Genomic DNA, 57,671 nt, shown 5'->3' on the forward strand with positions numbered 1-57,671 from the left:
CGCCCGCATCCCCCGGCCTGGCCGCAGACCCCGGAATCCCCTCCCGCTCACCCGTGCACACCATCTCCAACGGACCCCCCGTCACAGGCCCACCCCGAGAAACACCCCCAGGAGCCGCGGGCGCCCCAGACGCAGCAGGAACCACCCCACCACCCCCACCAGCAGCAGAACCACCCACAACCGACGACGACGGCGGCGGACCACCATGAGCAGTAGTCGACCTCTGGGTCGCGGAGAACTCGATACCTGGAGTATCACCGCCGTCTGTCGCGCGTTCTACGTTGAAGTCTGGTGTGTCTGCTGCTGTGGGCGGTGCGAACAGTGTGAGGGCCAGGGCCATCACTGCGAAGGCGCTGCCAGCGCGCCCCCGCGCCTCACTTGACGTCTTGGGCATCTTTAGCCGCTCCTTCCATGACTCGCCAGGCACTCCCGTCCCACCGAACATGCAGTTTGATAATGGTTGTGTAGACTTCGCCCTCCTGGAATCCGCTGCTTGTGTAGCCTTCCGCAAGGTGCTCGTCGAAGCGGAGCTGAACGCCATACGCGTTGGAACCGTACTCGTCCTCGGGGAGTTGCTCGATCGCTTGAGTCTCTAGCACGTCTGTATACCCTTTTGTTGCCCAGTAGCCGTGTGCGTAGAACTCCTCGACTTTGGTGATCGCGTTCTGGCAGTACATGCAGCTCTCTTCGCTGATGGACTTCAAGGGGCCTGTGTCCCCGGTGTTCCACGCGTAGGCCCGGGCCTTGAGGTAGTAGCGGGCTGTGGCTTTCGCTCCTGCCTCGTCGCCTTTGCTCATCTGCGCGGGCTGGGCTGGTGCCTTGTCGGTGACGGGCGGGCGCTTCAAACTCCCGTCGGACTGGACCTGGTAGCCATGGCTCATCCCGTAATCCGGCTCACCGCGGAAGAACACCACATACGCCCCCACCGACACCACAGCCACCAGAACAACCAACACCACTAGGGCCCGCACACCCCACCGCCGACGGGGCCCCTCATCCACAGGAGTCCCCTTGTACGGGTCGATCCCCCGCGCCCGCAACGCCGCGTCCCGAGCCAAAGCCTCACGACGCAACCCCTCCACATACTCACGCACCACCGGCGACATCCCACCACCACCATCGGGCAAGTCATCGACAGGATCCCCAGCAGGCAGATTGTCGGCGAACCCGTCGCCGACAGAAGCACCGTCAGCCGACTGGTCGCCGGTGGACGGGCTACCGCCCGGCCCGGCGGGCGTGCTGCGCTGCCCCTTCCGACCCGCTAGACCTGTCCCGCCGGTTTCCGCGGTGCCGTCGTCTGACTGGTCGCCGACGGGCGAGGTTTCGTCTGAATCCGGATCGCCGACTGGTAACCCGCTGCTGGCGGGCCCATCAGTGGAGTGGGCCCGGAGGCTGGAAGCGTCGGCGGGCCTGTTGGTGGCCGGATCATCGACGGTCCTTCCCGGTGCGGCGCGGTCGCTTGCGAGCCCGGTGCTGGGCCTGGTGCTGTCCATGGCGTGCTCATCGTCTGTGTTCACGCGGTACCACATCCTTGTGCCAGGAACGACCCACATTAGTGGCCTGCTTCACTTGCTTCCGATGCTAACGCCTTGCGCGCCCCCGGCGCTAGACCCCCATCATGGTCTGTGGATAACCGTTCCACCTGCCGTGGATGGAATCGGGCTCCGCCCGACCAGGAGCCGGATGGTGCCGAACTCGGAACGCCCTCGGTAGATGATTCCAGTCCGCCTATGTCAAGAAAGACCGTAGTCAACGATATTGGGGGCAATGCGCCTGATGGTGCTGGGTGTTCCCTGACCCCTTCGGCGTGTCGAACGGCAGCTGAGCTGCACAAACGCCACTCCGGATCGCCAGTGGCCGAACAGGGGGTCGTTTGACCAATGAGCACGACCCTAGTTTAGGGGACTTTTCGTTGGGAACACAAGGGTCGCCACCGGCGCCCGAATCAGCTCCCGGCCTGCCGCTTTCCAACCACTTCCCAACGAAAAGTCAATGCCGGCACCCACGGAAATACTGTGCAAGCCGCTCTGAAGGTTGTAGGGTAAGTCTATGGGTGTTGCACAACCGCAGTGTGAGGGTGGCACGTGAACGCCGACGAACCGCATTCCCCACCCAAGTGGAGGAGGCTCCGGAGGCGGTAGTTGGCTTGGCTGTTATAGCTTTGGGTGATGCCGCGTAGGTGTGCCAGGTGCCCGTCTGTTCCGCCCGTAGGGCCTGTGGGCTCCCGAATCCCGGGGGTATAAGCAACGTTTATGGCCCTGCCCGGCGAACATACGACCCAGCCGATCCCATTCGTCGCCGCATCAATGCCCTTTCCTCGATGGTGATGCGGTTCATGGCCACGTGGTCCGCGATCGGGCGCCAGAACCCAGCGGAGGGCGCCTCAGGGGAGCTCGACCCGTGCTGGTGCCTCCCTGACCTCCAGGGGCCGATCCGGGGCTGCTCCGGCCGGGGGCAGGAACCTGCTGCCCGTGCTCCAATCTCGGGTTCAAACCGGGGCTGCTGCGGCCGGGGGCAGGGGCGCGGTGCCCGTGAGCCAGCTGCGGCGAAGACGAGCAGGGTGTTCAATGGGGCATAGGGGCTGGCGCGCGGAGGGTCCACGTTGATACGATTGTCAACGTTGAGCTTACAGTTTGTAAACGCTGCGACTGACGTTGCTGGTCAACGCGCAGTCGATCACAACGACGTGAAACGCGGACGAGAGGAACCGGGCGCATGCGGAACGCAAGGAAACGGACGGCACTGGCGGCACTGGCCGCGCTCTCACTCATAGGGCTGCCAACAGCCGCGCACGCAGTGGCGGGCGAGGATCAGGCGGGCGGTGCCCCAGGCGGCGCCCCCGGGGTGGCGACCGCAGTCGGAGCCGACAACACAGCGCGGTACGAGGAAGACTCCGTGGCGCAGGACGAGGCGGACGCCCAGAGCACGGACGAGGACGCTCCAGGCGCGGCTGCGGAAGGCGCCCAGAGCACGGATGGGGCCGGAGAACAAGCCGAGTCCTCGGGGGCGGGGGCCAGCACCCCGATCCCCGACATCCAGAAGACAGGGGAGGGGGACGACTCCGCCCTGGTCGGGAAGACGGTGACGACTGTCGGCGTCGTCACGAGCGCCCACCCGAGGGGTGAGGACGGCCTGACCTCCACGCTCGACGGCTTCACCATCCAGACCCCCGGGACCGGCGGGACCCAGGGAGCGGAGCGGCAGAGCTCCGACGGCCTCTTCGCCTACGTCGGCAAGGCGGATGTGGCCATGCCGTCGATCGGCCAGTGCGTGCGGGTGACGGGCAAAGTCGTGGAGTACCCGGCGACGGGCGCCAAGACCCCCGCTCAGACGCAGAGCCTCACGCAGCTGGCTGTGCGGTCGGTTGAGACCATCGACGGATGCGATCCGGTGACCCCCGTCCCCTTGACCGCGGTGCCCACACCCGAGCAGATGGAGGCGCTCGAATCGATGCTCGTCGCGCCGCAGGGCACGTGGACCATCACCGATAACTACCAGGCCAACCAGTACGGGACCCTCTCCCTCACTCCGGGCAACGAGCCGCTGCGCCAGGCAACCGACGTCGTCGCACCGGGCGACGCGGCCAGGGCGATGGAGGCGGAGAACGCCGCCCGCACCATCGCCCTCGACGACGGGACGAGCACCAACCTCCAGCGCGGTGCCGCCACAGGTGTGCCCTACGCGTACTTGGCCAACGGCTCCCCGGCCCGGGTCGGCTACCACGTGGGCTTCACCGCGCCCGTGATCCTCGACTCGCGCCACTCCGCGTTCGTCTTCCAACCGACGCGGATGGTCGCGGCCCACCCGGACCGCTCGCCCGTGAGCATCTCCGGCGAGCGCCCCGGTGTCCCCCAGGTCGAGGGGGACGTGAAGGTGGCGACCTTCAACGTCCTCAACTACTTCTCCGACCTGGGCCAGGACGAACCAGGGTGCCAGGGGTACCCCGACCGTGAGGGCGCGTTCGTCACCACGAAGAAGTGCAAAGTGCGCGGCGCGTGGTCGCGGGCCGCCTTTGAGAACCAGCAGACGAAGATCGTGCAGGCCATCAACGCGATAGGCGCCGACGTGGTCGCTCTGGAGGAGATCGAGAACCCGGTCGCCGCGGGCGCCGGCCAGGACCGCGATGGCGCGCTGAAGGCCCTGGTCGATGCGCTCAACGCGCACGCGGGCGAGCAGGTGTGGGCCCACGTCCCCAGCCCCGCGGCGGTCCCCGCGGACGAGGACGTCATCCGCGTCGCCTTCATATACCGCCGCGCCACCATCGAGCCCGTCGGTGAGTCGAAGATCCTCGACGACCCGGCGTTCACGGGCCTGGCGCGCCAGCCCCTGGCGCAGGAGTTCGCCCCAGTCGTCTCCGCGCCGCGCACAGGGAAGAACTTCGTCGTCGTCGCCAACCATTTCAAGTCCAAGGGATCGGTCCCCAAGGGCATGGAAGAGGGCAACACGGACACCGGTGACGGGCAGGGGAACGCCAACGCCATCCGCGTCGCCCAGGCGCGCGCGCTCGCGGCCTTCGCCGAGCAGTTCGCAGGCACGCCCACCCTGCTGGTCGGCGATTTCAACTCCTACTCGAAGGAGGATCCCCTCAAGGCCCTCACCGACGCCGGATGGGTCCACAAGTCGGCTGACTCTGCGGCGTCCTACGTGTACGGCGGGCGCTCCGGCTCCCTGGACCACGTCTTCTCCAACGCCGCGGCCGACCCCCTGGTGCGCGGAGTCGCCTCGTGGGCCCTCAACGCCCAGGAGTCCGTGGCCTTCGAGTACTCCCGCGCGAACTCCAACGCGCACCTGGCGTTCGAGGCGGACAACCCCTACCGCTCCTCGGACCACAATCCTGAGATCATCGGGCTCAACGTCATCAACAACGGAGCGGGCCAGGACCCGGCGCCGGATCCCTCGGCGCCGCCCCAGCCCGAACCCGGGGCCCCTGCCCCCGCACCGGGCGCCGGTCCCAAGCCCCGGGGCGGACTCGCTTCCACGGGCGCCCAGTCCTGGGTCGCGATCATCGCCGGCGCCCTCCTGGCAGCGGGGGCGGCTCTCGTGACGAGGGCGCGCGGGCGCCGCTGACGGCGCAGCCCGGGGACCGGGGCCGTCCTCCCGCGGCGCGGCGCCCGGCAGCGCGGCTTCGGCCCTTGGACCGGCGGCGGCCCGACGAGGCACAGACATCAACACAACCAAGGAAGGACAGCACATGCACACGACGACAAGAAGGGCGGTGGTGGCCGGATGCGCGGCGTTCGCGCTGTTCGCCGCACCTATGACCGCCCTCGCGGAACCCGCTGACCCCGGGTCGCCCCAAAGCGGAGGCGCCCAGAGCGGGGCAGCGGATGCGCCCCAGTCGGACCCCGCGGCGACGCAAGGGGCCCAGGGGACCACGGAGAGCACCGGGGGAGCCGAGCAGGCCGAGGGCGTCGTGACCCTGGACCTGTACAACCTCACCGACGTGCACGGGCACATCGAGCAGGTCACCAGGAAGGGCAAGGTCGCCGAGGCGGGCCTGCCCGCGATGAACTGCTACCTCAAGCAGGCGTCGGCGACGAACCCGAACTCGTCGTTCACGCTGCTCGGCGACAACATCGGAGCATCCCCGTACACGTCGGGCGCGCTCAAGGACAACCCCACGATCGCCGCGCTCAACACGATGAACCCCCTGGCCTCCACGATCGGCAACCACGAGCTCGACATGGGGCAGGCCGTCTTCAAGCAGCGCATCGATGGGTCGAACCCCGACGAGTACGTCCAAGTGAAGTTCCCCTACCTGGGGGCCAACATCGAGGGCATGGGCACGTGGGGCAGTGAGAACACGCCGTACCTGGGCGACTACAAGGTGTGGACCTCGCCGTCGGGCGTCAAAGTGGCCTTCATCGGCGCCATCGCGCAGGACGTCCCCTACAAGCTGAGCCCCGGCACCACCAACGGGCTGACCTTCTCCAACCCGATCACGAAGATCGATGCGCTCGCCAAGCAGATCAAGGACAGCGGCGAGGCGCAGATCGTCATCGCCATGCTCGACGACGACGTGAAGAACAACTACCCGAAGGTAGGGGCGAACGTCGATGGCCTCATGGGCGGCGACACGCACGTCCCCTACGAGTTCGACAAAGTGGACTCCGTGGAGAAGCTGAACTCGGCGAACCCGCTGCTGGCGGGCGTCGCCTCGGGCTCGTACACGGACAACCTGGGCCTCATCAGGATCGCCTACGACACCAACACCCACAAGGTCGTGTCGGCGGATTCGCGCCTGATCCCGGCGGCCGACGTCGCCAAGTGCGGTGCCGACCCCACCACGCAGGCGGTCGTCGACAAAGCGGTGGCCGACTCGAAGGAAGCGGGCCAGCGCGTCGTTGGCAAGGGGTACACGCAGACCTTCGCGCGGGGCGTCTTCACGACCCCGGACGGCACCACCGAGCCCGGGTCGAACCGCGGCATCGAGTCCAGCCTGGGCGACTTCGTGGCCGACGCGATGCGGGAGACCATCATGACCCCGGACGGCAAGCCCGTGGACATCGGCATGATCAACGCGGGCGGGTTGCGCGCAGACCTCGTCCCGAACAGCGACGGGACGATCACCTACGCGCAGTCCTACGCGGTCCTGCCCTTCTCGAACGAGCTCGGCTACGTCACCCTCAAGGGGGCGGACGTCAAGGACGCGCTGGAGCAGCAGTGGAAGACGGATCTCAACTCCCAGAACTCGCGCCCCCTGCTCAAGCTCGGGCTGTCGGAGAACGTCCAGTACACCTACGACCCGGCGCAGCCCTACGGTTCGCGCATCACGTCCATGACGGTCAACGGCGAGCCCCTCGACCCCGAGCGGAAGTACACGGTCGGTTCGGTGACCTTCCTGCTGGAGGGCGGGGACAGCTTCGACGCGCTGACCCGGGGCGGCGCCGCGACGACCAACGGCAACCTGGACCGCGACAAGTTCAACGAGTTCCTCGGCGCGCACTCGGGCGCGGCGCCGCGCTCCCTGAAGGCCTCGGTGGGGATCACCCTGCCCGCTGAGCCCGTCGCCGACGGGGAGGCCGTGAACGTCGCGCTGCGGGGGCTGTCGTTCTCCGAGGGCCCGTCCGTCACGTCGAAAGTGAGGGTCGCCCTGGGCGGGGACAGCACCGAGGGCGATGTCGATAACTCCCTGGTCGATGCGCACGCCTCCGACGAGGCCGCGGTGATCACCGCCGACGGCGCCGGGCAGGCGACCCTCTCGGTCACCGCGGTGGGCAAGTGCGAGGGCAAGGCGGCCGGCGAGATCGTCAAGACGCCCGTCACGGTCGATACGGACTTCGGGCGCGTCGTCGAGGCCGGAGCCGGGCTCACCATCGACGTCAAGTGCTCCGGCGGGGCCCCCGGGCCGTCGCAGTCGCAGGCCCCGGGCGCGAACGGGGCAGGCGCACTGGCGAAGACCGGTACGAGCGCAGGTCTGCTGACCCTGGTCGCTGTGGTGCTCGCGGGCGCCGGGTGCGCGGTTCTGCGCGCTCGCCGCAAGCGGTGACCCGCATGTAGTCCCGGGGGCCGGGCGCCACCGCGCCCGGCCCCCGCGCGGCTACTCCAATTCGTTACCTTGCGAGGGGCGGACCACCTTGACATTCCACCCCGCGCGCGCAAGAATCTAGCCAAGCGTCAATCCTGCGTTTTACAAAAGTTCGATACGGGGGATTGGCCGCGGGGTTGTGGAGCCGGGCCCGTGCTCGCGCGACCACCCGTTCAAGGACGAACCACCACTTGGAGGGACGGATAATGAAAACTCTCACGAGGATCCTCGCGATCACCGGAGCGGCGTCGATCGCCCTGGCCGGATGCGCCGGAGGGGGCAGGACCGACAACGGCGGCGGCTCCACCGAGGGCAAGGACTTCAAAGCCTGCGCGGTCTCGGACGCCGGGGGCTGGGACGACAAGTCCTTCAACGAGTCCGCCTACGAGGGCCTCAAGTCCGCCGAGAAGAACCTGGGCGTCAAGATCAACACCGCCGAGTCGTCGTCCGACGCCGACTTCCAGCCGAACGTCGACTCCATGATCTCCGACGGCTGCAACCTCATCATCGGCGTCGGCTTCAAGCTGGAGCAGGCCCTGCACCACAGCGCCGATGAGAACAAGGACCTCCACTTCGCCCTGGTCGACTCCGGCTTCGTCGACGACCAGAACCAGAGCGTCACCCTGGAGAACGGCCGACCACTGGTCTTCAACACGGCCGAGGCCGCCTTCCTGGCGGGCTACGCGGCCGCGGGCATGACCAAGACCGGAAAGGTCGCCACCTTCGGGGGCATCCAGATCCCCTCGGTGTCGGTCTTCATGGACGGCTTCGCCGACGGGGTCGACGCCTACAACAAGGCGAAGGGCACCAGCGTCCAGCTGCTCGGCTGGGACAAGGCGGCCCAGAACGGCTCCTTCACCCAGAGCTTCGACGACCAGGCCCTGGGCAAGCAGCAGGCCCAGCAGTTCATCGACCAGGGCGCTGACATCATCATGCCGGTCGCCGGCCCCGTCGGCCTCGGCGCCGCGGCGGCTGCCCTGGCCGATGGGAACACGCGCATCATCGGCGTCGATAGCGACTGGTACGAGGCCAACCCCGACTACAAGTCGATCGTCCTCACGTCCGTGATGAAGGAGATCGGCGCCGCCGTCGAGCAGGCCATCAAGGACTCGGTGAACGGGAGCTTCAAGTCCGACGCCTACGTCGGCTCCCTGGAGAACGGCGGGGTCTCCCTGGCCCCGTTCCACGACTTCGACGCCCAGGTCCCCCAGGAGCTGAAGGACGAACTCACCGCCCTCACCGAGCAGATCAAGAAGGGCGAGGTGAAGGTCGAGTCGCAGAACGCCCCGAAGTAGGCATCGTCGGTGGGGGCGGGGCGGAGTAGTCGCGCCCCCACCACCCACCCCCGCGGCCGCGGGACCCGTTCAGTGTGGAAGGGAAGGGCGCTTAGGCGTGAAACTGGAACTCAAGGGGATCACCAAACGGTTCGGACCCCTCGTCGCGAACAACAACATCAACCTCACTATTGAAGAAGGCCACATCCACGCGCTCCTCGGCGAGAACGGCGCGGGCAAGTCGACTCTCATGAACGTCTTGTACGGCCTCCACGAGCCCGACGAGGGCGAGATCCTCATCGACGGCGAGCCCGTGCGCTTCAACGGGCCAGGGGATGCGGTGGCCGCGGGGATCGGCATGGTCCACCAGCACTTCATGCTCATTCCCGTTTTCACGGTCGCCGAGTCCATCGCCCTCGGATTCGAGCCGGTGCACCGGGCCGGCCTCATTGACACGGCGAAAGCGCGCAAGACAGTGGAGGAGGTGTCGGCGCGCTTCGGATTCGACCTGGATCCCGATGCGCTGATCGAGGACCTGCCCGTCGGCGCCCAGCAGCGCGTCGAGATCGTCAAGGCGCTGTCCCGCGAGGCGAAGGTGCTGATCCTCGACGAGCCCACGGCCGTCCTCACCCCGCAGGAGACCGACGAGCTCATGGCCATCATGCGCCAGCTGGCCGAGTCGGGCACGTCTATCGTCTTCATCACCCACAAGCTGCGCGAGGTGCGCGCCGTCGCCGACGACATCACCGTCATCCGCCGCGGCACCGTGGTGGGCACCGCCTCGCCCCAGTCCTCCGAATCGGAGCTGGCGAACAAGATGGTCGGGCGCTCGGTCATGATGAAGGTCGAGAAGGCCCCCGCCTCGCCCAGCGGCGGCGGCCTCGTCTTCGACGACGTGTCGCTCCTGTCCCCCTCGGGCGTGCCGGTCCTCGACCACCTGTCCTTCAGTGTGGAGCGCGGCGAGATCGTCGCCGTCGCGGGCGTCCAGGGCAACGGCCAGACGGAGCTCGCCGAGGCGATCCTGGGCCTGCAGACGCCGGACTCGGGCACGATCAGCCTCGAGGGCGCCGACATCACCCGCACCAACCCCCGCGCCTCTCTGGACGCGGGAGTCGGGTTCATCCCCGAGGACCGGACCACGGACGGGATCATCGCCTCCTTCTCCATTGCGGACAACCTGGTCCTCGACCAATTCGGCGAGGCCCCCTTCTCGAAGGGGCCGATGCTCAAACTGGGCGTCATCGACGACAACGCCCACGCGAAGCAGGAGGAGTACGACATCCGCCTCACGGACGTGTCCGACCCGATTTCGTCCCTGTCGGGCGGCAACCAGCAGAAGGTCGTCGTCGCCCGCGAGATGTCCAAGGAGCTCAACCTGCTCGTGGCGAACCAGCCGACCAGGGGCGTCGACGTCGGCTCCATCGAGTTCATCCACAAGCGCATCGTCGGAGTCAGGGACCAGGGGACGCCGGTCCTCGTCATCTCCTCCGAGCTCGACGAGGTCCTCGCCCTGGCCGACCGGGTCGTCGTCATGTACCGGGGGAGGATCATGGGGATCGTTCCCGCCGACACTCCGCGCGACGTGCTGGGCCTGATGATGGCGGGCGTCCCCCTCGACGAGGCCATGAGCGCTTCCGAGGAGCACAGCGACGAGTCCGGGGAAGGCCGCACGATGGAGGGTGAGACCCGATGAACAAGACCGCACACCAGTCGAAAGCGATGATCGTCCTGCGCCACGTCCTGGGGACGCGGTGGCTCGTCGCGATCCTCGCAGTCCTCATCGCCTTCGCCCTCGGGGCGATCCTCATCGTCATGACGGGAGCGTCCGTTTCCGAGGCGTACTACGCAATGTTCCGCGGGGCGGTCTTCGATCCGAACGCGGCGTCGTTCCAGCGTCAGATCAAGCCGCTGACCGACTCCCTGTTCTACGCGATCCCCCTGATCATCGGCGGGCTCGGCCTGGCGCTGGGCTTCCGGGCGGGCCTGTTCAACATCGGCGGGCAGGGCCAGGTGGTCTTCGGCGCGCTGGCCGCCGTCTGGGTCGGCTTCTCGCTGCACCTGCCGCCCGTGCTCCACACAGCCGTCGCGCTCGGCGCGGCGATGCTCGCCGGAGCCGTGTACGCGGGCATCGCCGGCGTCCTCAAGGCGCGGACCGGGGCGAACGAGGTGATCGTGACGATCATGCTCAACTCGATCGCCGGCCTGGCGCTGGGCTACATCCTCTCCCAGAAGGCATGGCAGGTCGCGGGGTCGAACCAGCCGCAAACGCCCAAGGTCGCGGAGACGGCCGCGTTCACGCGTCTGCTGCCCGCCCCCTTCAAACTGCACGGCGGGATCGTGATCGCGCTCCTGGCGGTCTGCGTCTTCTGGTGGCTCATCGAGCGCTCGACGCTGGGCTTCCAGCTGCGCGCCGTCGGCGCGAACCCGGACGCCGCTCGCACGGCAGGCATCTCCGTCGGAAGCGTCACAGCGGCGACCATGGCGATCTCCGGTGCCTTCATGGGGCTGGCCGGGGCCAATGAGGCCCTGGGGACCATCGGCTACGTCTCCAGGGACGTGGCCGGATCCATCGGTTTCGACGCGATCACCGTCGCGCTGCTCGGGCGGAACAAGCCCCTGGGGACCTTCGGGGCGGGCCTGCTCTTCGGCGCGTTCAAAGCGGGCGGCTACGCCATGCAGGCCAAGGGCGTCCCGATCAATATGATCCTCATCCTGCAGTCGGTCATCGTCCTGCTCATCGCCGCACCCGCCCTGGTGCGCTGGCTGTTCCGCCTGCCCAAGGAGAACAAGACGGGCCTGCGCGCCCAGCTCGCGGCGCTCGGAGCGGACCCGGCGGACGCCTCCGCTGGGGCTGCCGCAGACGCGCCGGCCGCGACTGATGGGAAGGCGGCTGGCGCCGCGACCGGCGAGCCCGAGGGCGCGAGCGCCCAGGGCACTGACGGGGGCGAGCGGGAGCCGCGGGACCGGGCGCCCGAATCGAAAGGAGAAGCGCGATGAGTGAGGCACGGACGATGGAAGACATTCAGGTCAAGCGCTCGTGGAAGATGCCGGTCGTCTACGCCCTCGCGGCGGTGCTCCTCGGCTTCTTCGCCTTCACCGCCCGGGGGGATGTCACCCTGCGCCTCAACGACAAGTCGCAGAGCCTGAACATCCCGGACATCGTGGCTGCGGGCGCGCCGATCCTGTGCGTCCTCTTCCTCTTCAACGCAGTGATCGCGGCGTGGAGCGCCTACTCCACGTTCCAGCGCCGGACGAACCCGCGCGCCCTCGAAACGGCCATGATGGGCGTCGCCGGAGTCGCCACCGTCCTCGGATTCCTCGTCTTCGCGGGATCGGGTTCCAACGGCGCGGTGACACTCACCTCCACGCTGGTGTCCACGGTCGCGATCTCGACGCCGCTGATCTTCGGCGCCCTGTCGGGCGTGGTCTCCGAGCACGTCGGCGTCGTCAACATCGCGATCGAGGGCGACCTGCTGGTGGGCGCATTCGCCGGGGTCATGGCGGCGTCGTTCTTCCGCACCCCCTACGCGGGGGTCATCGCGGCCCCGATCGCGGGGGCGCTGCTGGGCAGCCTGCTGGCCCTGTTCTCCGTGAAGTACGGGGTCGATCAGATCATCGTCGGCGTCGTGCTCAACGTGCTGGCCCTCGGGCTGACGACTTTCTTCTACGGGACGCTGATGAAGGACGCCCCCCAGGAGCTGAACACCAACCAGTTCGCGCTCGGCGCTGTCAAGATCCCGCTGCTGGCGGAGATCCCGATCATCGGCCCGGTGTTCTTCAGCCAGACGATCCTGGTCTACCTGATGTACGCGGCGGTCGTGCTGCTCACCGTCTTCCTGTACCGGTCCCGCTGGGGCCTGCGCCTGCGGGCGTGCGGCGAGCACCCGAGGGCCGCGGACACGGTCGGCATCAACGTCAACCGCACCCGTGCGACGAACGCCATCCTCGGCTCGGCGTTCGCGGGGCTGGGCGGCGCGGTCTTCACCCTGGGCTCGGGACTGTCGTTCACGGAGAACATCTCCGCGGGCAACGGCTACATCGCCCTAGCGGCGATGATCCTGGGCAAGTGGCACCCGTTGGGGGCCATGGGCGCCGCCATCATGTTCGGATTCGCGCAGGCCGTCGCCCGGCTGCTGCCGAACATCGAGCCGTCGATCCCCTCGGACCTCGTCTCGATGATCCCCTACGTGGTGACGATCATCGCCGTCGCCGGGTTCGTCGGCAAGTCGCGCGCCCCCGCCGCTGAGAACGTCCCCTACGTCAAGTGAGCGGGCAACTGGGAGGACCATCATGGTGGATGTGGATTGGCAACGGCTGAGCGCCCTCGCCGTTGAGGCGATGGAACGGGCCTACTGCCCCTACAGCGGCTTCCCCGTGGGCGCCGCGGGGCTGACCGCCGACGGGCGGCTGGTCTCGGGGTGCAACGTGGAGAACGCGGGGTACGGGTGCACCCTGTGCGCCGAGTGCTCCATGGTCAGCGAGCTCGTGCGCACGGGGGGCGGCCGCCTGGTCGCCGTCGCCTGCGTCAACGGGAACAAGGAACCGGTGGCCCCCTGCGGGCGCTGCCGCCAGGTCATCTACGAGCACGGCGGCGACGAGTGCGCCGTCCTCATGCCCGCGGGTGCCATGACGATGCGGGAAGTGCTTCCCGGCGCCTTCGGACCCGACGACCTGGGCGAAGTGGCGGGCGCTGCGGCGCCCCGCGTTTGAGATCACGGGGGCGGGGACGGGAGCCGTCCCCGCCCCCCGCATACGGAGACCATGGAAGAAGGAAGAGATGGAACAGTTCGACGCGGTTGACGTCATCCGCACCAAGCGCGACGGCGGCGTGCTCAGCCATGACCAGATCCGCTGGGTGATCGACGCCTACACGAGGGGCGTGGTCAAGGACGAGCAGATGGCGGCACTCGCCATGGCCGTCTTCCTGCGCGGGATGGGACGCGCGGAGATCTCCCAATGGACGCGGGCGATGATCGAGTCGGGGGAGCGCATGGATTTCTCCGGTATCGGGCGCCCCACGGCCGACAAGCACTCGACGGGGGGAGTCGGCGACAAGATCACGCTCCCCCTGGCGCCCTTGGTCGCCACTTTCGGCGTCGCCGTCCCCCAGCTGTCCGGGCGGGGCCTGGGGCACACCGGCGGTACCCTCGACAAGCTCGAGTCCATTCCCGGATGGCGGGCCTCGTTGTCCAACGATGAGGTCCTCCACCAGTTGGGCGAGGGATGCGGCGCGGTGATCTGCGCGGCGGGATCGGGCCTGGCGCCCGCGGACAAGAAGCTCTACGCCCTCAGGGACATCACCTCGACGGTCGATTGCATCCCCCTGATCGCCTCGTCGATCATGTCGAAGAAGATCGCGGAGGGCACGGGCTCGCTGGTCCTCGACGTGAAAGTCGGCTCCGGCGCGTTCATGAAGGACATCGACGACGCCCGCGAGCTCGCGCGCACCATGGTCGATCTGGGCGCCGACGCGGGCGTGAGGACCCGGGCGCTCCTCACAGACATGTCGACGCCGCTGGGCCTGACGGTCGGCAACGCCCTGGAGGTCGCCGAATCGGTCGAGGTCCTGGCGGGCGGTGGGCCCGCGGACGTCGTCGATCTGACGGTGGCGCTGGCGCGGGAGATGCTGGAGTCGGCGGGAGTGCGCGACGCGGACGTCGAGGCCGCCCTGGCCGACGGCCGCGCCATGGACACGTGGCGGGCCATGGTCCGCGAGCAGGGCGGCGACCCCGACGCGCCGCTGCCGGTCTCGAAGCACACGCACACGGTCTGCGCGGAGGCGGACGGCGTGCTCGGGGCGCTCGACGCCCTCGCCGTCGGCGTCGCGTCGTGGCGCCTGGGCGCCGGGCGCGCGGTGAAGGACGATCCCGTTCAGGCGGGGGCCGGTATCGAGCTGCACGCCAAACCGGGCCAGCGCGTCCGCAAGGGGCAGCCCCTGCTCACGCTGCACACGGACGACGAATGGCGCATCCCCCGCGCGCTCGAATCGCTGGAAGGCGGGATCGGGATCGGGGACAGCGCGCCCGAGGAGCGCGGAGTCGTCCTCGAACGCGTCGAGTGAGCGGCCCGGGGGCAGGGCGCGCGCCCTGCCGGGGCCGGAGGCGGGCGCGCGGCGCCCGGGGAAGCGGGGGAGACCGGTGGATAAGAGGGACGAGCAGGCGATCGCCGCCGTCAAACTGTACTTCGAGCGCGGTTTGAGCCAGGCGGAGGTGGCCACCGCGATGGGGCTGTCGCGCCCCACCGTGGCCAAACTCCTCCAGCGCGGCAAGGAGGCCGGGTTCGTGACCATCACGATCCACGACCCCCGTGAGACCTCGTCGGAGCTGGCGCGCCGTTTGGAGGAGCGCTTCGGGTTGGCCGAGGCCCGCGTCGTCCATATGGACGTGCCGGGCGGGACCGATCTGCTCGACGAACTCGGGCGCGCCGGGGCGGACTTGGTCGCCGAACTGGTGCACGACGGAATGAGCGTCGGCATCTCCTGGGGGCAGACCATGAGCGCCGTCGCCTCCCACCTGCACCACACCGCGCGCAGCGATGTCACGGTCGTCCAGCTCAAAGGGGGCAGCTCGTACTCCGAGCTCGCCACGAACGACTTCGAGATCATGCGCGCCTTCTGCGACACCCTGAACGCGACGGCCATGTACCTGCCGCTCCCCGCGATCTTCCAGGACGTCAGGACGCTGAACGTCGTCAAACGGGATCCCCATATCGCCAAGATCCTCGAGGCGGGCAGGCAGGCGGACGCCGTGGTCTTCACCGTGGGCTCCATCGGGCGCCAGAGCCTGATCCTCAACCTCGGGCACCTCAACGACCAGGAGGTCGAGGAACTGGTGGAGCGCTCCGCGGGCGACGCCTGCTCCCGTTTCTACACCAGGGAAGGCGCGTGCGCGGTCCCCGCGATCGACAAGAGGACGGCGGGCATCTCCTTGGAGGACCTCGCCTCGCGCCCGATCCGGCTCCTGGTGGCGGGGGGCCAGCACAAGGCCGTCGCGCTGGGCACGGCCCTGCGGATGGGACTGGCGAGCCACCTCGTCACGGACCAGAGACTAGCCACGGCCCTGCTGGAGGAAGACGGCGAGGGGGCCGCCCGGAATCCGGGAGCGGGGCCGGGGACCAGCGTCAGGGCCGGTGTGTGATCCGTCCCCGCGTGGAACATTTGTCAACCCACGGTCTGACATTTCGCTACTTCCTAGGGTAGTATCCAGTAGTGGGGCGATGACGCCCCTCAGTCACATACAGAGTCCGACCCACTCAGGAGTGGAGCACAGATGAAGTCGACAGCCCACATCGATCCGCAGGCCCCCATCGCACCGACCGTCCTGATGCCGGGGGATCCCCTGCGCGCGAAGTTCATCGCCGAGAACTACCTCGAGGACGCGAAGCAGTTCAACTCGGTCCGCAATATGCTCGGTTTCACGGGCACCTACCAGGGGACCCCCGTTTCGGTCATGGGATCGGGCATGGGGATCCCCTCGATCTCCCTGTACGCCTGGGAGCTCATCCACGTCTTCGACTGCAAGCGGCTCATCCGCATCGGCACGTGCGGCGCCCTCCAGGAGGGCATCAACCTCTACGACGTCGTCATCGCCCAGGCCGCCTGCTCCAACTCGGCGTTCATGGACCAGTACAACCTGCCCGGCACCTACGCCCCCATCGGCTCCTACCGCCTCATCGAGGCAGTCCGAGAGCTCGCCAAGAGCAAGGGCGTCACCTCGCACGTGGGCAACATCCTGTCCTCGGACACCTTCTACAACGCCGACCCGACTTTCAACGACCGCTGGAAGAAGATGGGCATCATGGCCATCGAGATGGAGACCGCGGGCCTGTACGCCACGGCCGCCGAGGCGGGCGCCGAGGCGCTCGGCATCTTCACCGTCTCCGACTCCATCGTCACCGGGGCCGTGACCACGCCCGCCGAGCGCCAGACCGCCTTCACCCAGATGATGGAGCTCGCGCTCTCGCTCGCGGGGATCTGAGGGAGACCCCTCGCCCGAACGGATCTGAAAAGGATGGATGTATGAGAAGAACTGACGTGGCGCGCATGATCGACCACACGATCCTCAAACCCGAGGCGACCTCGGCCGATGTCGCCAGAATCGTGGCTGAGGGCTCGGAGCTGGGCACCTACTCGGTGTGCGTCTCCCCCTCGATGCTCCCCCTGAGCGCGCCCCCGGGGCTCAAGGTCGCCTGCGTCGTCGGATTCCCCTCCGGCGCCGTCAAACCGGAGGTCAAAGCCTTCGAGGCCGCGCGCGCGGTCGCGGACGGGGCCGATGAGGTCGACATGGTCATCAACATCGCGCTCGTCAAAGAGGGCAGGGCGGACGAGTTGGAGGCCGAGATCCGGGGGGTCCGCGACGCGGTCCCCGCTCCGGGGGTCCTCAAGGTCATCATCGAGTCCGCCGCCCTCACCGACGAGGAGATCGTCATGGCGTGCGGCGCGGCTGTGCGCGCAGGCGCCGACTTCGTGAAGACCTCCACCGGTTTCCACCCCGCCGGCGGGGCCAGTGCCCACGCTGTCGCGCTCATGCGCGCCACCGTCGGGGACGCCCTGGGCGTCAAGGCCTCGGGAGGCATCCGCGACGCGGCAACCGCGCTCGCGATGATCGAAGCGGGCGCCTCCCGCCTCGGCGTTTCAGCGACCGTCGCCATCCTGGCGGGGCTCGACGACTGAAGGAGGAACAATGGAACTGTTAGACCGCGCCCAGCAGTGGGCCGACCACGATCCCGACGGGCGGACGGCCGCCGCCCTCGCCGCCTCCGTCGCCGCAGCGCGCGGTGGCGACGCCACCGCCCTCGAGGAGGTGGCCGGGGCCATGGCAGGGCCCCTCGAGTTCGGGACCGCCGGCCTGCGCGGCCGGATGGGCCCCGGGGAGTCCCGCATGAACCTCGCGGTCGTGATCCGGGCGACCGCAGGACTGTGCGCTTTCCTCAAGGGCAAGATCGACCGCGCCCCCCGCGTCGTCATCGGCTGCGACGCGCGCCACGGCTCGGTGGACTTCGCCCTGGCCGCCGCCAGGGTCGCCTCGGCGGCCGGGTGCCACGTCCTCAAACTGCCCCCCATGAACCCCACGCCCCTGACCGCGTTCTCCATGCGCCACCTCGACGCTGACGCGGGGATCATGGTCACGGCCTCGCACAATCCGGCCATGGACAACGGCTACAAGGTCTACCTGGGCGGGGCCGTCGTCACCGGCGCCGGGCAGGGCGTCCAGATCGTGCCCCCCTACGACGCCGAGATCGCGGCCGCCATCGCCAGCGCGCCCCCGGCCGACCAGGTCCCACAGGACGACGCCAGGATCGAGGCCGTCGATCCGCGCGACGACTACGTGGCAGCGGCCAGCGCCATGGCCCGCGGTAGCGCTGCCGAGAAGGCCGCCCTCCGTATCACCCTCACCGCTATGCACGGCGTCGGCGCTGCCCTCACCACGCGGGTCCTCGCCGAGGCGGGCTTTCCCGATGTCCGGCTCGTGGCGGAGCAGGCCGAACCGGATCCCGACTTCTCCACGGTCCCCTTCCCGAACCCGGAGGAGCCCGGTGCCCTCGACCTGGCGATGGAACGTGCCCGCGAGGAGGGGTCGGATGTGATCATCGCGGTCGATCCTGACGCGGACCGCTGCGCCGTCGCCGTTCCGGATCCCGGCTCCGCCCGGGGCTGGCGCCAACTCACCGGCGACGAGACGGGCTCGCTGCTGGGCGACTACCTGGCCGAACGCGCCCCACAGGGCGCGGTCCTGGCGAACTCCATCGTCTCCTCCCGCCTGCTCGAGCGGATCGCCGGGGCCCACGGCCTGGACTACAGTCCCGCGCTGACCGGCTTCAAATGGATCGCCCGCGTCCCCGGCCTGTTCTTCGGCTACGAGGAGGCGATCGGCTTCTGCCCCAACCCCGAGCTCGTGCGGGACAAGGACGGGATCGCGACATCCGTCGTCGTCGCCTCCCTCTTCGCTGCCCTGAAGGCCCAGGGGCGCACGGCGGTGGACGAGCTGGAGCGCCTGGCGCGCGCCCACGGCCTCCACATGACGACGCCCCTCACCTTCCGCGTCGACAACCTCGGCCTCATCGCCGAGGGCATGGAGAGGCTGCGGTCTGCGCCGCCGAGCACCCTGGCGGGCTCGCCGGTCGAGTCGGTCATCGACCTGTCGGAGGGCTACCAGGGGCTTCCGGGGACGGACGCGCTCCTGGTGACCACTGAGGCGGGCGACCGCGTCGTCGCCAGGCCCTCGGGCACCGAGCCCAAGCTCAAGTGCTACCTCGAGGTCGTCCTGCCCGTGGAGGACGGCGCGCCCGTCCCCTGGGAAGAGGCGAGGAAGCGCCTCGAGCGCATCAAGGAGGAGTTCGGAGCGGCGATCGGCATCTGAGAGCCGCCTGGCGTGGGCGGGGCCGTCCTTGGGGCGGCCCCGCCCACGTTCTCGCACTCCGGGGGCGCTGCGGCGGAGCGACGGGCACTGCGCCGGGCCCTCCGCCGCCCGATCCGTGTGGACGGCACTCCCTGGCGGAGACGAATTACATCACGGTATAGTTGCGTATATGAGTGACGAGAGCTCCACGTCCAAGGTCCCGCTCCCCTTCTCCCAGCGGCCCGTCGACAAGGCGCCGGGGCACTGGGTGCTCGCCCGCGCCGGGAAGAGGGTGCTGCGCCCGGGCGGGGCCGCCCTGACGCGGTCCATGCTGTCCCGCGCGGGGCTGGCCGGGGCTGATGTCGTCGAGTTCGCCCCCGGGCTGGGCGTCACCGCCGGGTGGATCCTGGAAGGCGGGCCCGCCTCGTACACCGGCGTCGAGCAGGACCCCGACGCTGCCGCACGCGTGAACCGGATCGTCCGGGGAAAGGGGCGCTGCGTGAACGCCGACGCGCGGCGGACCGGGTTGGACGGCGGCTGCGCGGACGTGGTCGTCGGTGAGGCGATGCTCTCCATGCAGTCGGATCGCGCGAAAGCTGAGATCATCTCCGAGGCCGCGCGCCTGCTGCGCCCCGGTGGGCGCTACGCCATCCACGAGCTCGCCCTGGCCCCCGACGACATCGACGAGGCCGTCGCCACCGACCTGCGCAAGGCGCTGGCGCGCGCGATCAACGTCAACGCGAGGCCCAGCACCGTGAAGGCGTGGAAAGAGCACTTGGAGGCCGCGGGCCTGGTCGTCGAGCACGTGGGAACCGCCCCGATGGCCCTGCTGAGCCCGGGGCGCGTCATCGCCGACGAGGGCGTGGGCGGCGCCGCGCGCATAGTCCGGAACCTCGCGCGGGACAAGGACCTGCGCGCACGCGTCCTCACCATGAGGCGCACTTTCAAGAAACACGAGAAGAGCATGCGCGGTGTGGCGATCGTCGCCCGCAAACCCAAGGAGGATGAATGAGCCTGAGCGCGGATTCGAGCACTGATCGGATCGTCCCCGTGATGACCGACCTGCAGGACGTCGCCGCGATGGTGGCCGTCAACGAGGGCGCGACCGTGTCGCGCACCGTCATGCACGCCGAGGGCGTGCGCCTCGTCCTGTTCAGCTTCGACACCGACGAGTACCTCAGCGAGCACACGGCGGCCATGCCGGTCCTGCTCTTCGCGTTGGAGGGGGCGCTGGAGATCGAGGCGGACGGCCGCGTCGTCGTCCTCAAGCCCGGCGATGTCATCCACTTCGGCACGCGCCTGCCCCACGCGGTGCGCGCCCTGGAGCCCTCCAAGCTGGCCCTGTACATGCTGGACAAGCGCGAGAAGCCCCAGCAGTAGCGTGGAACGCGCGTGGAACAACGCGCAGAGGGGTTGAGGGGGCGCGGCCGCGAGGGCGGTGGCGCCCCCCATCGCCACCCGGACGGGCGCGCGGACCGTGCGCCGGCTGTTGGGCAACGGCGGGCACCGGTGCGCTCACCCGTGCGAAGGAGGCGGGGACAGGACCATGTCGGCGTCCATGAGGCCGGCGCGCAGCGCGAGGAGCACCAGTTGCACGCGGTCGCGAGCCCCCGTTTTGGCCAACAGGTGGCCCACGTGGGTCTTCACAGTCGCCATCGACACCCACTGCGCGTCGCAGATCTCCTGATTCGTCAGCCCGCGCGCGATCAGGCGCAGGATCTCGACCTCCTTGCCCGTCAGGCCCGCTCGTTCCAGGATCCCACGGCCGTCAGCAGCGGCATCCGCCGGGATGGGGACCGTGGCCAGGGGAGGGGTGCCCGGAGCGCGCAACGCGCGCAGCAGGGTCGAGGTGGGGCCCGGGGAGATCACCGAGTCACCCGAGTGGACGGTGCGCACTGCGTCGATCAACCCAGGCGGGGGAGTGGTCTTGAGCAGGAACCCCGAGGCGCCCGCGTCGATGCCGCGCAGAACGGAGTCGTCCGTGTTGAAAGTGGTGAGGATGACGATTCTGCTCGCAGTGCCCTCATCGACGAGGCGCCGCGTCGCCTCGATACCGTCCATGACAGGCATCTGCACGTCCATGAGCAGCACATCGACTGGATCACGGCGGGCGCGGGCCAGCGCGTCCTGGCCGTGGACGGCCTGCCAGCGGACGGCGAAGTCCTGCTGGGACGCCAGGATCATCGCCAACCCCTGGGCGAACAGGGGCTCGTCGTCGGCCAGGCCGATGCGGATCGGCGCGCTCACACCCCGGCCTCCATCTCCACGCGCCACACGCCCCCGCGCGGCCCCACCCCGCAGCGCAGCCCCACCCCGTGGGCGCGCGAGGCCATCGAGACCACGCCCAGGCCACCGGTCCGCTCCGACGGGACCCCCGCGATCGGGTTCTCCACCGTCAGCGACACCTGCGGTCCCATGGAGCGCCCGGCGACATTGATCGGCCCAGGTGCTCTGTGGCGCATCGCGTTGGTCAGGGCCTCCCGGCAGTTGCGCACCATGGCGTCCTCCTGTTCGGGTGCCATCGTGGGCGGCGCCGACACGTCGAGATCGAGGCGCACCGGAGCCGCGCACGCCACCACCAGCGCGGACACCCGCTCCCACAGGCCCCCGCCCGCGCCGACGGCGCTCGAGGGCGCTGCGCACCCGTCACCCGGGGTGGTCGTTCCCGCTGCCCCGGGCACCGTACCGGACGAAAGAACCGCGTCCCCGTCCCCGCGCAGCAGGGCGACCATATCGTGCACCTGGTCGACCCCCTCCCGACTGATCCTGGCAATGGTCGCTAGAGCCTCGTCGGCGCGCGCGGGATCAGCCGCGAGGACACAGCGGGCGCCCTCGGCCTGCGCGCTGATGGCGGTGAGGGTGTGCCCCAACAGGTCGTGGAGGTCCCCGGCCAGCCGGTTCCTCTCGTGGGCGACGGCAAGGCGCGCCAGGGTGTGCTGCTGCTCCTCCAGCATCGCCAGGCGTTCGGCGGCCAAGTGTCTGCGGTCCCTGATCGACCTGCTGCGAGCCCCTCCGAGCGCCGCGACCGCGAGAGCCAGCGCGGTGGCCATGCCGAGTACGGCGAAACCCCTCAGGCCGGGGGGCTCGTGGACCCGCACCGCGCGCACCGAGATCACCGCGACCGCTCCGGAGCAGAAGAACACGAGCAAAGCCCACCGCCACGGGGGCGCCAGGCGCGACTGGGTGGTCCACACCGCGACGAGCGCGCCAACCAGTGCCACCAGCGTCAAATCCTCGATGAGCAGCGCGTGGACCACCAGGACCACCCCGATCACGAGCACCGAGGCTAGGGGGAACGCGCGCCTGAAGGCGATGGCCGCTCCGCACAGCACCGCCAGGACGCGGAACACCGCGGCCTCACCTGCGAACGCGGTGACAAGGCCGCTCGAGGACAGGACCGCGACGGACAATCCGAGCAGCGCGTCCGTCCAATGAGGCACGGGGCGCGGCCGCGGCGCGGCCGGGGGGAGAAAAGGGGGAGAGAGCTGCTTCATGGTCCTACCCTAGGTCAGGGCGGCCACCGCACCGTCATACCCTGGTATGAGGACGCCCCGCTTGGAACCATCCCACGGGGCGATGCCGATTGCGCCGCCGCAGGGCACAGTGGGTGCCATGACAGCACACGCACCACTCCGGATGACGCCGCGGACCGCACCCCGGTCCCCCGCATACGACGGCCCCGACCTGGTCGTCGCCACCTCCGATCTGACGAAGTCGTTCGCTGGGCGCACCGTCGTCGACTCCCTCGACCTGCGCGTGCCCACGGGATGCGTCTACGGGTTCCTTGGCCCCAACGGCTCCGGCAAATCCACCACTATGAAGATGCTGCTCGGCCTGCTGCGGCCGACGCGGGGCCGGATCAGTGTCTTCGGCACCCCCCTCACAGGAGCCAACGCGGGCGCAATGATGCCGCGGATCGGGTCCATGATCGAGCGCCCACCCGGCTACGGGCACCTCACGGGCGCCGAGAACATGGCGGTGGTCGCCCGCATGCTGGGGCTGAGCCGGGAGCAGACCGAACGCGCCCTTGCCCTGGTCCGCCTCACCGAGCACAAGAACCGCCTGCAGCGCACCTACTCCCTGGGCATGAAGCAGAGGCTCGGTATTGCGATGGCGCTGGCCCGGGACCCGCGGCTGCTGGTCCTGGACGAGCCGACTAACGGCCTCGACCCCGCCGGGATTGAGGAGATCCGCGAACTGCTTATCCGCCTGGCCTCCGAGGGCGTCTCAGTCATGGTCTCCAGCCACCTCCTGGACGAGATCGACAAGATGGCTTCCGTCCTGGGGATCCTCTCCGCGGGACGCCTCGTGTTCCAGGGGACCCGCGCGGAGCTCTTCGCCCGCTCACTGCCCGACCTCTTCGTCTCGACGCCGCAGGCCCGGGAGGCGCTCGCCCTGGGACTGCCCGGGCGCCCCGTGGCCGGCGGCATCGCGGTCCCCGGCCTCGACCAGGGGGGAGCCGCTCGGATGATCGAGGCACTGGTGCGCCACGGCATCACCCTGTACGAGGTGCGCCGCGTGGACCAGTCCCTCGAGGACGTTTTCATGGCCCTCACCGGAGGGGCGGGGGCGCTGTGATGGGGGCGATGGCACGCAGGATGCTGCTCGTGCGCCTCGAAGCGGCGAAGATGCGCCGCCTCCACACGATTCCCGTTGTCGCCGTCGCGGTCGCCGCGGCGGTCGCGCTGTCGTGCATGAACCTGTTCCGGCCCGAGGCGCCGGTGGTCGGTGCGGATCCGGATGCCTGGCCGTGGGCATCCTTGCTGCTGAATGCCGCCATGATGAACGCCCTGGTTCATCCCGTCCTGGTCGCCGTGATCGCCAGCCGCCAGACCGACATCGAGAACACCGGCGCGGGTTGGACGCTCAACTCAACGACGGGCGTGGGGCCCGGCGCGCTGTGCCGAGCGAAGACCACGCTCCTGGCGGCGGTGATGGCGCTCGCGGTGGCGGCGGAGACAGCGGCGACCATCGGCCTTGCCCGCCTGAGGGGGTACACGGTGCCCCTCGAATGGGGGCAGTGGATCCAGTACGCCGTCCTGCTGTGGCTGGTGGACGGCGTGTTCGTGGGTGCGCACGTGTGGTTGGCGGCGAAATGGGACAACCAGCTCATCTGCGTTGGAGTGGGTCTGCTGGGTGCCTTCACCGCGATGTACATGCTCCTAGCCCCGAGTGCCATCGCCCGCGTGGTCCCCTGGGGGTACTACGCGGTGATCACGAACACGCGACTAGTCGATCGGCAGGCCGGGGGCGTGCGCTACGGGAGCATCGACCTTCCCTGGGTGGTCGGTTTCCTCCTCCTGGCCCTGGCCGTCCTGGCCTGGGCGACCCACCGCATGGATCGTGTTGAAAGGTGAGAACCATGGGCCTCATCGCCGCCGAATTCCTCAAACTCCGCCGCTCTCGGGTGGGCGTTTTCGCCGTCCTGCTGCCCCTGCTGGCCACCGTTGCAGGAGCGGTAAACTACTGGGTGAACAGGGACGCCCTCAACGGTGGGTGGGACTCCCTGGCCAGCCAGGTCACCCTCTTCTACGGACTGATGTTCTTCAACCTGGGCGTGGCGCTCATGGCGGCGTCCGCGTGGCGTCCTGAGCACCGAGACGCCTCGTGGAACATTGTCCTCACCTCGGGGTACCGGCCCTGGGCGGTCGTCCTGGCGAAGTCCGTGGTCCTCGTCGTGCCGGTCGCCGTAGCGCAGGTGGTGCTCCTGGCACTCACCTGGGGCCTGGGCCTCACCATGGGCATGCCCGGGTGGCCGGGAGCGGCGTTCGCGCTGTCGTGCGCGCTCGCCGTCATCGTCGCCGTCCCCCTGGTCCTCGCGCAGTCGCTGCTGTCGATGCTCATGAAGTCGTTCGCGGCGCCCGTCGCCGTGTGCCTGCTGGTCTCCGGCGTCGGCTTCGGCTCGATCGCCGCCTCGACGGGCGCGGTCGGCGCACTGTCCTACGTGCTGCCCCAGGGCCTGGCCTCGCGAGCGCTGTTCCTGGGTTCTACGGCCGTGACGGCCACGGGTGGCCTTTCGCCCCAGTCCGTTGCGCCCCTGCTGGCGGCGTGCGCTGTGCTGAGCACTCTCCTCGTGTGCGCGACGGTCCTCATCGCTCCGCGCCGCACGATCGAGGCACACACCTGACGGGGCGGGGAATCACTGGCCCGCGGGCCGGGGAACGGCGGCGACGGAGGGCGAGCGGCAGGAAGTCTGCGGTGCCCTCCGCCTCCACCAGGGGGCGCCGACCGCCGGGCCTCAGCCCAAGCGCGAGCGCGCCGCGGCCCCCGCCACCCGCCACAGGCCCGCCTCGACGACCAGGCCGCTCACCGCGAGGACGGCGCAGACGGACAGGGCCCCTCGCGGCCACATGAGGGCGGTCGCCGCCAACGCGGTGCCGTGGGACGCCCCCAGGACGCCCCCCGCGAAGAGGACGGGCCACGCCGCGCGGTGCGCGCGCTCCCACTGGGCCGACCCCGCTTCGACGGGCAGGGGCAGGGACAGGCGGCCCGAGGCGCGCCCGGCCCGTGCGCACACCCCGACAACCAGTTCGAATGCTCCGAAGACCGCCAGTCCAGCGCCCACGAGCACGAAGGCCCACTGGGCGGCTGTGTCCATATCAATCCTCCATTCCTAGCCGACGCCCGCGGCGCTCCGCGTCCCGGTAGAGCCGCGGGCGCCGGCACGAGCGGTGCTCACGCCTCGAGAAGCCCCTCCACGGCCCCGTCGAGTTCGGCGATCCACTGGTCGCCGGACGCGTCCGAGGGCATGCGCCAATCCCCGCGCGGGGACAGGGAGCCGCCCGCCATGACCTTCGGCCCGTTGGGCAGAGCGGAGCGCTTGAACTGCTGGGAGAAGAAGCGCCGCAGGAACAGGCGCTCCCACTTGACGATCTCAGCCAGGGAGTAGGCGGTCTTGTCGGCCTCGGGGAAGCCCGCCGGCCAGTCGCCGACCGAAGCGTCCGACCACGCCTTCTCCGCCAGGAACGCGATCTTGGAGGGGCGAGCGCCGCGGCGCAGCACGTGGAAGAGAGTGAAATCCTGGAGGTTGTAGGGCCCGATCTTGTCCTGTGTGGACTGCATCTTCTCGCCCGGCTTTGCGGGCACCAGCTCCGGGGAGATCTCCGTGTCCAGGATCGACAGCAGGACCCCGCCGACCCGCTCGTCGAACTGCTTGGAGGAGACGACCCAGCGGATCAGGTGCTGGATCATGGTCTTGGGGACGCCCGTGTTGACGGCGTAGTGGCTCATCTGGTCGCCCACGCCGTAGGTGCACCAGCCCAGCGCCAGCTCGGACAGGTCGCCTGTGCCCAGTACGATGCCGCCCAGGTGGTTGGCCAGGCGGAAGAGGTAGTCGGTTCGCAGGCCGGCCTGCACGTTCTCGAAGGTCACGTCGTAGGCGGCCTCGCCCGCGCCGTAGGGGTGGCCGATGTCGGCCAGCATCTGGCTCGCCGCCGGAGTGATGTCGATCTCCTGGAAGGACGTGCCCAGGTATTCGCACAGCAGGGTCGCGTTCCTCTTCGTGCGCTCGCTCGTGGCGAAGCCGGGCAGCGTGTAACACAGGACGTCCGTGCGCGGCCGCCCCAGCAGGTCCATCGCGCGCGCCGCAACCACCAGGGCGTGCGTTGAGTCAAGCCCCCCCGACACGCCGATGATCACCTTCGGGCTGCCGATCGCGCGCAGGCGCTGCACGAGGCCCGCGACCTGGATGTTGTAGGCCTCGTAGCAGTCCTGCTCGAGGCGCGCCGGATCGTCGGGCACGAAGGGGAAACGGTCGACCGGCCGCTGGAGCCCCAGGTCCGTGCGCGGCGGGTTGAGCGTGAAGTGGACGCGCTGCGGCGCAGCCCCCGCCTCCTCGGTGAAGACGCGCGCGGCGTTGTCGGCGAAGGAGTTCTGGCGCGTGCGCTCAGTGCGCAGGCGCTCCAGGTCCACGTCGGCCACCGTCATGTGGGCGCCCTCCTGGAAGCGCTCGCCGACGGCCAGGCGGTCCCCGGCCTCGTAGACCATGGTCTGGCCGTCCCAGGCCAGGTCGGTGCTGGATTCGCCAGGACCCGCCGCGGTGTAGACGTAGGCCGCCGAACAGCGCGCGGACGAAGAGCGCACGAGCAGTTCGCGGTCCGCGCCGCGCCCCACGGTGATGGGCGAGGCCGACAGGTTCGCCAGCACCGTCGCGCCCGCGAGCGCCAATTCGGCGCCGGGAGTGACGGGAACCCACATGTCCTCGCAGATCTCGACGCCGACGGTCAGGCCGGGCACGTCGTCGGCGCTCAGCAGCACCTGGCCGAAGGGGATCCACGCTGTCGAGCCCGTGAACTCGTCGATCCCGCCCCAGGGGGCCTCGACGCGCTCGCACGCGCGCGGCGGCATCGTCACGAAGTGGCGCTTCTCGTAGAACTCGCGGTAGTTGGGCAGGTAGGACTTCGGGATGATGGCCAGGGCGCGCCCCCGGTGGATGGCGACCGCGCAGTTGTACAAGGAGTTTCCCTTGCGCAGGGGGGCCCCGACGATGAGGAGGGGCAGCAGGTCGGCGCTGGCCTCGACGATCGAGGCCAGGGCGTCCTCGGTGCGGTCCAGGAGCACGTCCTGCAGGAGCAGATCGTCGATCGCGTAGCCGGAGACGCTCAGCTCGGGGAAGACCGCCAACGCGACGCCGCGCTCGGATAGGCCGCGTGCGGCGTCAATGATCTCGCGCGCGTTCTCGGCGGGGCGGGCCGGATGAACGGGCAGGGTGACGGCGGCGACGCGGGCGAAGCCCTGGTCGTAGAGGGAATGGAAGTTCATGGTTCTCCTTCAGTGCTCGCCCTATTGTCGCGCATTCGACCGGGGAGGGGGTTCGTCGGCGGGACCGGCGCCGGTCCGGTCGGCCGCCGCAGGGGCGGGTCCAGGACGAAGGCCGTTTCGTCGACGCCGGGGGCGAGGCGGTACAGGGCGGCCGGACGCCCCGCGCCCTCGTGGGCCGTCCTCCCGGTCGCTTCTATGAAGGACGCCGTCTTGGTCGCCTTGCGGTGGAAGTTGCGCGGGTCCAGGGGTGCGCCCCAGATCGCCTCGTAGGCGGTGCGGAGCTGCGTGATCGTGAACTCGGGGCCGCAGAAGGACGTGGCCAAGGGGGAGTACTCGATCTTGGAGCGGGCGCGCTCGGCCCCGTCGGCCAGGATGGTCGCGTGGTCGAAGGCGAGGGGCGAGTCGGGCGCCAGTAGCGCGTCGACGGGGCGCCAGTGGGCGCCGGAGGCGTCGCCTCCCGGGCGCACGGGGGAGAAGCGGGGGGCGAGGAGCAGGTGGGCGACGGAGAGGACGGGGCCCCTGGGGTCGCGGCCCAGGGGGCCGTAGGAGAAGAGCTGTTCGAGGTGGCCGGGGGGAGTGATGCCGGTTTCCTCCTCGAGTTCGCGCTCGGCCGCCTGGAGGGTTTGCTCGCCCTCGCGCACGAAACCGCCCGGCAGTGCGGGCCGCCCCCGATAGGGGTCGATGCCCCTTGTCACGACGAGGCAGTGCAGAGCGCGGTCGATGACCGTCAGGGCGACGACGTCGACCGCGATCGGGAAGGCGAACGGGGTGGTCATGCTGTTATCCTACCCCATTCGCGTCGAGTTGACATTAAGTCGGCGGAGAATTATCGTCGGCATGACATAAACAAGTGGGATGCCACCCGGACAAGGAGAACATCATGGGAACCCTCCACCACCACCCCCTCGTCGTCCGCTACCAGGGCGGCGCCGGCGACCACGTCATCCAGATCCGCGCCGGGCGCACCATCCGGTCCGGCGTCGGGCAGTCCTTCTGGTTGCGCGCCGGAAGGAGCGCGCTCGCCGAAGTGCCCATCGCGGACCGCGCCCACAGCTTCCTCGTCCAGACCCCCTCCGCCGACCAGCAGAACGTCAACGCGCAGGTGTCCATCACCTACCGGATCGAGGACCCCGAAGCCGCCGCCAAGCACTACGACTTCGGGCTCTACCCCCGCGGCGCCTCCGCCGACGCGCAGGGCCTGTGGCAGATCGACGAACTGGTCACCCGGCTCGCCTCCTCCTCCCTGGCCTCGGTGATCGCGGCGATGCCCCTGTCGGAGGCCATCTCCGGCTCTCTCGACGAGGTCGGCGCCGCCCTCGTCCTCGCATTCGAGCGCGACGAACAGCTGCGCGCCACCGGCGTGAGCGTCGTCGACGCGCGCCTGATGTCCCTGCGCCCCGATGAGGGCGTCGAATCCTCCCTGCGCGCCCCGCTCCTCGAACGGCTCCAGGCCGAGGCCGACCGCGCCCTGTACGAGCGCCGGGCCCTCGCGGTCGAGCGCGAGTCCCAGATCTCCGAGAACGAGTTGCAATCCAAGCTCGACCTGGCTCGCAAACGCGCTGACCTGGTCGACCAGGAGGGGCGCAACAGTCGGCGCGAGGCCGAGGAGAAGGCCGCCGCCGACGCGATCGCCGTCGAGGCCGAAGCGCGGCGCATCGAGACCCTGGCCAAGGCCAACGAGGACGACTGGAAGCGCGTCGGCGGCGCCAAGATCGCCAACGAGGCGGCCTACGTCCGCGCCCTGGCCGAAGCCGGGCCCGACGTGGTGCGCGCTTTCGCCCTCAAGGAGATGGCCCATAACATGCCCTCCATCGGGTCGGTGACCATCACCCCCGACATGCTCACCGATGTCCTCTCCGCCTTCGCAGGCTCCGCCAAGCGGGGCGAGTAGCATGCGGCGTCGGGCAGTCGTCGTCCATCGCCCCACCGAGTACGACGAGCTCATGGACCGCTATTCGACGAGGGGGCAGGTCGAGTTCGTCCTGCGCTCGCGCGGGCGCGCCCTCGAAGAGGTCGAGCGCGCCCACGAGGCGCACGTGGGCGCCCTGGCCCGCGTGCGGGCAGGGATCCCGCAGGAGTGGGCGAGCGCCGACGTGGAACGCGACTCCCTGTCGCGCTTCCTCTTCGCCCCAGAGGACGTCATCGTCGTCGTCGGCCCGGACGGGCTGGTCGCCAACACCGCCAAGTACCTCAGCGGCCAGGTCGTAGTCGGGGTCAACTCCGCGCCCGAATCGAACGCCGGCGTGCTCGTGCGCTGCACGCCCGACCAGGGGGCCGCCGCGTGCCGCCGCCTCGACGAGGGGGAACGGGTGGGCGTCGACCATCTGACGATGGTGAGTGCGACGGTCGATGATTCCCGTTCGCTGACCGCCCTCAACGAGGTGTTCATCGGGCATCCCAGCCACCAGAGCGCCCGGTACGAGCTGGCGCTGCCCGGGCGCGCCGAGAGGCAGTCCTCCTCCGGTGTCGTCGTCAGCACCGGGACGGGGGCAACCGGCTGGGGCGCTTCCCTCAAGCGCGGACGCGGCATGGGGGACCTGCCCGGACCGACCTCCCAGTCGCTCGCGTGGTTCGTGCGCGAGGCGTGGCCCTCCCCGTGCACGGGAACCGAGTGCACCGAGGGGATCTTGGGGGAGGGGGAGGAACTGGGCCTGAGCGTCGCCTCCGAGTCCCTGGTCCTCTTCGGCGATGGCATGGAGGCGGACCGGCTCGTCCTCACTTGGGGGCAGACGGTGCGGGTCCGCCGCGCGCCGCGCGCCCTGGCGCTCGTCGAACCCGCGGCGCACGAGGGCGGAGTTTAATGGGAGCTCGATGCCTTCGCGTGGACCAACCGCAGTTTCGCCAGGTTCTCCTCAGTCATTCCATGGCTGTGTGTGTCGAACAGAGGGCGCTGTTCGCGGAACAAGTCGATGTTGTGCACGTTGTCCAAACTCCTCTGATGGAACTGCAGAGTCGACTCGTACGTGATCTTCCCACGCATCCGTTCTAACAGGGCTTTTGGAATCCAGTCGAAGTCACGCGTCTCGGTCAACTGGCGCTCGCACGCGCGCGCCACCATGCCCGCAACCCAGTCCGCGAACTGGATGTTAGTGGACAGGCGCGAGTCGATGTACGCGGGAGCCTCGATCGCGCGCGACATCTCAGGATGGTCGCTGACGCGGGAGTAGATATGGGCATAACTCCTGCTGACCTGCTGGAACCTCTGGGCCTCGTTGATCATATCCTGGAAGATCATGAGGTTGTCACCTTCGTGCTCCGCGTATCTGCACAGTCGATTGATGGACTCGCGCAGGCAGTTTAGCGTCCGTTGCTCGTACTTCTCCCTCCGTTCGGCGTCGGTCAGTTTCGGCCACACCTGTCCGGGCGTGCCAAGGGGCTTCTCACGGAGGAAGTAGAACACCCGTCCGTGCATGCTGTCGAGCGTTGGTAGCAATGAGCGGATCGCGCGCACTTCCCGTTGGCGGTCCCTCCGCCACGCCCCCTTGCTGAACGCCTCGGAACCTTTGCGCTCCCATTGGGGGTTGTAGTCCGCGTGGGAGGCGTCCCCGTGCAGGTAGGCGTGGATTTCCTTCTTGACATCGGCCACGTGGCGCGAGAAGCCCCTGACGGAGTCCGCTGGGAGGATGAAACCCGCGTATCCGAACGCCGGCGATGTGTTGTACCGCTTATGGGTCTTCGAGACGTATGCGCCAGCCTCGCCGACCTCATCGATGTAGGCGATGAGCACGGCCACTCCTTATAAGTCTCGTGAAACGCAAGAACCCACGCTGCACGAGGTGTGAGCGCGGGTCTGCGAATTGGCACTCTGCGAGGACAAGCTCGCCGTTACCAGGCATAATTCTATGCCTTTCGTTGGTGGAAGTCAACGGGTCCTTGGTCCGCCCGGAGGCATTGGCCGGGGCCCGATCAAGGGCCCCGGCCCCGCCGCCGGGGAGGGATCAGGCGAAGGCAAGGGCCTGGCGCGCGATGGCCAGCTCCTCGTTGGTCGGGAAGACGACCAGCTTCACGGTCGAGTTCGGCGCCGAGATGACGCGCGGCTCGCCGCTGGGCGCCTTGTTCGCCTCGACATCGATCTTGACGCCGAAGGGGGAGAGCGCCTCGGCCAGCTCACGGCGCACGTTCATGTCGTTCTCGCCGATGCCGGCCGTGAAGGTGATGACATCCAAGCCGCCCAGCTCCGCCGTGTAGGAGCCCACGTACTTCACCAGGCGGTTGATGTAGATGTCCATCGCGGTGCGGGCGCGTTTCTGGGTCACGGGATCGTCGTCATTGTTGATCATCGCCCGCACACTGCGCATGTCGGACTCCCCCGTCATGCCCTTCATGCCGGACTTCTTGTTGAAGAGCGTGTCGACCTCCTCGACGCTCATCCCCGCCACGCGCTCCAAGTGGAAGACCACGGCGGGGTCGATGTCGCCCGTGCGGGTCCCCATCACGAGTCCCTCCAGGGGAGTCAGGCCCATGGAGGTGTCGATCGGCTTGCCGCAGCGGACTGCGGACGCGGAGGCGCCGTTGCCCAGGTGCAGCACAATCTGCTTGAGGTCGTCGCGCCCCAGCATCTTCGCGATCTCCTGGGAGACGAACTGGTGGGAGGTGCCGTGGGCGCCGTAGCGGCGCACCGAGTACTTCTCCGCGGTCTCCGTCTCCAGGGCGTAAAGGGCGCTCCGGTCGGGCAGCTGCTGGAAGAACGCGGTGTCGAAGACCGCGACGTGCGGGACGTCGGAGATGAGGCCGCGCGCCACGTCGATGCCCTTGAGGTGGGCGGGGTTGTGCAACGGGGCCAGCGGGCACAGCTGCTCGATCAGGTCGCGGACCTCGTCGGTGATCAGCGCCGGGCCGTCGAAATGGCGGCCGCCCTGGACGATGCGGTGGCCGACGGCGACGATGTGCGCTTCGGCCAGAGTCGGGCCCTTCGTGTCGAAGAGGCGCAGGACCTCGCGCATGCCGACGGTGTGGTCGGGGACGGGCATCTTCTCCTCTGTCACTGCCTCGCCGTGGACGTGCGTGATGAGGCCCATGGGGTCGCCGATGCGCTCGACGAGGCCCTTCGCCAGGGCATCGCCGGTCTCGGGATCCACCAGTTGGTACTTGATGGAGGAGGAGCCGGAATTGATAACGAGGACGGTCTGAGAGGGCATGCGCCTGCCTTTCGGATTTCGTATTGATGGATCGGGGTGCACCCGGGCCCCTCGCTCAGCCGTCGCGGAGGGGCCCCGGGCTCAGCCCTGCGCCTGGACGGCGGTCAGGGCGACAGTGTTGACGATGTCCTCGACCAGGGCGCCGCGCGACAGGTCGTTGACGGGCTTGTTCAGGCCCTGCAGGACGGGGCCGACTGCGACGGCGCCGGAGGAGCGCTGGACGGCCTTGTAGCCGATGTTGCCCGCCTCCAGGGAGGGGAAGACGAAGACAGTGGCCCTGCCGGCGACCTCGGAACCGGGCAACTTCTTCTCGGCGACGGCACTGTCGACGGCGGCATCGAACTGGATGGGGCCCTCGATGGCCAGCTCCGGGGCCTTCTCGCGGGCGAGGCGGGTGGCCTCGACGACCGCGTCCACGTCCGGGCCCGAGCCCGACGAGCCCGTCGAGTAGGACAGCATCGCGACGCGGGGCGCCACGCCGAACTGGGCGGCCGTGCGCGCCGAGGTGACGGCGATGTCGGCCAGCTGCTCGGGAGTGGGGTTGGGGTTGACGGCGCAGTCACCGAACGCCCACACGCGGTCCTTCATCAGCATCAGGAAGATCGAGGAGACGACGGACACGCCGGGGGCGGTCTTGATGATCTGGAAGGAGGGGACGATCGTGTGGGCGGTCGTGTGGGCCGCGCCCGAGACCATGCCGTCCGCGTCGCCCATGTGGACCATCATCGTGCCGAAGTAGGACACGTCGGCGACCTTGTCGCGGGCCTGCTCCAGTGTGACGCCCTTCTTGGCGCGCAGCCGCGCGAACTCCTCGGCGTAGCGCTCCAAGTACGCGGGGTCGCCCGTGGAGACGACCTGGGCGGCGCCGAGGTCCAGGCCGAGCTCCCCCGCCCGCTTGGCCACGTAGTCGGCGTCCCCGACGAAGGTGATGTCGGCGATGCCGCTGGCGAGGACCTGGGCCGCTGCCCGCAGGACGCGGTCGTCGTCGGGCTCGGGCAGGACGATGCGCTTGCGGTCGGCGCGGGCGCGCTCGACGAGGTCCGCCTGGAACGCCAGGGGCGTCACCGCGCTGGGGGCGGGGGCGGAGACCAGGGCGGCCAGCCCCTCCCCGTCCACGGGCAGGGGGAGGACGGGCACGGGGGAGTCGATGCGCCCGACGAGGGCAGCGGGGAGGGCGAGTGCCATGACGACGGCCTGGTGGTCGGCCGCCCGGGAGACGGCGGTCACCGCTTCCTGTGCCAGCAGTTCGGCGCCGACGCCCTCCGTGTCGGGGGCCAGGACCACGCCGGCGCCCACCGAGGCGGCCAGGGAGAAGTCCCAGCCCAGCGCGTCGAAGGAGCGGTTCGTGCAGGCGGAGGAGGATTCGATGAGCACCACATCGGCCGTTCGCTCCCTGACCGCGCCGACCGCGTCCGGCAGTGCGGAGGGGACGCCGACGGCCGCGCTGTCCGCGTCAGTTCCGGCGAAGGCCGGGACGCGCGCGACCGAGGCGCTGGCCCCGAACGCGGTGGCGAGTTGGTCCAGCACGAGGGCCGCCGCCTCGTGGGAACCGGATCCTACGACGATGTAGCGGGAAGTCACACAAATCTCCTTCAATGGGTGTGGGCGTACGTAATGCACGAATATCCTACCGCGAATGCCCAACCCGCCATGCCGCGGTCCGCCCGGGCGCGCGCTACAGTGGGCGCGTGGACAAGAGGAACGACAGGGGCCGCGCGGTGCTCGGCGCTCTCACGGGGTGTGTGATCGTTGGCGGCATCGGCTCCGTCGTGGGCCTCACCGTCCTCGACCACCCGCACCGCGCGGTGTGGGCGCTGGTCGCCACGCTCGTCGTCGTCGCGGGCGCCCGCCTGGTGATCCCGGGCAGGCCGTGGTTCGCCTCCCGGTACCGCGGCGCGGACGCCGCCGTTCTGCTGGCGGTCGCCGGCGCCATCGCCTACCTCTCCAGCTACACCTCCACGATGGCGGTCCACTGATCGCCATCCCCGCGCGTCCGGACGCGCGGGGACGCCTCCAACGGCACCCGCCACGCATGCTCCCCGGAACCAGTGGTGAAAGCCGGCGCGCCGGGGAGCTGGATCCGCGCGGTGGTGTTCGGCGGGACAGTGGCTTCGACGACCAAGCCGCCCCCGTCGCGGAACCAGCGGGAGGCCAGACGGCCGTAGTGTGTGTCGATCCACGCGCTCGCGGAGGAGATCTCGGCGAGCACGGGGGGGCGGATGAGGCTCGTGCGGTACCCGGGCTCGAGGGCGGACAGTCCGGCGACCGTCCTGTGGAGCCAGTCCGCGACTGCGCCGAAGGCGTAGTGGTTGAAACTCGTCATGCCGTTGTGGTTGAGTCCTCCGTCCTCTTTGATCCCGTCCCAGCGCTCCCACACGGTGGTGGCCCCAGCTGTGATGGGGTAGAGCCACGAGGGGCACCGGGTTTGGAGGAGGAGCCTCTCGGCGACGCCGATGTGTCCGGTCCGCGTGAGCGCGCCGGTGACCAGGGGAGTGCCCAGGAACCCCGTGGCGATACGGTGCCCGTTGTCTTCGACGAGGCGGGCGAGGTGGTCGCCCATCGTGCGGATGAGGCGGGCATCCACCAGTGAGAAAGCGATGGCCAGGGAGTAGGCGGTCTGGGTGTCCGAGGTCAGCGCGCCTCCTCGCGTGACGAAGACTCGTGTGAAGTCGCGCGCGATCCGCTGCGCGAGCCGCTGGTAGGCGCGGGCGTGCGAATGGTGGCCCAGTTCGCGCGCCGTCTTGTGGAGGATCTGAGCGCTGCGGGCGGCGTAGGCGGTCGCCACCAGCGCCGGGTCCGTCATCGCCCGCGCGGCGTCGTCGGGCGGGGCGCTCGGATCCAGCCAGTCGCCGAATTGTGGACCGGTGCGCCAGATCCCGTCGTCGTCGAGAGCGCCCTCCGCCGTGCGCATCCACGCGCGCATGCTCCCGTACTGCCTCCGGAGGACCTCCTTGTCACCGTAAGCCCACCACAGCGCCCATGGGACCGCGCACGCCGCATCGCCCCAGCCCGCGGTGGGCGGAGCCGGGTCGAGGACGTTGGGGACCACCAGGGGGACGTTCCCCCGTGCGGCCTTCTGCTCGCAGGCCAGGTTGGCCAGCCATTCGCCCAGGAACGCGTGGACGTCGAAGAGGAGGCACGCGGTGGGGGAGAACACCTGGATGTCGCCGGTCCACCCGAGCCGCTCGTCACGTTGGGGGCAGTCGGTGGGGATGGACAGGAAGTTCCCGCGCGTCCCCCACACGATGTTCCGGTGGAGGCGGTTGACCAGGGCGTGCGAGCACGCGAAGCCGCCTGTCGAGCGCAGATCGGAGCCGATCACCTCGGCGACGAGGTCGTGGGGGGCGAGCCTCGTGGGCCACCCCTCCACGCGCACGTAGCGGAAACCGTGGAAGGTGAAGCGCGGCGCCCACTCCTCGGCGCCCCCTCCGCGCAGCGTGTACGAGTCCGTCGCGCGCGCGGTGCGCAGGGGCCATAGTGCGACATCGCCGTCTTCGAGGACCTCGGCATGCTTGAGGACGACCACCTGGCCGCGGGTGCCTTCGACGCGGATCCTCACCCTTCCCACGATGTTCTGGCCGAAATCGACGATGGGGGTGCCGTCAGGCGCGGCGAGGATCCTCCGTGCGCGCACGGTCTGGGTGACCGCGACCGGTGGGATCGAGCGCGGCACGGGGGCGGCGGTTCCGACGACGTGGATGCCGCGCCACGTCCCGCCGCGGCACACCGGGCTGCTCCAGTCGTCGATGCGCTGGCGGGCGTCGTGCGCCTCCCCCGCGTAGATCCCCGACGAGGTGGTGGCGGCGTGCGCCCACCTCCACTGTTCGTCGGTGTCGATGGTCCGCGAGGTCCCGTCGCGGAAGCGGATGCGCAGGTGGGCGGCGGCGGCGGGCGGCCCGCAATATCGGCGGCGCGCCCCGCCGGGCGGCCCGTAGAGCTCCGTGTACCAGCCGCCCGCCAGAGCGATCCCGATGGCGTTCGGGCCTTCGCGCAGCAGGCGGGTGACATCGGTGCACTCGTGGAAGAGCCGCCACCTGTAGCTGGTCCATCCAGGTTTGAGCAGGTGGTCGTCGACCTCCGTGCCGTTGACCCACGCCTGGTGGACGCCGTGGGCGGTTGTGTAGAGGAACGCCCGTTCGACGGGTCTGTCGAGCGTGAAGGCGCGGCGCAGCAGGATCGGGCGGGCGGCGTCCGCTTCGTCCTGCGGGCCGTGGAAGTCGCGCCCGACGAGCAGTGGCGCCCACTCCTGCCGGTCAAGCATGGCCCCCGCCACGGACAGGGGCGGGGACCACCCGGTGCGCGCGCCATCGGCCGAGGCGAGGCGGACCTGGACGCGGACGCCCCGCCGGGGCCGCACATCCGCGAACGGCCAGTCGATCAGGGCGGAGGCCCCGCCGACGACCTGGAACGTCTCCCCGGTGGAGCACCTCAGGACCGCCCGCGCCTGTGCCCACCCGGGGCCGGCGCCCTCGACCCTCCACGTGAGCCGGGGGCGGCGCAGGTGGGTCAGGCCGTCCGCCCCGCGTCCCTCGATGGTGAGGACGGGGATCGGCGCGCCAGCGCGCCCTACCGGTTCCCAGTCGTCCATCCCGCTCCCTCCAGCTCGTCGTCCAGTGCGGGCCCGCGCCCGGTTGGCGCACCCGGGGCGCGCCCTTTCAAGCGCCTCTAGTGGTCGAACAGCGCACGACCAGTTCCGGGGCGATCCGCAGCGCCTGGTGCCGGTGCGACTCCGGGGCGTCCGCCTCGTCGATCAGCAGGCGGACCGCCGAGTGGGCGAGCTCGTCGACGGGCTGCCTGACCGTCGAGAGTGGGATCAGTCCGGAAGCGGCGTAATCGATGTCGTCGTACCCGATGACCGCCAGGTCGGATGGGACGCGGATCCGTCCGTCCGCGACGAGGCCCTGCAGGAGTCCGAGCGCTAGGAGGTCGTTGGCGGCGAAGACCGCGTCGGGGCGCCCCTGGGGGCTCATATCCCCGAGGATCGCGGCCGCCCTGTGGCCCTCGCTCATCGTTTGATCCGCGGTGTCGATGTGGACGAGGCGCGCGCCGCTGACCTCGGCGCAGGCCTGCAGCGCGCCCGTCCACCTGTCGTCGACTTGGCCGAGGGGGCCGCCGAGGAACGCGATGTGGCGGTGCCCTGCCTCGATGAGGTGGCGCGTCGCCAGGTACCCACCTCTGCGCCCGTCCAGGGTGACGGTGCAGAAATCGGGCTGTTCCTCGGAACTGAAGACCACCATCGGCATTCCACGGGAGTGGAGTTCGCGCATTCGCGCCGTGATGCCGCCCAGGGGCGCGATGAGGACCCCCTTGGACTGCTGCTCCTCGAACAAGTCCAGGTAGCGCCGCTCCCACGACGCCTTCTGGCCGCTGGAGCCCAGGACCGTCGTGCACCCGAGCGCCTCGGCGGCGTCCTCGACGGCGTGCGCCAGGGACGCGAAGAACGGGTTGGCGATGTTGAGGACGACCATTCCGATCGTCATCGTCCCGCCGGTGCGCAGTTGGCGGGCGAGTTCGTTGCGCACGAACCCCATTTGCTCCATGATTGCCAGGACTCGCTCGCGGGTCGTGTCAGAAACCCGTTCGGGCCTGTTGAGCGTGTTCGACACGGTAGTGATCGACACGCCAGCCCGTTGGGCCACCTCGCGTAGGCCGACTCTGGTGGGCATTGGATCTCCTGGGTTGATCTCATCCTGACGGCTGGCCCGCCACTGCGGACGTTTTCTCCCAGTGTACCTGGTATCAAACGTTTTACAAGTGGATTGATGGGCTCTTGGGTGATGGGGTGGGGTGGCCTGGGTCTCTGGTTGTCGAGATGTCCTCATGACTTTTGTATGAGTTGCGCTCAGGTGTCGAGCTACATGATCCACATGGTGGGCATTGACGCCCACGAGATCCCTTGGTATGGTGTAAAAGGTTTCACAGACGAATCCCGTCGGAACGGGCTGAGTGCGCCGGCTGACATCGCCGTCGGTGCTGGCGCGACGCGGCCCCGCCTGACGATTCCGGCATGAGAAAGGAAGACCCGTGAAACGTACATATCGCGTCTGCGCGGCGCTCGTCGCGGGGGTACTGGCGCTGGCGGGCTGCGGATCCGCGCAATCGGGCTCCGGCGGGGCCGAGAGCGACACCTCCGGTACCACCCTCAAGTGGTGGGCGTGGAACGCGGCCGAAGCTGAAACGACCATCGCCGAGTTCGAGAAGCAGAACCCAGGGATCACGGTCGAGTTCACCACCTACTCCAACGACGACTACCTCAACAACCTGCGCGCCGCCCTCACGTCCGACAAGGGCCCCGACGTCCTCCAGCTCGCCCCGGGCGGTACGGCCGCCGCCTACGGAGACCTCGTCCAGGACCTGGCGCCGCTGGCGGCCACGGCGTGGGGCGAGGACTGGCGCAGTAGCTTCAACGAGCTCGGGCTCACGCAGTTGCAGAAGGGGGACAAGCAGGTCGCCCTGCCCTCGTACATGAGCGCCGCGGGCTTCCTCTACTACAACTCCGGGATCCTGGGCGAGGTCGGGGCCGAGGCCCCCACGGACCTCGACCAGATGGCCGCGGTGTGCGAGAAGGTCCGGGCCGCGGGCTACGACTGCCTCGCACACGGAGCTAAGGACGCGTGGGTCAACCTGGACGTGTACCTGGCACTTATGAACTCCATCGAGCCTGGCCTCGTCTACCGGGCGATCGACGGGACAGAGAAGTGGACCGGCCCCCGTTTCGTCGAGGGCATGGACGCCTGGCGCTCCCTCTTCACCGGCGGGATCATCGCGCCCGGGGCCGCCGCCGTCAGCGAGTACCCCGACGCCTCTACGGCTTTCCTGGAGGGCAGGGCGGCCTTCATCGCGCTCGGCACGTGGAACACGCCGGCGACGATGACCAAGACCGGGCTCGAGACGGCGCAGAAGAGCGTTTCAACGACGATCGACTCGACGTTCCTGTCGGCGGCCTTCCCCGCAGCCAGGGCCGGTGGCGCGCCGACCAGGGCGTTCGGTGGGCCCGACAACGGATGGGCGATCAGCTCCAAGAGCCGTCACCAGGAGGCGGCTTGGAAGTTCGTGTCCTTCCTGGCGGGCAAGGAGGGCCAGACGATCCAGGCGTCGGTCGGTAACTTCCCGGCGCTCACCTCGGTGCCGGTGTCAACCGACGACGTGATCGTCCCCGAACAGGCGGCGGACATCCAACGCCAGGAGGAGGAGCTCGCTGGGATGGTCGGATACCGCCAGATCCCCTACCCGGACCTGGAGGCCGCCCTGGGGCAGGCGCTGGGGGAGGTCGCTGCCGGCACCTCGACCCCCCAGGACGCCCTCGCGCAGGTTGAAACAGTGTCTTCGACGCTGTCCCGTTAGAACCAGTCCGGGTCCCGGCCCCGCCCAGGGCCGGGACCCGGAAGAACTCAGATCGGAAACGGATCAGACCATGCCCACCACACGCGCGGAGCGCACTCGGCGGCACGGCGCGGGAGCGGGCGCCTACCTGTACGTCCTCCCCGCGCTCGCCCTCATCGCCGTCACCGCGCTCTACTCCATCGCGGCCAACGTCGTGTACTCCACTTGGGACTGGAGCGGGATCTCGGACTCCCACGTGGGCGTCGGCCTCCGCAACTACGCGGACCTGTTCCACGACCGCGTCTTCTGGAAGGCCATCGCCAACACCTTGGTCTTCGGAGTCTCGACCGTGTCCCTCCAAATGGTCCTCGGCTTCTCGTTGGCCGTGCTCGTGCGGACGCGGGCCAGGGGCAGGGGAGTGCTGCGCACGCTCCTGTTCGTCCCCGTCGTCATCTCCCCCGCTATCATCGCCACGTCGTTCCGCGTCCTGCTCACCCCGGATGGGGCGTTCAACCAGATGCTGCGCGGCCTCGGCATGACGGGCTTCGACCACGGCTGGCTCACCGATCCGAAAACCGCGCTCGCCACAATCATCGCCATCAACGTGTGGCAGTACACCGGGTACAGCTTCGTCATCTACGACGCGGCGATATCCCAGATCGAGCCGTCGATCATCGAGGCCGCGCGGTTGGACGGGCTCGGCGCCCTGGGCATGGCGACCCGCATCGTGGCGCCTCTGGTCAAGGGAGATCCCACATGGTCCTCGTCGTCCTCGGCCTCATCAGCGCCCTGAAGACCTTCGACGTCGTCTTCCTGACGACGGGCGGAGGGCCGGGGGTGGAGACCGAGTTCCTCAGCACCTACATCTACCGGCAGGTGATCTCCCAATTCCACGCAGGGTACGGCGCTGCCCTATCGGTGGTCCTCGTCGCCGTCGCGATGGTGTTCGCAGTGCTCCAAGTCCGTCTGGTCCAAAGGCAAGCAGATGTTTGACAAGCAAGGCCCCGTGGGGCGGGCCGCCAGCCAAGCCGTGGTCCTGGTCGCCATCGTCGTGCTGGTGGCGCCCCTGTTCCTCATCGTGCGCATGTCGGTCGGCGGGGAGGGAGTGGCCAACTACGTGCGGGTGCTGTCGACGACCCCGTTCCTGCGTTTCCTCATCAACAGCGCCGTTGTGGCGCTGACGACCGTCCTACTCGTCCTGGTGCTCGCGGTGTGCGCCGCCTACTCGCTGGCCCGCCTGCGTCCGCGCGGTTCCGGCGTCCTGTCGGGGCTGATCATGGCCGGGCTCACGGTCCCCGCCATCGCCCTGGTGGTCCCCGTCTACTCCCTGGTCGACAGGGCGGGCCTGTTCGACACCTACTGGGCGGTCATCGTCCCCCTGACGGCGCTGTCCATCCCCTTCGGCGTCCTCGTGGGATCGAACTACATCCGTGCGATACCGCGCGAGGTCTTCGAAGCGGCGATGCTCGACGGCGCCTCGGACCTGCGGATCCTGGTCTCAATCGTCGTGCCGGTCTCCCGGCCGATCCTGTCCGTCATCGCGGTCTTCACGTTCCTCGCGGCATGGAACGAGTACCTGCTGCCCCTGTTGTTCCTGCAGGACGTCGACCTCAAGGTCGTCACGCAGATCCCCACCTACTTCCAGAGCCAGAGGCTGGTCGACACGCCGAAGATCTTCGCGGCCAACGTCCTCATCAGCGTGCCCATCATCCTCTTCTACCTCTTCCTGCAGAACACCTTCAGGAAGGGCCTGTCGAGCGGAGCAGTGAAATGAGACCGCGTCCCAAGATCCTGGCGTACTACTTCCCGGACTACCACGTCGACCCCCGCAACGAGCGGTGGTTCGGCGGGGGGTGGACCGAGTGGGAACTCGTCAGGAGCGCCATTCCGCGCTTCCACGGGCACCGCCAGCCCCGCATCCCCGCCATGGGGTACCAGGACGAGTCTGATCCGGCCGTCGCCCAGCGCTCCATTGGGCTCGCGCACGCGAACGGGATCGACGGGTTCATCTTCGACTACTACTGGTACGACGACGGCCCCTACTTGCAAGGGGCCCTCGACCAGGGGTTCCTGCGCGCGCCCAACCACCAGGGCGTGGAGTTCTCCGTGATGTGGGCCAACCACGACCTGCTCGACATCTTCCCCCGCGAGGATGCGCGGGCCAAGCCCCCCACCCTTAAGGAAGGAGCCATCGGCAGGAGGGCTTTCGAGGCCATGGCCCGGCACGTGACCCGCGAGTACTTCGCGTCGCCGCACTACACGCGCATCGGGGGAAGGCCGCGCTTCTCGATCTACGAGGTCGGGAACTTCGTCCGCGGCATGGGCGGAATCGACCAGGCGCGTGCTGCGCTCGCCTGGTTCGATGCCCTCGCCCGGGCGGAGGGGCACCCGGGCGTCCATTTCGACGCCGTCGTCTGGGGGTTCTCGGTCCTGCCCGCGGAGGTCCCGCTGCGCGATCCCCAGCGCTTGATCAGCGGACTGGGATTCGCCTCGGCGAGCTCCTACGTGTGGCTCCACCACCTCGACTTCCGCAAGCGCTCGTTCCCCGACGCCGGGCGCTGGGAGGGGGTCGCCGACGAGGTCTTCGCGCAGTACGCCCACTACGCGAGTACCCTGGGGGTCCCGTTCCACCCGAATGTGACCGTGGGATGGGACGCCTCGCCCCGCATTGCCCCCGGGGCGCCCTTCGACGCAGGGGCGCAGGCATACCCGCCGGTGTGGACCAGCAGCCCGGAGGGGTTCGAGGCCGGCTTGCGCCGTGCGAAACGCTTCGTCGAGGCCAGGGCGGGGGGCTACGCGGAGATCACCATCAACGCGTGGAATGAATGGACCGAGGGCTCCTATCTGCTGCCGGACACGGTGAACGGGACTCGGATGCTCGAAGCCGTCCGCCACGTTCTCGGACCCCGGGATACCCGAATCCGCTAGCCACGACCGACGAAAGCGAAGGTGGTCTCCTTGTCCTCATGTTTGCGGGCCGTGTGCGCGTGCGCGGTGTCGTTGCTGTCCGCTTCTTCCATGGTCCGACCATCGGCGATCACTGCGCCGCCGCAGGCGCAGGACGCGGGAACGGCACGAGAGGCCGCTAGCGAGGTGTGGCTGCCGTCGACGGGCGTCGATTCCCTCGGCCGTGTGATTCCCCGAACCGACGAGGCGGGGGCGCACCGCTCCAACCGTTTCGTTGGGATCAAGTACTCCCCCTGGCACGGGCAGAACGACTCCCGCGACTACCACAATGTTGTGAACCTGCAGGAGACGATCACCAAGGATCCCCGCTCGGTTGCGGACTCCGATAGTCCTCTGTTCCCCGACGCCGGACATTTCGCGTATTGGGACGAACCCCTGTTCGGTTACTACAGGAGCGAGGACATGTGGGTGGTGAGACGCCACCTGCTGATGCTCGCCGACGCGGGGGTCGATTTCATCCAGGTCGATGTCACGAACGACCGTCGTTTCAAACCGCAGTCCCTGCTCCTGATGAAGGCGATCGCCGAGTTGCAGGGCGAGGGGCTGGAGCCCCCCAGGATCGCGTTCATGACGCACAACAATTCGACGGAGTACATGGACGATCTGTACGGGACGTTCTACGCTCCGGACTCCCCGTACAGGTATCCGACGACATGGTTCCGCTTCAAAGGGAAACCGTTGATACTCGGCCAGGATCCTTCCGCGACGGTGCGGGACTTCTTCACCTTCCGTTACGCGCAATGGCCGAACGAGGCCCAGCGCGCGGGGGGTTGGGACTGGACGAGTTTCGACACCCCGGTGCGGGTCAACCGGGCCGACGACGGGACTGCCGAGCAAATGGCGGTGTCGGCGGCTGTTAACGCGTCCGATCCGCCGGTGTTCAGTTGGATCGACTACTACGGGGCCGCCGGGGGGGCGCAGCAGGGGGTACCACGACGGCCATGAGGACGGCTCCTCCTCCGCGATTCTCCGTGGTGAGAATTTCCAGGAGGAGTGGGACCGTGCGATCGCCGTCGACCCCGAAGTCGTTCTCGTCGAGGGGTGGAACGAGTGGACGGCGGGCAACTGGCAGGATGTTGAGCGGCAGGGGAGGCTCACGTTCTACGACGCGTCCTCCGCTCGTTACAGCCGCGATATCGAACCGTCGGCGGGAGTCCTCGGCGATACCGCCTACATGCAGCTGTGCGCGAACATCCGCAGGTTCAAGGGCGCGCGCAGGCAAGCGGGCGCGAGTCCACAACAAGAGATAGACGTCTCCGGTTCCTTCGATCAATGGAACGACGTGGCGCCCCACTACCGCGCTCCTGTCAATGATCTGGCGCGCGACCATGCCGGCACCGGCGACCAGCACTACTACAACGACTCCGTCGGCAACGATTTCACAGGAGCGAAAGTCGCCCGGGGTGAGGACTATGTCACGTTTCTTGTTGAGACGAGGGACGAGGTGCGGCTATCCGGATCGGGACGGACGATGACCCTGCTGCTCAACACCGACTCGGACCTCGGCACTGGCTACATGGGGTTCGACTACGCGGTGAACCGTGCAGCGCCGTCGGGCGCTGGGATGACTATCGAGCGGAGCACGGGAGGGTGGCAGTGGGAACCTGTCGCCGAGAGCGCCCGGTTCTCGGTCAGTGGGAATCAGATGATGGTGGCGGTGCCCCGTGCCCTTCTCGGTATTGATTCCCACGCGCGTATCGACTTCAAATGGATCGACGGGTGGCGGGCGGACGGGGAACCGCTCGACTACTACCAGTACGGCGACGCCATTCCGTCCGGCAGGTTCTCGTTCAGCTACTCGGATCTGGATGAGGGCCCAGCGGCGGCCGTAGAGCCTCCCGATGGCGACGACGGGAGCCTGCCTCAACCGGGGGGTGCGGGCACTCTGGCAGGGGGAGTCCATGTCATCGAGAACACCGATAAGCTCACCGAGTACGCGGATTGGAGCTCCCCCGGGACCGCGTGGGCGACGGATGTGCGGTCACCGCATGCCACGGATGGGAGCTACGCGTCGTTGCCCTCGTCCTCGTCGCACACGGATCCCTACTACATCAATACGGTTTCCACCGTCTTCGAGGGGACCGGAATCCGATGGGTGGCGCGACTGGCCCCGGACGGAGTGGAACGGGCGGAGGTGTTCATCGACGGCATGCCGCAGGGAAGCGTGAGTCTGCGGAAGGACTCCGTCCAGGACGCTGCGAGCGTCTTCGAGAAGCACGGTTTGAGCGAGGGCTTCCACGAGGTCCTCGTGAAATGCGAGAATGTCGCGGGGTCGGTCTGCTACCACGACGCGTTCCAGTTCACTGCGGGCGAGGACGGGGTCCCCGTGGGCGTGAAGGGCGAGAACGTCGTGCGTCGCGCGGCGGTGGGGGCGTCATCGTTCGTTCCCCGTCGATGGTACGGAACAGGTCCGGCGATGGTGTCCGATAACGATGAGACCACGGAATGGGTGCCGACGGATGCCGGTGAGCAGTGGCTCGTGTTCGATCTCGGCCGCGAGAAGGCCGTCGACCGCATCAGAATCGTTCCTGGCGCTGAAAGCCGTGGCGGCGTGCGCTACCTCCTCGAAGCGCGTTCCTCTAACGAGTGGGTGCGCGTGCACGAAGGAGTCCTTGGGGGTGGGGTGGCCGAAGCGTCCTTCGACCGCACGACGGCGCGTTCGCTCCGGCTTCGCTTCGAGGGGAACGAGTCCCCCGGACCGATTGCGGAGGTCAGTCTTTCTGACGGCGCGAATTCCCTCACCTCCGACTCCGGGGTGCTTGCGTCGAGCGCCAACGCCGGCCACGAGCCATCCAAGACCGTGGACGGCCACGACGGCACGTACTGGTGCGCCACGTCCTCGCAGATGCCCCAGTGGATTCAGTACGACTTCGGACGCAGCGCCGCAGTCGGGCGCGTGGACATTGACTTCTACGCCCATGACTCGTGGAGGTACAAGGTCGACGTGTCGGAGGACGGGGTTTCGTGGACGACTGGCGCGGACCGGACGAATGATCCCCTCAACGGACGCCACGCCACCGACAGGCTCGGACTCGTCGGCCGCTACCTGCGGATCACAGTCACCGGCTCCGCTTCGAATTGGGCCGCTATTCGAGAGGTGAACGCCGTTGCGGACGAGTACATGGGGTCCGTGGCGGCGTCCGGGACGTTCGTGTCCGCTTCGTCGGAGAACGCCGGGTACAGCGCTGCGAAGGCAGTCGACGGAAGCGGCCAGACCTACTGGTGCGCGGCATCGGGGGCGATGCCGCAAACGCTGACGCTCGACATGGGAAGACTCCGCGTCCTCTCGCGCGTGCGCCTCGACTTCTACGCCCACGACGACTGGTACTACTGGGTCCAGGTCTCGCAGGACGGGAGCAACTGGAGCGTCGCGGCAAGCGTTCATGACGAGTCCGGACAGCGGTACGCGGTTCCGGTTCGGGGCACCTACCGTTATATCCGTATCAATGTGCGTTCGAGCCGTGGGAATTGGGCGGCGATTCGAGAACTCGTCGTGGAAGCGCGCCAGCAGTGGTGAAAGCCGGCGCCCTCGAGGCCCGCTTCACCATCGAGGTGCCCGCCCCCGGCGTGGGGAGGGCGGATTGGGGGACCTTGCGCACTGCACAGGCGCGCGCGGGTCGAATACACTGGGGAGGTGAACGGCCCTGAGGGCCGGCCACCGCTCGCATGGAAAGGGACGACATGGACGCGTTCACCCAGCAGACCCCCACACGTATTGGAATCCTCACCTCGGGCGGCGACGCCCAGGGCATGAACGCGGCGGTGCGCGCCGTCGTCCGCACCGCCCTGGCGCGCGGCGCCAAACCCTACGCGATCATGGAGGGATGGCAGGGCGCCGTCGACGGCGGAAGCGCCATCAAAGAGATGCAGTGGTCCGACGTATCGTCGATCCTCGCCGAAGGCGGGACCGTCATCGGGACGGCGCGCTGTGCCGCCTTCCGCGAGTACGCCGGCCGCCACGCCGCCGCCCGCAACCTGCTGGAGCACGGCATCGACCACCTCGTCGTCGTCGGCGGTGACGGCTCCCTTTCCGGCACCGACGAGTTCCGCCGGGAGTGGGCGCAGCACGTCCAGGAACTGGCCGCCGAGGGGGCCATCACCGAGGAGACCGCGCGGGCGCACCCCGCTCTGCACGTCGTCGGCCTGGTCGGCTCCATCGACAACGACATGGTCGGCACCGACATGACCATAGGGGCGGACACGGCGTTGCACCGCATCGTCGATGCCATCGACCAGCTCACCTCCACCGCCGCCTCCCACCAGCGCGCCTTCGTCATCGAGGTCATGGGCCGCCATTGCGGCTACCTGCCCCTCATGGCCGCCGTCGCAGGCGGGGCCGACTACGTGTTCACCCCCGAGGACCCCGCCGGACCCGGGTGGGAGGACGAGCTCGCCGAGCACCTGCGCCTCGGGCGCGAGGCGGGACGCCGCGAGTCCATTGTCCTAGTCGCCGAGGGCGCAAAGGACCGGGAGGGGAACGAGCTCACCACCCAGCACATCGCCGACACCATTAAGGAGCGGACGGGCGAGGACGCCCGCGTCACGATCCTCGGCCATGTCCAGCGGGGCGGCACGCCCTCGGCCTACGACCGGTGGCAGTCGACGCTGCTCGGCTACGCGGCGGTCCAGGAGGCCCTCGCCAGCACGGGCGAGGACGAGCCCTGCATCCTGGGCGTGCGGCGGGGCCGCATCACCCGCATCCCCCTCATGAGGGCGGTGCGCGACACCCGCGCCGTCAAGGACCTCATCGCCGCTGGCGACTTCGAGGCGGCCCAGGCCGCACGAGGCTCCTCCTTCAGTGCCATGGTGGGCGTCAACCAGATCCTGTCCACGCCCCCCCAGCTCGCCGTGGGCGGCGACGGGGGCGGCAAGCGCGTTGCCATCCTCCACGCCGGCGGCCTGGCGCCAGGCATGAACACCGCTGCCCGCGTCTCAGTCCGCCTCGGCATCGCCAAGGGGTGGACGATGCTCGGCGTCGACGGGTCCTGGTCGGGACTGGCGGACGACCGCGTCCGGGAGCTGTCGTGGGGCGACGTGGAGGGCTGGGCCTTCAAGGGCGGTGCCGAGCTGGGCACCAAGCGCGACGTTCCCCCCGTCGAGCAGTACTACGCGCTGGGGCGCGCCATCGAGCGCAACTCCATCGACGCGCTCATCGTCATCGGCGGGCTCAACGCCTACCTGGGCGTCCACGCGATGACCGGTGAGCGGGACCGCTACCCGGCGTTCAAAATCCCCATGATCCTCATCCCCGCGTCCATCGACAACAACCTGCCCGGGTGCGAACTGGCGATCGGCACGGACACCGCCATCAACAACGCCACGTGGGCGATCGACCGCATCAAGGAGTCCGCAGCGGCCTCCAAGCGCTGCTTCATCGCCGAGATCATGGGCCGCCGCTGCGGCTACCTCACCCTCATGACCGCCCTGTCCACGGGCGCCGAGTACATGTACATCAACGAGGACGCGCCCTCCCTGGAGCGGATCGCCGCCGATTCCCAGCGCATGGTCGCCTCCTTCAAAGGGGGGCGCAGGCTCTTCCTCACCCTGGTCAACGAGTCGACCAGCGAGTTCTACGACCGTGAGTTCCTGGCCGACGTGTTCAACGCAGAGGCGCAGGGCCTCTATGATGTGCGCCATAGCGCGCTGGGGCACCTGCAGCAGGGGGGCGCGCCCACGCCCTTCGACCGTCTGCTGGCCACCCGCCTCGTCAACCGCGCCCTGGGCCATTTGGAGGGCCAGTTCGAGCGCGGCGACACCAACGCCACCTACATCGGGCAAATCGGTGGCGGCATCGAGGCGCGCCTGGTGAAGAACATGTTCGACGACCTCGACATCGCCAACCGGCGCCCCTACGACCAGTGGTGGCGGGACCTGCTGCCCGTCCAGCGCATCGTCTCCCTGGCCAACCCCGGCATCGAGGCGGCGCCGATCACCATCGACGACCCCGAGTCCTGAGACGGTGGCCGCCCAGCGCGAACGATGCGCGCGGGCGGCCACTGCCCCGTTCGTCGTACACTGCACACACAACCAACGACAGGAGAACCCATGGGTGACATTCCCGCGATCGATCCGACGAAGTCCCCCGCGTGGGACACGCTTGACCAGCTGGCCGAGGAGTTCGACCCCGACCTGCGCAAGTTCTTCGCCGACGACCCCGGCCGTGCCGAGAGATTCACGCTGGAAGCGGGCGACCTCCACGTCGATCTGTCGAAGAACCTCGTGTGCCCGACCCTGGTGGGGCACCTGCTCGCCCTCGCCGAGCAGACGGGTGTCGCCGACCTGCGCGACCGCATGTTCGCGGGGGAGCACATCAACGTCACCGAGGACCGCGCCGTCCTCCACACTGCGCTGCGCCGCCCCGCCTCGGACTCCCTGGTCGTCGACGGACAGGACGCCGTCGCGGACGTGAGCGCCGAGCTGGCGAAGATCTACGCCTTCGCGAACCGCGTGCGCTCCGGGCAGTGGGTGGGCGTCACCGGCAAGCCCGTGAGGACTGTCGTCAACGTCGGCATCGGCGGCTCGGACCTGGGTCCCGTCATGGCCTACGAGGCCCTCAAGCCCTACGTGCAGGCAGGCCTGGAGTGCCGGTTCATCTCGAACATCGACCCCACTGACTCCGGTGAGACCACGAAGGACCTGGATCCGGAGACCACGCTGGTCATCGTCGCCTCGAAGACCTTCACCACCCTGGAGACCATCACGAACGCGAAGGTCGTGCGCGCGTGGCTGTTGGGCGCACTGCGCGACCGCGGCATCATCACGGACGCGGCCAGCGAGGCGGCCGCCATCGCCAAGCACTTCGTAGCCGTGTCCACCGCCCTCGACAGGGTCGCCGCCTTCGGCATCGACCCGGCCAACGCCTTCGGCTTCTGGAACTGGGTGGGCGGGCGCTACTCCGTGGACTCCGCTGTCGGCACGTCGCTGGCCATCGCCATCGGCCCCGAGGGCTTCGCGGACTTCCTGGACGGCTTCCACAAGATGGACCGCCACTTCGTCGAGGCGCCGCCAGAGCGCAACGTCCCCCTGCTCATGGGGATGCTCAACATCTGGTACTCGAACTTCCTGGGCGCTGACACGCACGCGGTGCTGCCCTACTCCCAGTACCTGCACCGCTTCCCCGCGTACCTGCAGCAGCTGACCATGGAGTCCAACGGCAAGTCCGTGCGCCGCGACGGCGCTCCCGTCACCTACGAGACGGGCGAGGTCTTCTGGGGAGAGCCGGGCACCAACGGCCAGCACGCCTTCTACCAGCTGATCCACCAGGGCACCCGCATGGTCCCCGCCGACTTCATCGCCTTCGCGAACCCGACGTGGGCGCTGGGAGACGGCGACGCTGACATGCACGAGCTGTTCCTGTCGAACTTCTTCGCCCAGACGAAGGCCCTGGCCTTCGGGAAGACCAGCGAGGAGGTGCGGGCCGAGGGCACGCCCGAGGCCATCGTTCCGGCGCGCGTCTTCACGGGCAACCGCCCCACCACGTCGATCATGGCCCCGGCCCTGACCCCGTCGGTGCTGGGCCAGCTCATCGCCCTGTACGAGCACATCACTTTCGTTGAGGGAGCGGTGTGGGGCATCGACTCCTTCGACCAGTGGGGTGTGGAGCTGGGCAAGGTCCTGGCCAAGCAGATCCTTCCCGCCATCGAGGGGGACGCCGGCGCCCTGGACTCGCAGGACGCCTCCACGCGCGCCCTCATCGAGTACTACCGCGCCCACCGCGCGAAGTAGTCCCCCGAGTCCGTGGAGGGGGCCGCGCCTCAAGGCGCGGCCCCCTCCATTCCTATCGTGGGACCCGTCTACGCCCGTAGCCGACGAGGCCGACGGTGAGGGCGGGTGCCCACAGGAGGATCATCGGGGCGTAGGCTGCGACCAGGACGGCCAGTTGCCAGTGGTTCATTCCGTCGGCCGGGGTCCAGCCGTCGGCCAGGCCCAGCCACACGGCGCCGAATCTGATCGCCAGGGTGGCGTTGATGTAGTAGAGCAGGGCGTTGCCGATTCCGCCGACCACGAGGGGGAGGAGCCGGGGGATCTCGCGTCCGCCGAGGCGCGGCACCCAGTGGGGGACGCGCTCGCCCCAGGGGCGGATGAGGCCGAGGCACAGGACGCCGGCGGTCACCTGGACGACCTCGAGGCTCAGGACGTAGGCGGTGGCCGACGCGTTGGACCTGAAGAAGTCTGCTTGGGAGAAACCGAGGTCCGCGCCGGAGAGCATCGCGATCCTCCACGCCACGGGCAGGACCGCCGAGGCGAAAGCCGTCCAGCAGGCGATGCGCGCCCAGCGCTGGGGCGGGCGCCCTGTCGTGGTGGGGCGCCCGCCCTCAGCCCTCCGTTCGATCACGCTCATGCCCTGCGGCGGCGTGCGCGGCGCTGGGCGGCGAGGAGGCCGGCGCCCGTGCCCGCAGCGAGGAGGGCCGCGCCCAGGGGACCGGCGCTCGCGCCCGTGTTCGCCAGTCTGGCGGACTTGTCCGGTGCCGAGGGCGCCTGGCCCTGCCCCGACGGGGGCGTCTGGTCCTGGTCACCCGGCTCGGGCTGGCCCGGCTCCGACGGTTCAGACTTCGGGAAGCGCAGCCGCGTCCACACCATGCGGTGGTCCGAGGTCGGGAAGGGGTGGAGGCCGGTGAGGCGGAACAGCTCGTCATCGCGCGTCGGCCAGAAGACGTGCGCCTCGTCGACCTGGGTGCCCGTGTTCGGCAGGACGTAGTCGATGCGCAGGTTGCCCGGTCGCGGATCGTCGTTGAAGTCGCCTGTGTCGTACTTCGGATCCGTCTTGTGCGTGAGGTTCGCCCCGCCCTGGAGCTCCGCCTCGGCAGGCCCGCCCGCCGAGGTCGGCATCGTGTCGACGATCCGGGGGCTGGTCAGGAGCTGGTCGATGGCCCCCGGGTACGAGTCGCCGTCGAGGGGATCGGAGTTGTAGTCGCCGAGGATGACGAAGTTCGAGTCGGTGGCCAGGCCGCCTTTGACGCCGTTGTCGTCGTAGAGGTAGTCGGCCCGGTTCGCGATGTAGTCGGCCCACACGCGGATCTCGTCGGAGTTGCGCTTCTTGTTGCGCTGCTCAGGACCGTCGAAGGAAGGCGGGGTCGGGTGCGCTGCGAGGACGTGGACGGTCGTGCCGTTGACATCGACGGGCAGATCGGCGTGCGTCTTGGAGGACAGGGGGAAGCGCTGGAGCACCTCGTCGGAGTACCAGCCCGTGCCGTCGTCGTTGGACGGCAGGAGCGCGCCCGGCATGTCCTTCCACAGGAAGTTGCGGAAGGTGCGGATCTGGTCGGTCTTGATGGGGTACTTGGAGTAGATGGTGAAACCGTACTGCCCCGGGAACTTGCCGAAGCCCCAGGCGTCGCTCGGGCCGTTCGTTGTCCCGTCCTTGTCCAGGTCGAAGCCGCTGGGCACGCCGGTGTTCACGGGGCCCGACCAGGCGTAGGGGTAGGAGACGGGGGCGGCGCCGTTGTGGGCGACTTCGAGGTAGTTCGTGCGGAAGAGGTCGACGGCCTTCCTCTCTGCGTCGTAGTCGAACTCGTTGATGAGGAGGATGTCGGGGTCGACTCTTTGGATGGTCTCCGCGACGTTCGACGCCTGCTCGTTGCTTCCGGTGGCGAGGTCGGTGAGGAGTTCGCCGTCCGCGTTGCGGTTAAGACTGGCGTTGAAGGTGGCGACCGTCAGCGCCTCGGTCGTCGGCGGCTGAGCGGCGTCAGCGAGGGCGGGGCCCGCTGAGGCGGCGCCGAGGGCCAGGGCCAGGCAGGCCGCGGCGGCGACCGATCGGGGTTTCATCATTGAATTTCCTTATCACCGTTCGGGATGGGTACCACAGATACTAGAACCGTTTGCGGCGCCTGCACAAGCGCACGACGGGGCCCGCTCAGGACGACGGCGCGAACCGGTGGCAGGACTCGCGGGCACCCTGGCTGAAGGGCAACGGCGCATACGTCCCCGGGATCGCCGATGCGAGTGTAACCTTGGTATGTGGCGTGACACGTGCTGTCCGCCACTGCCGGAGGAGGATCGCGAGGTCGTCATGGTTCCAACCGCATCACTGGTCTGCATGGGGGCGGCTGCTCTGGCCGCGTTCGCCCTGCCTGTCGTCCTCATCGTCGTGGGGCGCCGCAGGTGGCGCTTCTCGGCGCGGTCGTGCGTGGTCGGCGCGTTGGCCTTCGTCGTCTTCGCGCTCATACTCGAGTCTGCCACCCACGCGGCGGTGTTCGCCGCCCTGCCCGCGGTCCAGCGCAGTGTCGCGCTCTACACGCTCTACGGGGCGCTCGCGGCGGGGATCTTCGAGGAGCTCGGGCGCGTGTGCGGCTTCGCGCTGCTGCGCAGGATCGACCGGGGGCCCGATGGGATCGAGCGGGCGATCGGCGCCGGCGTTGGGCACGGGGGCATCGAGGCGGTGGTGGTCGCGGGCTTCGGGATGGTGACCGGCATCGTCCTGTCGGTCACGGTCGTCAACGCTGGGACCGCTGACTCCTTCCTCTCCCAACTCCCGGAGGCGCTGCGGGGCGGCTACGCCCAGCGCCTCGACGCCCTCGTCGCCACTCCTGCGCCGCTGTACCTGCTCGGCATCGGCGAGCGCGTCATCGCCATCGCCCTCCACGTCGCTTTGTCGGTCCTGGTGTGGATGGCGTTCTCCGGACGGATTGGGCGCTGGTGGATCCTCGGGGCCGTTCTCGCCCACGCCCTGTGCGACGTGGGTGCCGCGCTCTACCAGGGCGGGGCCATCAGCGTCTTCGCGGCCGAGGGGTGGGCGCTGCTGACCACCTGCGCGGTCGTCGTGCTGGTGCGGCGGCTGTACACGTCCACGCAGACCGGTGGGGCGGGGGGAGCAGAGCCCGCCCCGTGAGCGAGAAGCGCGGCCCGGTTCCCCACGGCTGCCGCCCGCGGTTCCGTGGGAGCCGGAGCGGTCGGAGCCCGTCCGCATCCGCGGAGCGGATAATCCGCGAACCGTCCTGCCGGATTGTGCGGCGCTTTTTCGCCTGCTTTGTGAATATGGAATAATCCGTTTTGCGAATTTGAATCAACCGTTATTCTAATCCTTATTCGATTCGTCGGGCGCCCAATGACTCTGAATAGCGATCCGGGTTCCATTTCCACCACTTTCGATTTGTCAGACGCATAGAGTTCTCCGGGGGTGCGCCCAGGGGGGCCGCGTGCATTGTGACACAATGCCAAAATGGACCCAGATCGTCCAGAATGAGCGGATTGGAGCATGATCGGCCCTATTGTGCGCGAGGGTCGCTTTTGGACGAATAGAGTCCGCAATGCCTGGTGGAAGTTGTGGGACCAAGGTCAGGATGAACTAGGTGGTGACCCGGTAGTATTGATTTTGCAACGCCCGCTTGTGCTGCTGATGGTACTGCTTCGTGGTTAACGCTGATCAGAAGAGTGGTGCCTCAGGGATATCAGGAACAGAGGGTTCCTTGGAATCCTTATGGAAATGAGCGAGATGATCGCGGGCGTTTGCGACAAGTCGATCCCCCTGTCCCTTGAATCATGAAAGGCGGTCGCAGTGCTGAGTCTGCTCACCAAGGAGCGTCGCGCGAAAGACCTCACGAGTTTCCACCGCGTCTTCTTGCTCGTCCTGGTCTCCATCGGCAGTTCCATCGTCTACACGCCCGCGTATTTGCAGTACGTCTTCGACAAGCCCCTCGGCAAGGCGCTGATCGCTTCGGGCGTGGCGACCCAGGAGAGTGTCGCGACAACCATGGGAACCCTCCTCTCCGCGTACTCGTGGACGGCTCTCATCTGCTACCTGCCCTCGGGGATCATCGCGGACCGTATCCGCGTGCGGACACTGGCGTGGGTGGGATTCGGCTCCACCGCGCTGCTCGTGTACTGGTACGCCTTCTTCCCGTCCTACACCCTCCTTATCGGGCTCTTCGTCGCCATGGGCGTCACGACCATCCTCATCTGGTGGGGCATCCGCTTCAAGCTCGTGCGGCTCGTCTCCGAGGAGGACGCGTACTCGCGCAATATCGGGATCTCCTACGGCCTCTACGGCCTGGTCGGCCTCCTCCTCGGCTTCCTCAACGCGTGGATCATCTCCCTCCTCTCCGGTCAGGGGGACGTCATCCCCATGCGCGCCGTCCTCATCGTCCTCGGCTCTGTCATCATGGTCCTCGCGCTCCTGTCCTTCCTGTTCATCCCCAAGTTCGAGGGCGAGTTCGGCTCCGGTGATGAGGGCTTCAACTTCAAGCAGCTCGGACAGGTCCTGTCGAACCCTGTCGTCTGGCTGGCAGCGGCGACGCTGTTCTTCGTCTACTTCTTCTACACCGGAGTCAACCAGACCACTGGCTACATGGACAACGTCATGAAACTCGCGCCGGGTATCGTCCTCGTGGTCGGGTCGGTCCGCACCTACGGTGTCTCCCTGGTCTCGGCCCCCGTTTTCGGTGCTGTCGCCACGAAACTCGGCTCCCCCTCGAAGGTCATCGGAACCGGTTCGGTGGTCGTGATGATCGGTCTGGCTGTCTTCGCGTTCCTGCCCGCGCAGGCATCCCTCGCCTACGTGGCGGTCGCCATGGCGATCCTTCTCGCCTTCATCGCCAATGGCGTCTTCGGCATCTGCTCCAGCCAGCTCACCGAGGGCAAGGTCCCCGTCAGCGTCTTCGGCACGGCCACTGGCTTGCTGTCCGTCATTGGCTTCCTGCCCGACACCTTCTCCTACATCTGGTTCGGTTCCATCCGCGATGCCCACCAGGACAACCCGGCCGTGGCCTACAACCAGATCTTCCTCATCCTGGCCGGTGCTGCGCTCATCGCCGCGGTCTGCGCCTTCGCTCTCATCGTTGTCGCGCGCAAGCGCAATGTGGCTGATGAAGCGGCGCCCGCGGAGAACGGCTCCTCCAACGAAGACAGGAAGTGAGCTCGACCATGGGCCACAAATACGACGTGCCGCGCCTGTGGACCGAGCAGATGGGCGCAGTCGTCGCCAAACAGGACGAGCTCGCCGCCGGGGCCTACGTCACCGGCCAGAGCCTCGAGGAGATGCGCGAGGCGTACCGCACCGAGCGCGCCTTCTGGAACGAAGGGGGCCCCGCAGTGGCCAGCGCCGTCGACCGCCAGGTCCCCACCCGCTACGGCGAGGTGCGAGTGCGCCACTACCGCCCGAGCGATCAAGGGCCGTTGCCGCTGATCGTGTTCGTGCACGGGGGCGGATGGGTCATCGGCGGCGTCGACACGCACGACCGCATCACCCGCGCCCTGTGCCACCTCACAGGAGCGGTGGTCGTCAGCATCGACTACACCCTCGCCCCCGACGCCCGATTCCCCCAGCAGATCCACGAGTGCCGCGACGCCGTCGCCCACATCCGCGCCCACGCTGAGGAATGGGGCATCGACCCCGGGGACGTCTCCTTCGCGGGGGACTCCGCCGGAGCCAATATGGCGGCAGCGACGATGCTCATGCTGCGCGACGAGGGCCTGCTCCCCACTGCGCGCGCGATGCTCCTGTTCTACGGCGCCTACGGGCTGAAGGACTCCATGTCCATGCGCCTGCTGGGAGGCACGTGGGACGGGCTCACCGAAGCGGACTACGCGTACTACCTCGGCCAGTACTTCGCTGATCCCGCGGACGTCGATGACCCCTACTTCAACATCCTCGGCGCCGACTTCAGCGCCGACGCCCCGCCCTTCTACATCGCCGCCGCCGGCCTCGACCCCCTGCGCGACGATTCGCGCACCCTGGCCGAGATCCTCAGACTGTGCGGCGTGCCGCACCTGTACAACGAAGTCGAGGGCGTCATCCACGGTTTCCTGCACCACTCCAAGATGCTCGACCAGACCATGGAGGTCCTCGCCGAGGCCGCGCGCTTCCACGCCGAACACCCGATCCGCCGCTGAGCAGACGCTCTCACACAGAAAGTGACCCGAAATGGATTTTTCGCTCTCCGAAGACCAGCAACTCATGGTCGATGCCTTCACCGAACTCATGCGCTCGCGCAACTGGGACACTTACTTCCACGAGTGCGATGAGAAGCACGAGTACCCCATCGAATGGACCGAGGCCATCTGCGAGCTCGGTTTCGACCGCATCCTCCTGCCCGAGGAGAACGACGGGCTCGGCGCCGACTGGGTGACCCTCACCGCCGCTTACGAGGCCCTCGGGCGCGAAGGCGGGCCCACCTACGTCCTCTACCAGCTGCCCTGCTGGGACACTGTTCTGCGCGAGGGCACCGAGGAGCAGAAGGAGAAGATCCTCTCCTTCGTCGGCACCGGCAAGCAGATGCTCAACTATGCGATGACCGAGCCCTCGGCCGGATCCTCGTGGGACGACATGCGCACCACCTACACCCGCAAGGACGGGAAGGTCTACCTCAACGGGCACAAGACCTTCATCACCTCCTCGCTCTACGTGCCC

46 protein-coding genes (1 of these 46 running past the window's edge) are annotated in these 57,671 nt (G+C 68.7%); 33 read left to right on the plus strand and 13 right to left on the minus strand.

Annotated features, from left to right (window positions below):
* Nucleotides 1–374: 374 nt before the first annotated feature.
* On the minus strand, nucleotides 375–1,517 hold the full coding sequence (locus G447_RS12640) for a DUF6318 family protein (RefSeq protein ID WP_243442337.1): 1,143 nt from the start codon (nucleotides 1,515–1,517) through the stop codon (nucleotides 375–377).
* A 1,198-nt stretch (nucleotides 1,518–2,715) separates the two neighbouring features.
* On the opposite strand from G447_RS12640, the gene G447_RS0107740 reads away from it, so the two are divergent.
* The 14 genes from G447_RS0107740 to G447_RS0107805 all read left to right on the plus strand — a co-directional run bounded on the left by G447_RS0107740 (nucleotide 2,716) and on the right by G447_RS0107805 (nucleotide 20,519).
* Nucleotides 2,716–5,067 (plus strand): ExeM/NucH family extracellular endonuclease, encoded by a 2,352-nt coding sequence (locus G447_RS0107740; RefSeq protein ID WP_026430635.1) that lies wholly within the window; start codon nucleotides 2,716–2,718, stop codon nucleotides 5,065–5,067.
* Between the two features lie 124 nt (nucleotides 5,068–5,191).
* The gene (locus G447_RS0107745; RefSeq protein WP_026430636.1) at nucleotides 5,192–7,489 is read left to right on the plus strand and encodes a bifunctional metallophosphatase/5'-nucleotidase; all 2,298 of its coding nucleotides are present in this window, start codon (nucleotides 5,192–5,194) and stop codon (nucleotides 7,487–7,489) included.
* Nucleotides 7,490–7,734: 245 nt separating this feature from the next.
* Nucleotides 7,735–8,823, plus strand: a complete 1,089-nt coding sequence (locus G447_RS0107750; RefSeq protein WP_026430637.1) for a BMP family lipoprotein — start codon at nucleotides 7,735–7,737, stop codon at nucleotides 8,821–8,823.
* Between the two features lie 97 nt (nucleotides 8,824–8,920).
* Nucleotides 8,921–10,495 carry an ABC transporter ATP-binding protein gene (locus G447_RS0107755; RefSeq protein WP_005867151.1) on the plus strand — a complete coding sequence of 525 codons (1,575 nt, stop codon included), beginning with the start codon at nucleotides 8,921–8,923 and terminating at the stop codon, nucleotides 10,493–10,495.
* A 26-nt stretch (nucleotides 10,496–10,521) separates the two neighbouring features.
* A complete protein-coding gene (locus tag G447_RS0107760; protein ID WP_034476744.1) occupies nucleotides 10,522–11,799 on the plus strand; it encodes an ABC transporter permease in 1,278 nt (425 codons plus the stop codon).
* Nucleotides 11,796–13,070, plus strand: coding sequence for an ABC transporter permease (locus G447_RS0107765; RefSeq protein ID WP_026430639.1), 1,275 nt, complete (start codon nucleotides 11,796–11,798; stop codon nucleotides 13,068–13,070). Before G447_RS0107760 ends, G447_RS0107765 begins: the two co-directional genes overlap by 4 nt.
* Before the next feature lie 22 nt (nucleotides 13,071–13,092).
* Complete coding sequence (locus G447_RS0107770; protein WP_005867183.1) at nucleotides 13,093–13,512, plus strand: cytidine deaminase; 420 nt, start codon at nucleotides 13,093–13,095, stop codon at nucleotides 13,510–13,512.
* A 67-nt stretch (nucleotides 13,513–13,579) separates the two neighbouring features.
* Entirely contained in the window at nucleotides 13,580–14,863 is a 1,284-nt protein-coding gene (locus G447_RS0107775; protein ID WP_026430640.1) for a thymidine phosphorylase, read from the plus strand.
* A gap of 76 nt (nucleotides 14,864–14,939) precedes the next feature.
* A complete protein-coding gene (locus G447_RS11325) occupies nucleotides 14,940–15,938 on the plus strand; it encodes a sugar-binding transcriptional regulator (RefSeq protein ID WP_005867172.1) in 999 nt (332 codons plus the stop codon).
* Between the two features lie 132 nt (nucleotides 15,939–16,070).
* A complete protein-coding gene (gene deoD, locus G447_RS0107785) occupies nucleotides 16,071–16,778 on the plus strand; it encodes a purine-nucleoside phosphorylase (protein WP_005867156.1) in 708 nt (235 codons plus the stop codon).
* A 41-nt stretch (nucleotides 16,779–16,819) separates the two neighbouring features.
* Nucleotides 16,820–17,473, plus strand: coding sequence for a deoxyribose-phosphate aldolase (deoC, locus tag G447_RS0107790; protein ID WP_026430641.1), 654 nt, complete (start codon nucleotides 16,820–16,822; stop codon nucleotides 17,471–17,473).
* Nucleotides 17,474–17,483: 10 nt separating this feature from the next.
* The gene (locus tag G447_RS0107795; protein ID WP_026430642.1) at nucleotides 17,484–19,160 is read left to right on the plus strand and encodes a phospho-sugar mutase; all 1,677 of its coding nucleotides are present in this window, start codon (nucleotides 17,484–17,486) and stop codon (nucleotides 19,158–19,160) included.
* A gap of 169 nt (nucleotides 19,161–19,329) precedes the next feature.
* Nucleotides 19,330–20,151 carry a class I SAM-dependent methyltransferase gene (locus G447_RS0107800; protein WP_026430643.1) on the plus strand — a complete coding sequence of 274 codons (822 nt, stop codon included), beginning with the start codon at nucleotides 19,330–19,332 and terminating at the stop codon, nucleotides 20,149–20,151.
* Nucleotides 20,148–20,519 (plus strand): cupin domain-containing protein, encoded by a 372-nt coding sequence (locus G447_RS0107805; protein WP_026430644.1) that lies wholly within the window; start codon nucleotides 20,148–20,150, stop codon nucleotides 20,517–20,519. The genes G447_RS0107800 and G447_RS0107805 overlap by 4 nt, the downstream gene beginning before the upstream one ends.
* A 135-nt stretch (nucleotides 20,520–20,654) precedes the next feature.
* On the opposite strand, the gene G447_RS0107810 is transcribed toward G447_RS0107805, so the two are convergent.
* Both G447_RS0107810 and G447_RS11750 read right to left on the minus strand, forming a co-directional pair.
* A complete protein-coding gene (locus G447_RS0107810) occupies nucleotides 20,655–21,386 on the minus strand; it encodes a response regulator (protein ID WP_026430645.1) in 732 nt (243 codons plus the stop codon).
* Nucleotides 21,383–22,579 (minus strand): sensor histidine kinase, encoded by a 1,197-nt coding sequence (locus G447_RS11750; RefSeq protein ID WP_165577608.1) that lies wholly within the window; start codon nucleotides 22,577–22,579, stop codon nucleotides 21,383–21,385. The genes G447_RS0107810 and G447_RS11750 overlap by 4 nt, the downstream gene beginning before the upstream one ends.
* A 172-nt stretch (nucleotides 22,580–22,751) precedes the next feature.
* Between G447_RS11750 and G447_RS0107820 the strand changes: the two genes are divergently transcribed.
* The 3 genes from G447_RS0107820 to G447_RS0107830 are packed head-to-tail and all read left to right on the plus strand — an operon-like array spanning nucleotide 22,752 to nucleotide 25,266.
* Nucleotides 22,752–23,717, plus strand: coding sequence for an ABC transporter ATP-binding protein (locus G447_RS0107820; protein WP_005867185.1), 966 nt, complete (start codon nucleotides 22,752–22,754; stop codon nucleotides 23,715–23,717).
* 8 nt (nucleotides 23,718–23,725) lie between these two features.
* Nucleotides 23,726–24,496, plus strand: coding sequence for an ABC transporter permease (locus G447_RS0107825; protein WP_034476754.1), 771 nt, complete (start codon nucleotides 23,726–23,728; stop codon nucleotides 24,494–24,496).
* A 5-nt stretch (nucleotides 24,497–24,501) separates the two neighbouring features.
* Complete coding sequence (locus G447_RS0107830) at nucleotides 24,502–25,266, plus strand: ABC transporter permease (RefSeq protein WP_026430648.1); 765 nt, start codon at nucleotides 24,502–24,504, stop codon at nucleotides 25,264–25,266.
* A 111-nt stretch (nucleotides 25,267–25,377) separates the two neighbouring features.
* Here G447_RS0107830 and G447_RS0107835 read toward each other — a convergent pair whose 3' ends face one another.
* The 3 genes from G447_RS0107835 to G447_RS0107845 all read right to left on the minus strand — a co-directional run bounded on the left by G447_RS0107835 (nucleotide 25,378) and on the right by G447_RS0107845 (nucleotide 28,675).
* A complete protein-coding gene (locus G447_RS0107835) occupies nucleotides 25,378–25,737 on the minus strand; it encodes a hypothetical protein (protein ID WP_026430649.1) in 360 nt (119 codons plus the stop codon).
* 77 nt (nucleotides 25,738–25,814) lie between these two features.
* Nucleotides 25,815–27,899, minus strand: a complete 2,085-nt coding sequence (locus tag G447_RS0107840) for an NAD(+) synthase (protein WP_026430650.1) — start codon at nucleotides 27,897–27,899, stop codon at nucleotides 25,815–25,817.
* Nucleotides 27,896–28,675, minus strand: a complete 780-nt coding sequence (locus G447_RS0107845) for an NUDIX hydrolase (RefSeq protein ID WP_026430651.1) — start codon at nucleotides 28,673–28,675, stop codon at nucleotides 27,896–27,898. The genes G447_RS0107840 and G447_RS0107845 overlap by 4 nt, the downstream gene beginning before the upstream one ends.
* 104 nt (nucleotides 28,676–28,779) lie before the next feature.
* On the opposite strand from G447_RS0107845, the gene G447_RS0107850 reads away from it, so the two are divergent.
* Both G447_RS0107850 and G447_RS0107855 read left to right on the plus strand, forming a co-directional pair.
* Nucleotides 28,780–29,790 carry an SPFH domain-containing protein gene (locus G447_RS0107850; protein ID WP_026430652.1) on the plus strand — a complete coding sequence of 337 codons (1,011 nt, stop codon included), beginning with the start codon at nucleotides 28,780–28,782 and terminating at the stop codon, nucleotides 29,788–29,790.
* Nucleotide 29,791: 1 nt separating this feature from the next.
* Nucleotides 29,792–30,700 (plus strand): diacylglycerol kinase catalytic domain-containing protein, encoded by a 909-nt coding sequence (locus G447_RS0107855; protein WP_026430653.1) that lies wholly within the window; start codon nucleotides 29,792–29,794, stop codon nucleotides 30,698–30,700.
* Here the strand turns inward: G447_RS0107855 and G447_RS0107860 are convergent.
* The 3 genes from G447_RS0107860 to pta all read right to left on the minus strand — a co-directional run bounded on the left by G447_RS0107860 (nucleotide 30,697) and on the right by pta (nucleotide 34,618).
* Nucleotides 30,697–31,626: a DUF3800 domain-containing protein gene (locus G447_RS0107860; RefSeq protein WP_005869851.1), complete on the minus strand. Its 930-nt coding sequence runs from the start codon at nucleotides 31,624–31,626 to the stop codon at nucleotides 30,697–30,699. The genes G447_RS0107855 and G447_RS0107860 overlap by 4 nt on opposite strands.
* Before the next feature lie 211 nt (nucleotides 31,627–31,837).
* Nucleotides 31,838–33,037 (minus strand): acetate/propionate family kinase, encoded by a 1,200-nt coding sequence (locus tag G447_RS0107865; protein ID WP_026430654.1) that lies wholly within the window; start codon nucleotides 33,035–33,037, stop codon nucleotides 31,838–31,840.
* An 81-nt stretch (nucleotides 33,038–33,118) separates the two neighbouring features.
* Nucleotides 33,119–34,618 (minus strand): phosphate acetyltransferase, encoded by a 1,500-nt coding sequence (gene pta, locus G447_RS0107870; protein ID WP_026430655.1) that lies wholly within the window; start codon nucleotides 34,616–34,618, stop codon nucleotides 33,119–33,121.
* 107 nt (nucleotides 34,619–34,725) lie between these two features.
* Here pta and G447_RS0107875 point away from each other — a divergent pair, with 107 nt between their 5' ends.
* Entirely contained in the window at nucleotides 34,726–35,013 is a 288-nt protein-coding gene (locus G447_RS0107875) for a hypothetical protein (RefSeq protein ID WP_005869846.1), read from the plus strand.
* Here G447_RS0107875 and G447_RS11335 read toward each other — a convergent pair.
* Nucleotides 34,986–37,625 (minus strand): alpha-L-rhamnosidase, encoded by a 2,640-nt coding sequence (locus G447_RS11335; protein ID WP_051226284.1) that lies wholly within the window; start codon nucleotides 37,623–37,625, stop codon nucleotides 34,986–34,988. The genes G447_RS0107875 and G447_RS11335 overlap by 28 nt on opposite strands.
* Before the next feature lie 67 nt (nucleotides 37,626–37,692).
* Nucleotides 37,693–38,703, minus strand: coding sequence for a LacI family DNA-binding transcriptional regulator (locus G447_RS0107885; RefSeq protein ID WP_026430656.1), 1,011 nt, complete (start codon nucleotides 38,701–38,703; stop codon nucleotides 37,693–37,695).
* Nucleotides 38,704–39,061: 358 nt separating this feature from the next.
* Here G447_RS0107885 and G447_RS0107890 point away from each other — a divergent pair, with 358 nt between their 5' ends.
* The 9 genes from G447_RS0107890 to pgi all read left to right on the plus strand — a co-directional run bounded on the left by G447_RS0107890 (nucleotide 39,062) and on the right by pgi (nucleotide 51,052).
* Nucleotides 39,062–40,381, plus strand: a complete 1,320-nt coding sequence (locus G447_RS0107890) for an ABC transporter substrate-binding protein (RefSeq protein WP_026430657.1) — start codon at nucleotides 39,062–39,064, stop codon at nucleotides 40,379–40,381.
* Nucleotides 40,382–40,451: 70 nt separating this feature from the next.
* Nucleotides 40,452–41,153 carry a carbohydrate ABC transporter permease gene (locus tag G447_RS11340; protein ID WP_051226285.1) on the plus strand — a complete coding sequence of 234 codons (702 nt, stop codon included), beginning with the start codon at nucleotides 40,452–40,454 and terminating at the stop codon, nucleotides 41,151–41,153.
* Complete coding sequence (locus G447_RS11755; RefSeq protein WP_051226286.1) at nucleotides 41,117–41,353, plus strand: carbohydrate ABC transporter permease; 237 nt, start codon at nucleotides 41,117–41,119, stop codon at nucleotides 41,351–41,353. Before G447_RS11340 ends, G447_RS11755 begins: the two co-directional genes overlap by 37 nt.
* The gene (locus G447_RS0107900; protein ID WP_026430658.1) at nucleotides 41,346–42,134 is read left to right on the plus strand and encodes a carbohydrate ABC transporter permease; all 789 of its coding nucleotides are present in this window, start codon (nucleotides 41,346–41,348) and stop codon (nucleotides 42,132–42,134) included. Before G447_RS11755 ends, G447_RS0107900 begins: the two co-directional genes overlap by 8 nt.
* On the plus strand, nucleotides 42,131–43,288 hold the full coding sequence (locus G447_RS11345) for a glycoside hydrolase family 99-like domain-containing protein (protein WP_051226288.1): 1,158 nt from the start codon (nucleotides 42,131–42,133) through the stop codon (nucleotides 43,286–43,288). The genes G447_RS0107900 and G447_RS11345 overlap by 4 nt, the downstream gene beginning before the upstream one ends.
* Before the next feature lie 90 nt (nucleotides 43,289–43,378).
* Nucleotides 43,379–44,272 carry a hypothetical protein gene (locus G447_RS0107915; RefSeq protein ID WP_131295717.1) on the plus strand — a complete coding sequence of 298 codons (894 nt, stop codon included), beginning with the start codon at nucleotides 43,379–43,381 and terminating at the stop codon, nucleotides 44,270–44,272.
* A 229-nt stretch (nucleotides 44,273–44,501) separates the two neighbouring features.
* A complete protein-coding gene (locus G447_RS0107920; RefSeq protein ID WP_081697885.1) occupies nucleotides 44,502–46,844 on the plus strand; it encodes a discoidin domain-containing protein in 2,343 nt (780 codons plus the stop codon).
* Nucleotides 46,845–47,008: 164 nt separating this feature from the next.
* Nucleotides 47,009–49,282, plus strand: a complete 2,274-nt coding sequence (locus G447_RS0107925) for a 6-phosphofructokinase (protein WP_005869840.1) — start codon at nucleotides 47,009–47,011, stop codon at nucleotides 49,280–49,282.
* 90 nt (nucleotides 49,283–49,372) lie between these two features.
* On the plus strand, nucleotides 49,373–51,052 hold the full coding sequence (pgi, locus tag G447_RS0107930; protein ID WP_026430661.1) for a glucose-6-phosphate isomerase: 1,680 nt from the start codon (nucleotides 49,373–49,375) through the stop codon (nucleotides 51,050–51,052).
* Nucleotides 51,053–51,104: 52 nt separating this feature from the next.
* On the opposite strand, the gene G447_RS0107935 is transcribed toward pgi, so the two are convergent.
* Together G447_RS0107935 and G447_RS0107940 are read right to left on the minus strand one after the other, a co-directional pair.
* Entirely contained in the window at nucleotides 51,105–51,668 is a 564-nt protein-coding gene (locus G447_RS0107935) for a hypothetical protein (protein WP_081697886.1), read from the minus strand.
* Nucleotides 51,665–53,095, minus strand: a complete 1,431-nt coding sequence (locus G447_RS0107940; RefSeq protein WP_026430663.1) for an endonuclease/exonuclease/phosphatase family protein — start codon at nucleotides 53,093–53,095, stop codon at nucleotides 51,665–51,667. The genes G447_RS0107935 and G447_RS0107940 overlap by 4 nt, the downstream gene beginning before the upstream one ends.
* Before the next feature lie 241 nt (nucleotides 53,096–53,336).
* Here G447_RS0107940 and G447_RS0107945 point away from each other — a divergent pair, with 241 nt between their 5' ends.
* The 4 genes from G447_RS0107945 to caiA all read left to right on the plus strand — a co-directional run.
* Nucleotides 53,337–54,155 (plus strand): YhfC family intramembrane metalloprotease, encoded by an 819-nt coding sequence (locus G447_RS0107945; RefSeq protein ID WP_243442338.1) that lies wholly within the window; start codon nucleotides 53,337–53,339, stop codon nucleotides 54,153–54,155.
* A 666-nt stretch (nucleotides 54,156–54,821) separates the two neighbouring features.
* Nucleotides 54,822–56,177 (plus strand): MFS transporter, encoded by a 1,356-nt coding sequence (locus tag G447_RS0107950; RefSeq protein ID WP_005867778.1) that lies wholly within the window; start codon nucleotides 54,822–54,824, stop codon nucleotides 56,175–56,177.
* Entirely contained in the window at nucleotides 56,174–57,154 is a 981-nt protein-coding gene (locus tag G447_RS0107955) for an alpha/beta hydrolase fold domain-containing protein (RefSeq protein WP_243442339.1), read from the plus strand. The genes G447_RS0107950 and G447_RS0107955 overlap by 4 nt, the downstream gene beginning before the upstream one ends.
* A 31-nt stretch (nucleotides 57,155–57,185) precedes the next feature.
* A protein-coding gene (gene caiA, locus G447_RS0107960) for a crotonobetainyl-CoA dehydrogenase (RefSeq protein ID WP_005867769.1) crosses the window boundary here: on the plus strand, nucleotides 57,186–57,671 show its 5' portion. It continues 648 nt past the right edge of the window; 486 of the gene's 1,134 nt are visible here — the first part of the coding sequence; the start codon lies at nucleotides 57,186–57,188; its stop codon lies off the right edge, out of view.

The sequence above is a fragment of the Schaalia georgiae DSM 6843 genome, from assembly GCF_000429245.1.
GTDB classification, from domain to species: Bacteria; Actinomycetota; Actinomycetes; order Actinomycetales; family Actinomycetaceae; genus Pauljensenia; species Pauljensenia georgiae.

Excerpts from the sequence above, each read along its gene's own strand:
- G447_RS0107740 (WP_026430635.1), top strand. The coding sequence starts at position 2,716 with ATGCGGAACGCAAGGAAACGGACGGCACTGGCGGCACTGGCCGCGCTC.
- G447_RS0107745 (WP_026430636.1), top strand. The coding sequence starts at position 5,192 with ATGCACACGACGACAAGAAGGGCGGTGGTGGCCGGATGCGCGGCGTTC.
- G447_RS0107750 (WP_026430637.1), top strand. The coding sequence starts at position 7,735 with ATGAAAACTCTCACGAGGATCCTCGCGATCACCGGAGCGGCGTCGATC.
- G447_RS0107760 (WP_034476744.1), top strand. The coding sequence starts at position 10,522 with ATGATCGTCCTGCGCCACGTCCTGGGGACGCGGTGGCTCGTCGCGATC.
- G447_RS0107765 (WP_026430639.1), top strand. The coding sequence starts at position 11,796 with ATGAGTGAGGCACGGACGATGGAAGACATTCAGGTCAAGCGCTCGTGG.
- G447_RS0107770 (WP_005867183.1), top strand. The coding sequence starts at position 13,093 with ATGGTGGATGTGGATTGGCAACGGCTGAGCGCCCTCGCCGTTGAGGCG.
- G447_RS0107775 (WP_026430640.1), top strand. The coding sequence starts at position 13,580 with ATGGAACAGTTCGACGCGGTTGACGTCATCCGCACCAAGCGCGACGGC.
- deoD (WP_005867156.1), top strand. The coding sequence starts at position 16,071 with ATGAAGTCGACAGCCCACATCGATCCGCAGGCCCCCATCGCACCGACC.
- deoC (WP_026430641.1), top strand. The coding sequence starts at position 16,820 with ATGAGAAGAACTGACGTGGCGCGCATGATCGACCACACGATCCTCAAA.
- G447_RS0107795 (WP_026430642.1), top strand. The coding sequence starts at position 17,484 with ATGGAACTGTTAGACCGCGCCCAGCAGTGGGCCGACCACGATCCCGAC.
- G447_RS0107800 (WP_026430643.1), top strand. The coding sequence starts at position 19,330 with ATGAGTGACGAGAGCTCCACGTCCAAGGTCCCGCTCCCCTTCTCCCAG.
- G447_RS0107805 (WP_026430644.1), top strand. The coding sequence starts at position 20,148 with ATGAGCCTGAGCGCGGATTCGAGCACTGATCGGATCGTCCCCGTGATG.
- G447_RS0107820 (WP_005867185.1), top strand. The coding sequence starts at position 22,752 with ATGACAGCACACGCACCACTCCGGATGACGCCGCGGACCGCACCCCGG.
- G447_RS0107825 (WP_034476754.1), top strand. The coding sequence starts at position 23,726 with ATGGCACGCAGGATGCTGCTCGTGCGCCTCGAAGCGGCGAAGATGCGC.
- G447_RS0107830 (WP_026430648.1), top strand. The coding sequence starts at position 24,502 with ATGGGCCTCATCGCCGCCGAATTCCTCAAACTCCGCCGCTCTCGGGTG.
- G447_RS0107835 (WP_026430649.1), bottom strand. The coding sequence starts at position 25,737 with ATGGACACAGCCGCCCAGTGGGCCTTCGTGCTCGTGGGCGCTGGACTG.
- G447_RS0107840 (WP_026430650.1), bottom strand. The coding sequence starts at position 27,899 with ATGAACTTCCATTCCCTCTACGACCAGGGCTTCGCCCGCGTCGCCGCC.
- G447_RS0107845 (WP_026430651.1), bottom strand. The coding sequence starts at position 28,675 with ATGACCACCCCGTTCGCCTTCCCGATCGCGGTCGACGTCGTCGCCCTG.
- G447_RS0107850 (WP_026430652.1), top strand. The coding sequence starts at position 28,780 with ATGGGAACCCTCCACCACCACCCCCTCGTCGTCCGCTACCAGGGCGGC.
- G447_RS0107855 (WP_026430653.1), top strand. The coding sequence starts at position 29,792 with ATGCGGCGTCGGGCAGTCGTCGTCCATCGCCCCACCGAGTACGACGAG.
- G447_RS0107865 (WP_026430654.1), bottom strand. The coding sequence starts at position 33,037 with ATGCCCTCTCAGACCGTCCTCGTTATCAATTCCGGCTCCTCCTCCATC.
- G447_RS11335 (WP_051226284.1), bottom strand. The coding sequence starts at position 37,625 with ATGGACGACTGGGAACCGGTAGGGCGCGCTGGCGCGCCGATCCCCGTC.
- G447_RS0107885 (WP_026430656.1), bottom strand. The coding sequence starts at position 38,703 with ATGCCCACCAGAGTCGGCCTACGCGAGGTGGCCCAACGGGCTGGCGTG.
- G447_RS11340 (WP_051226285.1), top strand. The coding sequence starts at position 40,452 with ATGCCCACCACACGCGCGGAGCGCACTCGGCGGCACGGCGCGGGAGCG.
- G447_RS11755 (WP_051226286.1), top strand. The coding sequence starts at position 41,117 with ATGGTCCTCGTCGTCCTCGGCCTCATCAGCGCCCTGAAGACCTTCGAC.
- G447_RS0107900 (WP_026430658.1), top strand. The coding sequence starts at position 41,346 with ATGTTTGACAAGCAAGGCCCCGTGGGGCGGGCCGCCAGCCAAGCCGTG.
- G447_RS11345 (WP_051226288.1), top strand. The coding sequence starts at position 42,131 with ATGAGACCGCGTCCCAAGATCCTGGCGTACTACTTCCCGGACTACCAC.
- G447_RS0107915 (WP_131295717.1), top strand. The coding sequence starts at position 43,379 with ATGGTCCGACCATCGGCGATCACTGCGCCGCCGCAGGCGCAGGACGCG.
- G447_RS0107920 (WP_081697885.1), top strand. The coding sequence starts at position 44,502 with ATGCAGCTGTGCGCGAACATCCGCAGGTTCAAGGGCGCGCGCAGGCAA.
- G447_RS0107925 (WP_005869840.1), top strand. The coding sequence starts at position 47,009 with ATGGACGCGTTCACCCAGCAGACCCCCACACGTATTGGAATCCTCACC.
- pgi (WP_026430661.1), top strand. The coding sequence starts at position 49,373 with ATGGGTGACATTCCCGCGATCGATCCGACGAAGTCCCCCGCGTGGGAC.
- G447_RS0107935 (WP_081697886.1), bottom strand. The coding sequence starts at position 51,668 with ATGAGCGTGATCGAACGGAGGGCTGAGGGCGGGCGCCCCACCACGACA.
- G447_RS0107940 (WP_026430663.1), bottom strand. The coding sequence starts at position 53,095 with ATGATGAAACCCCGATCGGTCGCCGCCGCGGCCTGCCTGGCCCTGGCC.
- G447_RS0107945 (WP_243442338.1), top strand. The coding sequence starts at position 53,337 with ATGGTTCCAACCGCATCACTGGTCTGCATGGGGGCGGCTGCTCTGGCC.